At 63.2% G+C, this 56,913-nt stretch carries 51 protein-coding genes and 3 pseudogenes (1 of these 54 only partly in view); 30 read left to right on the top strand and 24 right to left on the bottom strand.

Annotated features, from left to right (window positions below):
* Positions 1–331, bottom strand: the 5' portion of a protein-coding gene (locus ACVOL0_RS03295) for a glutathione binding-like protein (protein ID WP_481547893.1). The gene continues 362 nt to the left of window position 1, outside the view; the window shows 331 of its 693 coding nt (coding positions 1–331); it begins with the start codon at positions 329–331; its stop codon lies beyond the left edge, outside the window.
* 107 nt (positions 332–438) lie between these two features.
* Here ACVOL0_RS03295 and ACVOL0_RS03290 point away from each other — a divergent pair, with 107 nt between their 5' ends.
* Both ACVOL0_RS03290 and ACVOL0_RS03285 read left to right on the top strand, forming a co-directional pair.
* Complete coding sequence (locus ACVOL0_RS03290) at positions 439–1,029, top strand: TIGR00645 family protein (protein ID WP_481547892.1); 591 nt, start codon at positions 439–441, stop codon at positions 1,027–1,029.
* A gap of 208 nt (positions 1,030–1,237) precedes the next feature.
* Positions 1,238–2,215, top strand: a complete 978-nt coding sequence (locus ACVOL0_RS03285) for an energy transducer TonB (RefSeq protein ID WP_481547891.1) — start codon at positions 1,238–1,240, stop codon at positions 2,213–2,215.
* Between the two features lie 206 nt (positions 2,216–2,421).
* On the opposite strand, the gene ACVOL0_RS03280 is transcribed toward ACVOL0_RS03285, so the two are convergent.
* The 6 genes from ACVOL0_RS03280 to ACVOL0_RS03255 all read right to left on the bottom strand — a co-directional run bounded on the left by ACVOL0_RS03280 (position 2,422) and on the right by ACVOL0_RS03255 (position 7,892).
* Positions 2,422–3,615 carry an ABC transporter permease gene (locus ACVOL0_RS03280; protein WP_481547890.1) on the bottom strand — a complete coding sequence of 398 codons (1,194 nt, stop codon included), beginning with the start codon at positions 3,613–3,615 and terminating at the stop codon, positions 2,422–2,424.
* A complete protein-coding gene (locus ACVOL0_RS03275) occupies positions 3,612–4,367 on the bottom strand; it encodes an ABC transporter ATP-binding protein (protein WP_481547889.1) in 756 nt (251 codons plus the stop codon). Before ACVOL0_RS03275 ends, ACVOL0_RS03280 begins: the two co-directional genes overlap by 4 nt.
* Before the next feature lie 30 nt (positions 4,368–4,397).
* Positions 4,398–5,930 carry an alpha/beta hydrolase gene (locus ACVOL0_RS03270; RefSeq protein WP_481547888.1) on the bottom strand — a complete coding sequence of 511 codons (1,533 nt, stop codon included), beginning with the start codon at positions 5,928–5,930 and terminating at the stop codon, positions 4,398–4,400.
* Positions 5,931–5,998: 68 nt separating this feature from the next.
* On the bottom strand, positions 5,999–6,196 hold the full coding sequence (locus ACVOL0_RS03265) for a helix-turn-helix transcriptional regulator (protein WP_481547887.1): 198 nt from the start codon (positions 6,194–6,196) through the stop codon (positions 5,999–6,001).
* Positions 6,197–6,205: 9 nt separating this feature from the next.
* Positions 6,206–6,790 (bottom strand): hypothetical protein, encoded by a 585-nt coding sequence (locus tag ACVOL0_RS03260; protein WP_481547886.1) that lies wholly within the window; start codon positions 6,788–6,790, stop codon positions 6,206–6,208.
* A gap of 352 nt (positions 6,791–7,142) precedes the next feature.
* Positions 7,143–7,892, bottom strand: a complete 750-nt coding sequence (locus ACVOL0_RS03255; RefSeq protein ID WP_481547885.1) for a ferredoxin--NADP reductase — start codon at positions 7,890–7,892, stop codon at positions 7,143–7,145.
* Positions 7,893–7,990: 98 nt separating this feature from the next.
* On the opposite strand from ACVOL0_RS03255, the gene ACVOL0_RS03250 reads away from it, so the two are divergent.
* The 3 genes from ACVOL0_RS03250 to panE all read left to right on the top strand — a co-directional run bounded on the left by ACVOL0_RS03250 (position 7,991) and on the right by panE (position 10,917).
* On the top strand, positions 7,991–8,944 hold the full coding sequence (locus ACVOL0_RS03250; protein WP_481547884.1) for an ABC transporter ATP-binding protein: 954 nt from the start codon (positions 7,991–7,993) through the stop codon (positions 8,942–8,944).
* Positions 8,941–9,735, top strand: a complete 795-nt coding sequence (locus ACVOL0_RS03245; protein ID WP_481547883.1) for an ABC transporter permease — start codon at positions 8,941–8,943, stop codon at positions 9,733–9,735. The genes ACVOL0_RS03250 and ACVOL0_RS03245 overlap by 4 nt, the downstream gene beginning before the upstream one ends.
* Before the next feature lie 243 nt (positions 9,736–9,978).
* Positions 9,979–10,917: a 2-dehydropantoate 2-reductase gene (gene panE / locus ACVOL0_RS03240; RefSeq protein WP_481547882.1), complete on the top strand. Its 939-nt coding sequence runs from the start codon at positions 9,979–9,981 to the stop codon at positions 10,915–10,917.
* A 15-nt stretch (positions 10,918–10,932) separates the two neighbouring features.
* Here the strand turns inward: panE and ACVOL0_RS03235 are convergent, their stop codons facing one another.
* Positions 10,933–11,727, bottom strand: coding sequence for a TatD family hydrolase (locus tag ACVOL0_RS03235; protein WP_293705746.1), 795 nt, complete (start codon positions 11,725–11,727; stop codon positions 10,933–10,935).
* Between the two features lie 221 nt (positions 11,728–11,948).
* On the opposite strand from ACVOL0_RS03235, the gene hrpB reads away from it, so the two are divergent.
* Positions 11,949–14,561: an ATP-dependent helicase HrpB gene (gene hrpB / locus ACVOL0_RS03230; RefSeq protein ID WP_481547881.1), complete on the top strand. Its 2,613-nt coding sequence runs from the start codon at positions 11,949–11,951 to the stop codon at positions 14,559–14,561.
* Between the two features lie 348 nt (positions 14,562–14,909).
* Positions 14,910–15,266, top strand: coding sequence for a hypothetical protein (locus tag ACVOL0_RS03225; RefSeq protein ID WP_282268299.1), 357 nt, complete (start codon positions 14,910–14,912; stop codon positions 15,264–15,266).
* Between the two features lie 90 nt (positions 15,267–15,356).
* Here ACVOL0_RS03225 and ACVOL0_RS03220 read toward each other — a convergent pair whose 3' ends face one another.
* The 8 genes from ACVOL0_RS03220 to ACVOL0_RS03185 form a co-directional block, all read right to left on the bottom strand.
* Positions 15,357–16,472, bottom strand: coding sequence for a CaiB/BaiF CoA transferase family protein (locus ACVOL0_RS03220; RefSeq protein WP_481547880.1), 1,116 nt, complete (start codon positions 16,470–16,472; stop codon positions 15,357–15,359).
* A gap of 16 nt (positions 16,473–16,488) precedes the next feature.
* Positions 16,489–17,667 carry a CaiB/BaiF CoA transferase family protein gene (locus tag ACVOL0_RS03215; RefSeq protein WP_481547879.1) on the bottom strand — a complete coding sequence of 393 codons (1,179 nt, stop codon included), beginning with the start codon at positions 17,665–17,667 and terminating at the stop codon, positions 16,489–16,491.
* A gap of 188 nt (positions 17,668–17,855) precedes the next feature.
* Entirely contained in the window at positions 17,856–19,025 is a 1,170-nt protein-coding gene (locus ACVOL0_RS03210; RefSeq protein WP_481547878.1) for an acyl-CoA dehydrogenase family protein, read from the bottom strand.
* A gap of 10 nt (positions 19,026–19,035) precedes the next feature.
* Positions 19,036–19,554 (bottom strand): MaoC family dehydratase, encoded by a 519-nt coding sequence (locus ACVOL0_RS03205; protein ID WP_481547877.1) that lies wholly within the window; start codon positions 19,552–19,554, stop codon positions 19,036–19,038.
* A gap of 89 nt (positions 19,555–19,643) precedes the next feature.
* Positions 19,644–20,498: an HpcH/HpaI aldolase/citrate lyase family protein gene (locus tag ACVOL0_RS03200; protein WP_481547876.1), complete on the bottom strand. Its 855-nt coding sequence runs from the start codon at positions 20,496–20,498 to the stop codon at positions 19,644–19,646.
* Complete coding sequence (locus ACVOL0_RS03195; RefSeq protein ID WP_481547875.1) at positions 20,495–21,361, bottom strand: polysaccharide deacetylase family protein; 867 nt, start codon at positions 21,359–21,361, stop codon at positions 20,495–20,497. Before ACVOL0_RS03195 ends, ACVOL0_RS03200 begins: the two co-directional genes overlap by 4 nt.
* Before the next feature lie 112 nt (positions 21,362–21,473).
* The gene (locus tag ACVOL0_RS03190; protein ID WP_481547874.1) at positions 21,474–22,316 is read right to left on the bottom strand and encodes an SDR family NAD(P)-dependent oxidoreductase; all 843 of its coding nucleotides are present in this window, start codon (positions 22,314–22,316) and stop codon (positions 21,474–21,476) included.
* A 20-nt stretch (positions 22,317–22,336) separates the two neighbouring features.
* Complete coding sequence (locus ACVOL0_RS03185) at positions 22,337–22,645, bottom strand: hypothetical protein (RefSeq protein ID WP_481547873.1); 309 nt, start codon at positions 22,643–22,645, stop codon at positions 22,337–22,339.
* A gap of 141 nt (positions 22,646–22,786) precedes the next feature.
* Between ACVOL0_RS03185 and ACVOL0_RS03180 the strand changes: the two genes are divergently transcribed.
* The 7 genes from ACVOL0_RS03180 (at position 22,787) to ACVOL0_RS03150 (ending at position 30,192) form a co-directional block, all read left to right on the top strand.
* The gene (locus ACVOL0_RS03180) at positions 22,787–24,019 is read left to right on the top strand and encodes an MFS transporter (protein WP_481547872.1); all 1,233 of its coding nucleotides are present in this window, start codon (positions 22,787–22,789) and stop codon (positions 24,017–24,019) included.
* 27 nt (positions 24,020–24,046) lie between these two features.
* Positions 24,047–24,721: an isochorismatase family protein gene (locus tag ACVOL0_RS03175; protein ID WP_481547871.1), complete on the top strand. Its 675-nt coding sequence runs from the start codon at positions 24,047–24,049 to the stop codon at positions 24,719–24,721.
* Positions 24,718–25,653 (top strand): polysaccharide deacetylase family protein, encoded by a 936-nt coding sequence (locus tag ACVOL0_RS03170; protein WP_481547870.1) that lies wholly within the window; start codon positions 24,718–24,720, stop codon positions 25,651–25,653. The genes ACVOL0_RS03175 and ACVOL0_RS03170 overlap by 4 nt, the downstream gene beginning before the upstream one ends.
* The gene (locus ACVOL0_RS03165) at positions 25,650–26,570 is read left to right on the top strand and encodes a polysaccharide deacetylase family protein (protein ID WP_481533880.1); all 921 of its coding nucleotides are present in this window, start codon (positions 25,650–25,652) and stop codon (positions 26,568–26,570) included. The genes ACVOL0_RS03170 and ACVOL0_RS03165 overlap by 4 nt, the downstream gene beginning before the upstream one ends.
* 63 nt (positions 26,571–26,633) lie before the next feature.
* Positions 26,634–28,313 carry an electron transfer flavoprotein-ubiquinone oxidoreductase gene (locus tag ACVOL0_RS03160; protein WP_481547869.1) on the top strand — a complete coding sequence of 560 codons (1,680 nt, stop codon included), beginning with the start codon at positions 26,634–26,636 and terminating at the stop codon, positions 28,311–28,313.
* Positions 28,314–28,341: 28 nt separating this feature from the next.
* Entirely contained in the window at positions 28,342–29,226 is an 885-nt protein-coding gene (gene prpB / locus ACVOL0_RS03155; protein WP_481547868.1) for a methylisocitrate lyase, read from the top strand.
* 570 nt (positions 29,227–29,796) lie between these two features.
* A complete protein-coding gene (locus tag ACVOL0_RS03150) occupies positions 29,797–30,192 on the top strand; it encodes a c-type cytochrome (RefSeq protein WP_481547867.1) in 396 nt (131 codons plus the stop codon).
* An 8-nt stretch (positions 30,193–30,200) separates the two neighbouring features.
* Here ACVOL0_RS03150 and ACVOL0_RS03145 read toward each other — a convergent pair whose 3' ends face one another.
* Positions 30,201–30,977: a glucose 1-dehydrogenase gene (locus ACVOL0_RS03145; RefSeq protein ID WP_481547866.1), complete on the bottom strand. Its 777-nt coding sequence runs from the start codon at positions 30,975–30,977 to the stop codon at positions 30,201–30,203.
* 125 nt (positions 30,978–31,102) lie between these two features.
* Positions 31,103–33,043 carry an alpha/beta hydrolase family protein gene (locus ACVOL0_RS03140; protein ID WP_481547865.1) on the bottom strand — a complete coding sequence of 647 codons (1,941 nt, stop codon included), beginning with the start codon at positions 33,041–33,043 and terminating at the stop codon, positions 31,103–31,105.
* Positions 33,044–33,221: 178 nt separating this feature from the next.
* Here ACVOL0_RS03140 and ACVOL0_RS03135 point away from each other — a divergent pair, with 178 nt between their 5' ends.
* Positions 33,222–33,536: a hypothetical protein gene (locus ACVOL0_RS03135; protein WP_481547864.1), complete on the top strand. Its 315-nt coding sequence runs from the start codon at positions 33,222–33,224 to the stop codon at positions 33,534–33,536.
* Positions 33,537–33,545: 9 nt separating this feature from the next.
* On the opposite strand, the gene ACVOL0_RS03130 is transcribed toward ACVOL0_RS03135, so the two are convergent.
* From ACVOL0_RS03130 to ACVOL0_RS03115, 4 genes are read right to left on the bottom strand one after another with little or no spacing between them, the layout of a single operon-like run.
* Positions 33,546–34,964, bottom strand: coding sequence for an aldehyde dehydrogenase family protein (locus ACVOL0_RS03130; RefSeq protein WP_481547863.1), 1,419 nt, complete (start codon positions 34,962–34,964; stop codon positions 33,546–33,548).
* Positions 34,957–36,000, bottom strand: coding sequence for a nitrilase-related carbon-nitrogen hydrolase (locus ACVOL0_RS03125; protein ID WP_481547862.1), 1,044 nt, complete (start codon positions 35,998–36,000; stop codon positions 34,957–34,959). The genes ACVOL0_RS03130 and ACVOL0_RS03125 overlap by 8 nt, the downstream gene beginning before the upstream one ends.
* Positions 35,997–36,329, bottom strand: coding sequence for a DUF1330 domain-containing protein (locus ACVOL0_RS03120; RefSeq protein WP_481547861.1), 333 nt, complete (start codon positions 36,327–36,329; stop codon positions 35,997–35,999). Before ACVOL0_RS03120 ends, ACVOL0_RS03125 begins: the two co-directional genes overlap by 4 nt.
* An 11-nt stretch (positions 36,330–36,340) precedes the next feature.
* Entirely contained in the window at positions 36,341–37,120 is a 780-nt protein-coding gene (locus tag ACVOL0_RS03115) for an enoyl-CoA hydratase/isomerase family protein (protein WP_481547860.1), read from the bottom strand.
* A gap of 56 nt (positions 37,121–37,176) precedes the next feature.
* On the opposite strand from ACVOL0_RS03115, the gene ACVOL0_RS03110 reads away from it, so the two are divergent.
* The 12 genes and pseudogenes from ACVOL0_RS03110 to ACVOL0_RS03055 all read left to right on the top strand — a co-directional run.
* Complete coding sequence (locus ACVOL0_RS03110) at positions 37,177–37,965, top strand: GntR family transcriptional regulator (protein WP_481547859.1); 789 nt, start codon at positions 37,177–37,179, stop codon at positions 37,963–37,965.
* Between the two features lie 349 nt (positions 37,966–38,314).
* The gene (locus ACVOL0_RS03105) at positions 38,315–40,432 is read left to right on the top strand and encodes a TonB-dependent receptor (protein WP_481547858.1); all 2,118 of its coding nucleotides are present in this window, start codon (positions 38,315–38,317) and stop codon (positions 40,430–40,432) included.
* A 364-nt stretch (positions 40,433–40,796) separates the two neighbouring features.
* Positions 40,797–41,597: a GntR family transcriptional regulator gene (locus ACVOL0_RS03100; RefSeq protein ID WP_481547857.1), complete on the top strand. Its 801-nt coding sequence runs from the start codon at positions 40,797–40,799 to the stop codon at positions 41,595–41,597.
* 8 nt (positions 41,598–41,605) lie between these two features.
* Positions 41,606–42,877 carry a 3-isopropylmalate dehydratase large subunit gene (locus ACVOL0_RS03095; protein WP_481547856.1) on the top strand — a complete coding sequence of 424 codons (1,272 nt, stop codon included), beginning with the start codon at positions 41,606–41,608 and terminating at the stop codon, positions 42,875–42,877.
* A complete protein-coding gene (locus ACVOL0_RS03090) occupies positions 42,874–43,371 on the top strand; it encodes a LeuD/DmdB family oxidoreductase small subunit (RefSeq protein ID WP_481547855.1) in 498 nt (165 codons plus the stop codon). The genes ACVOL0_RS03095 and ACVOL0_RS03090 overlap by 4 nt, the downstream gene beginning before the upstream one ends.
* Positions 43,368–44,210, top strand: coding sequence for a hypothetical protein (locus ACVOL0_RS03085; RefSeq protein ID WP_481547854.1), 843 nt, complete (start codon positions 43,368–43,370; stop codon positions 44,208–44,210). The genes ACVOL0_RS03090 and ACVOL0_RS03085 overlap by 4 nt, the downstream gene beginning before the upstream one ends.
* Before the next feature lie 97 nt (positions 44,211–44,307).
* Entirely contained in the window at positions 44,308–45,153 is an 846-nt protein-coding gene (locus ACVOL0_RS03080) for a hypothetical protein (RefSeq protein WP_481547853.1), read from the top strand.
* A gap of 131 nt (positions 45,154–45,284) precedes the next feature.
* A complete protein-coding gene (locus ACVOL0_RS03075; protein WP_481547852.1) occupies positions 45,285–46,100 on the top strand; it encodes a hypothetical protein in 816 nt (271 codons plus the stop codon).
* A gap of 227 nt (positions 46,101–46,327) precedes the next feature.
* Positions 46,328–48,253, top strand: a complete 1,926-nt coding sequence (locus tag ACVOL0_RS03070) for a CocE/NonD family hydrolase (protein WP_481547851.1) — start codon at positions 46,328–46,330, stop codon at positions 48,251–48,253.
* Positions 48,254–48,675: 422 nt separating this feature from the next.
* Positions 48,676–50,841 carry a tetratricopeptide repeat protein gene (locus tag ACVOL0_RS03065; protein ID WP_481547850.1) on the top strand — a complete coding sequence of 722 codons (2,166 nt, stop codon included), beginning with the start codon at positions 48,676–48,678 and terminating at the stop codon, positions 50,839–50,841.
* Between the two features lie 64 nt (positions 50,842–50,905).
* Positions 50,906–51,158, top strand: a pseudogene (locus ACVOL0_RS03060) (IS3 family transposase); the annotation flags it as partial.
* Positions 51,150–51,315: pseudogene (locus ACVOL0_RS03055) on the top strand (integrase core domain-containing protein); the annotation flags it as partial. The pseudogenes ACVOL0_RS03060 and ACVOL0_RS03055, both read left to right, overlap by 9 nt.
* Before the next feature lie 37 nt (positions 51,316–51,352).
* Here ACVOL0_RS03055 and ACVOL0_RS03050 read toward each other — a convergent pair.
* Positions 51,353–51,737 (bottom strand): annotated as a pseudogene (locus ACVOL0_RS03050) (transposase); the annotation flags it as partial.
* A 168-nt stretch (positions 51,738–51,905) separates the two neighbouring features.
* On the opposite strand from ACVOL0_RS03050, the gene ACVOL0_RS03045 reads away from it, so the two are divergent.
* A complete protein-coding gene (locus ACVOL0_RS03045) occupies positions 51,906–52,157 on the top strand; it encodes a hypothetical protein (RefSeq protein WP_481547849.1) in 252 nt (83 codons plus the stop codon).
* 179 nt (positions 52,158–52,336) lie between these two features.
* Positions 52,337–52,642, top strand: coding sequence for a BON domain-containing protein (locus ACVOL0_RS03040; protein WP_481547901.1), 306 nt, complete (start codon positions 52,337–52,339; stop codon positions 52,640–52,642).
* A 100-nt stretch (positions 52,643–52,742) separates the two neighbouring features.
* Here ACVOL0_RS03040 and ACVOL0_RS03035 read toward each other — a convergent pair whose 3' ends face one another.
* Positions 52,743–55,013, bottom strand: coding sequence for an Ig-like domain-containing protein (locus ACVOL0_RS03035; RefSeq protein WP_481547848.1), 2,271 nt, complete (start codon positions 55,011–55,013; stop codon positions 52,743–52,745).
* Positions 55,014–56,001: 988 nt separating this feature from the next.
* Here ACVOL0_RS03035 and ACVOL0_RS03030 point away from each other — a divergent pair.
* A complete protein-coding gene (locus ACVOL0_RS03030) occupies positions 56,002–56,574 on the top strand; it encodes an OmpO family porin (protein ID WP_481547847.1) in 573 nt (190 codons plus the stop codon).
* The last annotated feature ends 339 nt before the right edge of the window (positions 56,575–56,913 follow it).

Raw genomic sequence — 56,913 nt, 5'->3', positions numbered from 1 at the left:
TCGGGCCCAGCCCACCCATCTGCCAGAACAGCCACTCCAGGGTGGCGGCGCGGCCACGCAGGTCGGCGGGGATGAAGCGGCCGGTCTTCTCGGCCAGGTACAGCAGGATGGCGCCGGACTCGAACACGCTCAGTGGCGCACCCCCATCCGCCGGGGCGTGGTCGACAATCGCTGGCATCTTGTTGTTTGGCGAAATGGCCAGGAATTCAGGCAGGAACTGGTCGCCCTTGCCGATGTTGACCGGGTGCACGCGGTATTCGAGCCCCGCCTCCTCCAAGAACAAGGTGATCTTGTGGCCGTTGGGTGTTGGCCAGTAATAAAGGTCGATCATGAATACGCCTCGGCAGAACCATCCTCAGGGGCCTCTACGGTAGCCGCTTGGCAGCCCTCCGGGCGACCGGTAACCTCCCCGGTTTCCGCAACGCACCATCCTTCCCAATGTCTGAATACAAACCGCTGAGCCCGCTCTCCTCCCTGATCTTCGCCTCGCGCTGGCTGCAGCTGCCGCTGTATCTGGGCCTGATCATTGCGCAGTGCGTTTACGTATTCCTGTTCGGCAAGGAGTTGTGGCACCTGATCTCCCATGCCACCAGCTGGAATGAACAGCAGATCATGCTGATCGTGCTGGGCCTGATCGACGTGGTGATGATCTCCAACCTGCTGGTGATGGTGATCGTCGGTGGCTACGAGACCTTCGTCTCGCGCCTGCGCCTGCAGGGCCACCCGGACCAGCCGGAGTGGCTGAGCCACGTCAACGCCTCGGTGCTGAAGGTGAAACTGGCGATGGCGATCATCGGCATTTCCTCCATCCACCTGCTCAAGACCTTCATCGAGGCCAGCCAGGTCGGCCTGCCGCTGTGCACCAAGGACCTGATCGCCTCCGGCGACCTGTGCACCAAGTTCACCAGCGACGGCGTGATGTGGCAGACCATCATCCACTGCGTGTTCATCCTGTCGGCCATTGGCATCGCCTGGACCGACAAGCTGATGTCCAACGGCCACGCCAAACCTGCCGCCAACGCTCATTGAGCAACTGCAGGGATGGGCGTCACTTCTTGTGACGCCCATCACTTTTTCATTTCAACGTCATGTTCGACCGCCGCATGGCTTGCCGGCGATGCTAGATTCGCGCTTCACTGCAGATGGGTACGGCATCGGGAAATGCCGCCACCACACGCCGTCACGGCATACGCAGTCCACGTTCGTCGATTCAAGGGGATGTTTGATGTCGTACGTCATGAGTAAAGGCAAGCTGCGTCTGTTGGCGCCCGCTGTTCTGCTGACCACGCTGGTCGCCTGTTCCGGCAAGGATGAAACCGCCGCGCCGGCAGCCGCACCGGCCACGCCCGCAGCAGCTGCACCGGCAGTCGCTGAAAAGGTGCAGGCCATGGACACCCAGCAGCTGCGCGATCTGGCCAGCGCCGCACTGCGCGACAACCGTATGTATGCACCGGCCGGCGAGAACGCCATGGAGTATTACCTGGCCCTGCGCGACAAGCTGCCCAACGACGCCTCGATCAAGAGCGCGCTGACCGATCTGCAGCCCTACACCCTGATTGCCGCCGAGCAGGCCCTGAGTCGCGAGGATTTCACCGAAACCCAGCGCTTGATTGCACTGGTTGAAAAAGTGGACCCGACCGCACCGGCGCTGCCGCGCCTGAAGCAGGGCGTGACCGGCAGCATGCAGGTTGCCGAACGCCGTACCGTCGAAGAAGCCGATAAGGCCAGGAAGGACGCTGAAACCCGCGCCAAGCAGCAGGTCGAGCAGCAGCGCATGGCCCAGCAGCAGGCAGCCGAAGCCACGGCCGCCCAGCAGTTGGCGGCGAAGCAGGAAGCCGCACGCAAGGACAGCGAGCGCCAGGAAGCCGAACGCCAGGCCGCTAGCCGCCGCGAAGCCGAACAGCGCAGCGCTGCCCAGGCCGCGGCCCAGCAGGCCGCTGCACCCAAGCCGGCCGCCGCGCCGACCCTGCGTGCGGTCAGCACCCCGGCCCCGCGCTACCCGGCCGACGCGCTGCGTTCGGGCACCTCCGGCGAAGTGCTGGTGGAGCTGAGCATCGGCACCGACGGCTCGGTCACCGACGCCCGCGTGCTGCGCGCCACCCCGGCACGCACCTTCGACCGCGAGGCCTTGAACGCCGTGAAACGTTGGAAGTTCGAGCCGATCAGCAGCCCGACCACCACCCGTCGCACCCTGGCGTTTGCGCCGAACAAGTAAGCGGTTTTGTTTTTTGTCGTGCCGAGCCATGCTCGGCAGAAGCCTTGCCGTAGAGCCCAGCCGAGCATGACTCGGCACTACAGGTGAGGCAAAAGCAAAGGCCCGGAGCGATCCGGGCCTCTGTTGTTTTGGTAGTGCCGAGCCATGCTCGGCAGAAGCTTTACCGGTAGAGCCCCATGCCGAGCGTGGCTCGGCACTACAGCGGATCAGCCGGAGATTGCCAGGCGTTCCTGGCGGTAACGCCACACGGCTACCGCCCACAGCAGCACCGCCAGCAGCACCGAGGCGGCCAGGTACACTGCCCACTGTGTGGCCGATGGCATCTCGCCGCGGGTCACCTTCACCAGCATCTGGTTCTGCGACAGGAACGGCACTGCGTACTGCCACAGCTGGGTGTCCTTCAGCGGGTAGGCCATCAGTGCATAGCCCGGCAGCATCGGCAGCAACATCAGCCAGACCATGTGGCTCTGCGCTTCCTTCATGCTCTTGGAGCTGGCCGACAGGCAAGTCAGCAGGGCGGTGCCGATCAGCACCAACGGCAGCAGGATCACCAGCAGCTTGCCCATCGCCGCGAAGCTCACGTCCAGCGAGCGCGCCGCGCCACCGCCGATGCTGGCGCTGACCTTGAACGAGATCAGGATCAGCAGCATCGATGCCAGGCCCAGCAACACCGCTGCCAGCATCTTGCCGCTGACCAGCGCACCGCGTGCAGCCGGGGTGGCCAGCAAGGGCTCCAGCGACTGCCGCTCGCGCTCACCGGCAGTGGTATCCATCGCCAGATGCGAGCCGCCGATGAAAGCAAACAACATCAGCACCAGCGGCAACACCACCGACAGGAAGATGCCGCGCTTGGCCTCGGCCGTCGCCAGGTCACGGGTACCGACATTGACCGGGGCAGCCACCGCCGGATTGACGCCACGTGCCAACAGTCGCAAGGCACCCACCGATTGCCCATAGGCAGTCAGCACGCTGCGTACCCGCGCGATCTGCACGTCGCCGGTACGGCGCGTGGTATCAGCGACAATCTCCACCTTGGCTGGCTTGCCGGCCTGCCAGTCGGCGGCGAAGTTTTCGTCGATCACCAAGGCCAGGTCTTCACGCTGGCTGCGGATCAGCGCTTCGTAGTCAGCAGGTGCCTCGGTGGCATTGATACCGCGGCTGGCCAGGAAGGCCACCAGGTTCGGGGCGCGGGCGATACCCACCACCGGGATGCTCAAGTCCTTTTCCAACTGTGTCTCGGCACGCAGGTTGGTGAGCTTGTTCATGCCCAGGAACAACAGCGGGTACAGCAGTGGCGCGGTCAGCAAGGTCAGCAGGAAGGTGCGGCGGTCGCGGGCGAAGTCGCGCAGCTCCTTGCGCATCACCGTGAAGATGGCGCGGAAATATCCAGTCTGGCTCATGCGTGCAGGCCCTCCTCGCTGCCGATCAGTTTCACGAACGCGTCTTCCAGGTTGGTCTCATCGGCCTGCTGGCGCAGCTCATCCGGCGTGCCCTGGGCAACCACCCTGCCCTGCGCGACGATCACGATGCGGTCACACAGCGCGGCGACCTCCTGCATGATGTGGCTGGAAAAGATCACGCAGCGGCCTTCCTCACGCAGCTCCTTGAGGAAGCCACGCAGGCCGCGGGTGGTCATCACGTCCAGGCCATTGGTCGGCTCGTCGAGGATCACGTTGCGTGGGTCGTGGATCAGCGCGCGGGCGATCGCGGTCTTGGTGCGCTGACCCTGGCTGAAACCTTCGGTGGCGCGATCGAGGAAGTCCTCCATCTGCAGCGCCTTGGCCAGGCGCGCGGTGCGTTCGACGATGGCGGCCGAGCTCATGCCATGCAGTTCGCCGAAGTAATCGATGTTCTCGCGGGCGGTCAGGCGCTTGTAGACGCCGCGCGCGTCAGGCAACACGCCAAGGCTGCGACGCACTGCGTTGGGGTCGACGGCGGCATCGATGCCATCGACCAGCACGCGGCCGCTTTCAGGCGTCATCAGCGTGTACAGCATGCGCAGCGTGGTGGTCTTGCCGGCGCCGTTGGGGCCGAGCAGGCCGGTGATCTGGCCGTCGTGGGCGGTGAAGCCCACGTCATCCACGGCGATCACCGGCGTCTTGTCCTTGCCCCTGCCGGGGAAGGTTTTACGGAGTCGTTCTGCAACGATCATGGAAACGTATTCCTCAGAGATGCGGTGATGTCACGGATCCCAGCCATTGAAGCTGGTGAACGGCGGCACGTAGTTGAGTTTTTCCAGGCAGGCACCGTCCAGCGCCTTCGGATCGGCCTTTTCAATGAACTGCGCGAACAGCTTGGGCATGCAGCCGGCACCGATCACGTTGTGGCCCTGGCCACGCAGCACGAACAGGCGCGCGTTATCCAGGTGCTTGACCACCTCTTCGCCATAGCGCGGCGGCGTGACCGGATCGAACTCGCCTTCCAGCACCAGCGTTGGCACCTTGCCGCTCAGCGGCTTGTGGAAGTCGGCCGGGGCGCTGCCCTTGGGCCAGCTGGCGCACATCGCCGCCATGCCCTGCGCCATCTGGTTGCCAAGCACGGTGCCCTCGTCGCCGCTCTGCGCAACCATGCCTTCGTTGTCTTCGCTGCAGACCACTGACAGCTGCATGCCCATCGCCATGGCGTCCTTCATCTCGCCCTGCAGCATCTGCGTCAGCGCCATCAGGTTGTCGTAGCGGCCGCCATTGGCTTCATGGATCAGCTTGGGCAGCAGTGCACCGGCAGCCGGCATGTAGGCATACATGCGGACCAGCCCGGCCACGGTCTCCGCACGCAACTCGCCTTCCTGCTGTTCGCCAGTGCTGGCATCGCGGTACTGCACCGTCTGCGGCTGCGCACGCAATTTGGCCAGCAGCGTATCCAGCTCGGCACGTGGATCACCGAGCTTGTCCTTGCACGACGCGGTCTTGGTGCACTGGGCGAACTGCAGCGCCAGCGCGTCGTCCAGATTTCGCGCGAAGATATTGCCGAGCTGCAGACTGTTGGGCACCACCGAGTCGAGCACGATGCTGCGGGTGGCCTGCGGATGGCGCATGGCGTACTGCTGCGCCACGCGGGTACCGTAGCTGACACCGACCAGATTGATCTGCGCCGCACCGATGGCCTGGCGCACCGCATCCAGATCCGCCACGGCCTCGGTGGTGGTGTAGAAGCGCAGATCCGCCTTCTGCGACAGCTGGGTGGCGCAGTTCTGTGCGGCGGTCTGCATCGACGCCGTACTGAAATCCGCATCATCCGGTGTATCGCAGGCCAGCAGATTGGATTCGCCGGTCCCACGCTGGTCGACCAGAATCACGTTGCGGTGCTTGCGCACCTCGGCAAATGCGGCGTCCACCTGCGGATAGGTGGCAACCGCCGCCTGGCCAGGGCCACCGGCCAGGAAGAACACCGGGTCTGGCTGCAGATCGCTTTCCTTTTCCGGTGCGACCCAGGCGATGTTCAGCGCGATCTTGCGGCCCTGTGGGTTTGCCCGGTCTTCGGGCACCTCCAGCGTGGCGCATTGCGCTTCCAGGCTGTCGCGGCTGCCGGCCGAACTGAGGCTGCAGGGTTGGAAGTTCAAACTACCCAGCTTCTGCGGCTTGCCGGTCACCGCAGTGGCAACAGGGGCACTGGCTGCAGCAGGCGCTGGCGCTGGCGCATCGGTTCGCGCCAAGCGGTAACCGACGATGCCGCCGATCACAGCCAAGGCGAGAATGGTTTGGGTCTTACGGGACATCATCGGAACAGCCCCTCACAGTTGAAGAAGAAAACGGATCTACCTGCATCCAGACGCGGGCGCGGCAGCTATGTGACATCAGGAAAGAAAATTTCTTCGATACGGCTTTCATACAGGCGGGCAATGCGGAATGCCAGCGGCAGGCTGGGGTCGTATTTGCCGGTCTCCAGCGCATTGATGGTCTGCCGGGAGACTTCGAGCCTCTCGGCCAACTCTCCTTGTGACCAGCCTCTGGCTTCGCGCAGCTCGCGCAATCGGTTGTCCATCGCCCCGACTCAGTGGTAGCGCCGTGCGACCACGGCCTTGGCCAGCCCGTAGGACAGGCATACCAAGGGAAACACCCAGATCATCGCCACGTTGGACGGCACATCGATGACCTTGGCTGACTGCAGAAAGCCCCCTGTCAGGTACACCAGCGAAATGAATGCCGTGGCAAAACTCACCGCTTCCAGCTCGATGCGCTGCTGCAACTCGTCGGCATCGCGGATGTAGCGGATCATCGCACGCAGCACCAGCATCATCGGCGGCACCGGCAGCAGTGCGATCAAGGCACGCAGCAGGCCGTCCTCGACCCGCTTCAGCAGCAGGATCGACAACACCAGCAGCACCACATAGCCGGCCATGGCCAGCATCACCTCGCGGGTATAGCGCTTGCGCAGCTTGGCCGGAGCGGCATCGCAGCCATCGGGCATCAGCCGGCGCAGCAGTGCCGCGATTGCCAGGCCCAGGGCGATACCAAACAGGATGCCGGCAAACTTCGGCTGGGCGCCCATCGGCTGCCACAGCAACACGGCGGAAGCCAGGGCTGCGGAAATCGCAGCCGCAAGCAGCATACCGATGGTCCAATGCGTGCGGCTCATCGCCCAGCCCTTGGCAGCGTCATCTGCGGGCCGGAGGTGACGATGACAAGCCGACGGGTGATGGAACCCCTCGTCGTGGAAGAGATAAAACACCTGCAGTGATGCATGTCCAACCTCCTGTAAAGCACGCTTGACACATCCTGCAGCCGGCCCAGCCAGCCTGTCAAGCAGCCTTTACAGATGAAAACCCGCATTACAACCGCGCCTCCCTGCCCGGGCCATTCCGGCAAAGCCGCGCCCACAACGAATAAAGGCGCGAACGGAAGCGTCGCGCCTTTATCCATATCCAAACAAACCCAGGCCAGACAGGCCGACTCATCAGCAGGGGCGACTGCGCTGCAGTCGCCAACCATCACTTGCTGCTGACGTATTTCTCGCGGCGGATCTGCGGCATCGGCAGACCGGCTTGCTTCAGCGCTTCAACACAGGTGTCGACCATGTCCGGGTTGCCGCACAGGTAGGCGATATCGCGGGCCGGGTCCGGCGCGATCTCGGCCAGCTGCTGCTGCACATAGCCCTTGCGGACATCGGCGTGCGGGTTTTCCGGCAGTTCGCGCGACAGACAGGGCATGTAGCGGAAGCCCGGGTTGGCGGCGGCGAAGGCGTAGAAGTCGTCGCTGTACAGCAGTTCTTCCGGTGTGCGCGCGCCCTGCAACAGCACCACTTCCACACCGCGCTCGCGCATCGCCGCCTGCAGCTGCGGCAGCATCGAACGGTACGGGGTCACACCGGTGCCGGTGGCGATCAGCACATAGCGGGCATTGCGATCACCCGGCTGCAGGCAGAAGCGGCCGAACGGGCCGCTGCCGCTGACGTGATCGCCCAGTTCCATGCCCTCGAACAGGGCCGTGGCGGCGCCGCCGGGGACGAAACTGACCGCGATTTCCACCGCATCGCCCGGGCCCAGCGCGTGATCGTGGATGGTAGCCAGCGAGTAGCTGCGCTTGGTGGCAGTGCCGTCGGCGTAGTCGAAATGGACCTGAATGAACTGACCGGGCTGGAAGTCCAGCGGCTGACCGTCGTCACGGACGAACTGGTAGTGGCCGATGCTGGGTGCCAGCATGTGGCGGCCGACCAGCTTGAGGGGGAATTGGATTGGCACAGGAGGGGAACAGTGTGTAACCGGGTATGGACCACGGGGCCTCCTATAATAGCCGCCTGCACTTATCCGACGCCTGTACCCGGCGCGAAGGCCCGAGATTGGACTCCCGTACCCACACCAGCACAGCTGCGCTGCGCATCACCGACCTGCGCAAGACCTATGACAACGGCGTCCAGGCCCTGAAAGGGGTCTCGCTGGAAGTCGCCCCAGGCGACTTTTTCGCCCTGCTCGGCCCCAACGGCGCCGGCAAGTCGACCCTGATCGGCATTGTTTCTTCGCTGGTAAACCTGAGCGAAGGCCAGGTACAGGTGTTCGGCACCGACCTGGTGGCCGAGCGCAGCGCGACCATGCGGTTGATCGGGCTGGTGCCGCAGGAGATCAACTTCAACCTGTTCGAGAAGCCCTTCGACATCCTGGTGAACTACGCCGGCTTCTACGGGATTCCGCGTGCCGAGGCCGAGGTCCGCGCCGAGGAAGAGCTCAAGCGCGCGCACCTGTGGAACAAGGCGCAGATGATGAGCCGCACTTTGTCCGGCGGCATGAAGCGCCGGCTGATGATTGCCCGCGCGATGATGACCCGGCCGCGCCTGCTGATCCTCGACGAACCCACCGCTGGTGTGGATATCGAGATCCGCCGTGACATGTGGAAGACGCTGCAGGAAATCAACGCCGCCGGCACCACCATCATCCTCACCACGCACTACCTGGAAGAGGCCGAGCAGCTGTGCCGCAACCTGGCCATCATCAACCACGGCCAGATCGTCGAGCAGGGCCCGATGCGTGACCTGCTGGCCAAGCTCGATGTGGAAGGCTTCCTGTTCGACATCGACGGTGAGCTGCCTGCACAGCTGCCGCAGATCGAAGGCGCCGTGCTGACCGCCAGCAACGCGCACACGCTGGACCTGGACATGCCGCGCGCGATGGACCTGAACCGTATTTTCGACGCCTTGAACGCCGCCGGCATCCGCGTGCGTTCGATGCGTACCAAGAGCAACCGCCTGGAGGAGCTGTTCGTGCGCCTCACCGGCAACCTGGAGAACAGCGCAGCATGAGTACCCCCGTTTCCGTGACCGACAGCAGCCGCAACTGGGTGGCGCTGGGCACCATCGTTCGTCGCGAGGTCAACCGCATCCTTCGCATCTGGGGCCAGACCCTGGTGCCGCCGGCGATCACCATGACCCTGTACTTCCTGATCTTCGGCGGCCTGATCGGCTCCAAGATCGGGCAGATGGGCGGCTACAGCTACATGCAGTTCATCGTCCCGGGCCTGGTGATGATGAGCGTGATCCAGAACAGCTACGGCAACATCAGTTCTTCGTTCTTCGGCGCCAAGTTCGGCCGTCATATCGAGGAACTGCTGGTCAGCCCGATGCCGAATTGGGTGATCCTCGGCGGCTATGTGGCCGGCGCGGTGTTGCGCGGCCTGATGGTCGGTGTGATCGTGCTGATCATCGCCATGTTCTTCACACCGGTGCGTATCCCGCATCCGCTGGTGACGCTGAGCACGGTTTTGCTGGGCGCAACGATCTTCTCGCTGGCCGGCTTCATCAATGCCGTCTACGCCAAGAAGTTCGATGACGTGGCAATCGTACCGACCTTCATCCTGACCCCGCTGACCTACCTGGGCGGCGTGTTCTACTCGGTGACCCTGTTGCCGGGTTGGGCACAGGCGATGACCCACGCCAATCCGATCTTCTACATGGTCAATGCGTTCCGCTACGGCTTGCTGGGCAGCAGCGACGTGCCGCTGTGGGTGTCGTATGCCTTGATGCTGGGCTTTGTTGCTGCGCTCACCACCCTGGCGTTGTGGCTGCTGCGACGTGGCGTAGGCCTGCGTAGCTGAGAAAAGGCGCCGAAAGGCGCCTTTTTTTTGCTTTTTTTTCGTTCTTGTGGGAGCGGCGTAAGCCGCGAAGCTGATGAACCATCAGCACCGCTGGGTCTTCGCAATCGCATTCTCCACAGCCTCTGTTCTCTCCATTTCACTGCCACCGGCGTTGGCACCAGCTTCGCGGCTTACGCCGCTCCTACAACACTCCCGAACACCTATGATGTCTTCACTCCCCTTCGTTGATGGATATCCAAGCTGATGCGCATCCTGATTCTCGGTGCCGGTGGAACCGGTGGTTACTTTGGTGGACGCCTGGCCCAGACCGGTATTGATGTCACCTTTCTGGTGCGGCCCAACCGCGCTGCGCAGCTGGAGCGCGATGGACTGGTAATCCGCAGCCCGCTCGGCGATGCGGCATTCCCCGTCGCCCACGTCACTGCCGATACCCTGCCACAACTGGCGAAGGAACAGCCCTTCGATCTGGTCATCCTCAGCTGCAAGGCCTATGACCTGGACAGCTCGATCGAGGCCATCGCACCGGCAGTAGGCGCCCACACCACCGTGCTGCCCATCCTCAACGGCCTTGGTCACTACACCGCACTGGACGCGCGCTTCGGGCGCGAGCGCGTGCTCGGCGGGCTGTGCTTCATCAGTGCGACCAAGGCCGACGATGGCGCCGTGCTGCACCTGGACAAGCCGGCCAAGCTGACCTTCGGCGAACGTGATGGCGACACCGACAGCGCCCGCGTCAGCGTACTTGCCAAGGCCTGCGAACAAGCCGGCATCGACCATGTCGCTTCGGCCGATATCGCCCAGGAGCAATGGATCAAGTACACCTTCCTGACCGCGCTGGCCGCCGGAACCTGCCTGATGCGCGCCGATGTCGGCAGCATCGTTGCCAGCGATCACGGCACCGCCTTCATGCATGCCCTGTACGCCGAATGCCTTGCGGTCGCCGCGCAGGCCGGGCAGCCGATCCCCGCCAAAGCTCAGGAAATCGCACTGGGCGCCATCACCAAGCCAGGCTCGCCGATCAAGGCATCGATGCTGCGCGATCTGGAAGCCGGGCAGCGTGTGGAAGCCGCACATATCGTCGGCGACATGCTGGGCCGTGCACTTGCCGCTGGGCAATCGGCGCCGCTGTTGCAGGCGGCGTATTGCCACCTGCAGGCCTACGAGGCCCAGCGCGCTGTTTGAGGCTTGTGCCTGCCGTCAGACCGGCGGCAGGCGAAAGAAGGCGCGGGTGGCGGCGGTAGCGTTGGCAGCGGTCACTGCCACGTCTTCGCCGCGGTCGCGGGCCAGTTCCTCGACGATATGCGACAGGAACGCCGGCTCGTTGCGGCGGTCCTTGGGCAGCGGCCGCATCGTGCGCGGCAACAGGTACGGCGCGTCGGTCTCGATCATCAGGCGCTCGGCCGGGATGTGCTTGACCAGCTCACGCAGGTGCGCGCCACGGCGCTCATCGCATAGCCAGCCGGTGATGCCGATATACCAATCGCGGTCCAGGTAATCGAACAATTCGCGGCGCTCGGCGGTGAAACAATGCACCACCGCCGGGCCGAGCTTGCCGTCGAAATTCTTCATCATCGCGATGAAGTCATCGTGCGCATCGCGCTGGTGCAGGAACAGCGGCTTGCCGTTCTCGCTGGCGATCTGCAGCTGGCGTTCGAAGGCCTTGCGCTGGGCCGGGCGCGGCGAAAAGTCGCGATTGAAATCCAGGCCACATTCGCCCACTGCTACTACTTCCGGGTGTGCGTGCAGTGCACGCATTTCCGCATCGCATTCGTCGGTGTACTCACTGGCGTGGTGCGGATGCACGCCCGCGGTGGCGTACAGGAAACCAGGGTGACGCTGCGCCAGCGCCAAAGCCATCGGCGAGTGCTCGCGGCTGGCACCGGTGATCACCATCTGCACCACGCCAGCGGCCCTGGCGCGCTCCAGCACCGCGTCCAGGTCGCGATCAAAGGATTCGTGGGTGAGGTTGGCGCCGATGTCGATCAGTTGCATTGAGCTTGGTGTGGTGAGGCGGAAAGGGAGAATTGTAGAGGTTTGGCCGCAGGCAAGCCCTGTACAGCTTGAACAGAGCCCCGTAGCCCGGGTAAACGCAGCACACCCGGGGCCGTTTGCGGAATGCTCGGAGGCGGCGCGCAAAGCCCCGGCTGCGCTGCGCTTTCCCTGGCTACCGACTTCGAACGGCGCTTGTCGCGTGTGGCTTCTACAATGCACCGATGGCAACTGTATTCCCCATCACGCCCCTGCTCCCCGACATCCTCCAACAGCTGGCCACGCATACGCGGCTGGTGCTGGAAGCGCCGCCCGGCGCCGGCAAAACCACCCAGGTGCCGCTGGCGCTGCTGGATGCGCCGTGGCTGCAGGGCGGCAAGATCATCATGCTGGAACCGCGCCGGGTGGCCGCGCGCAGTGCCGCCACGTTCATGGCCAAGCAACTGGGCGAACCGGTCGGCGAAACCGTCGGTTACCGCATCCGCTTCGAAAACAAGGTGTCGGCGCGTACCCGCGTCGAAGTGGTCACCGAAGGCATCCTCACGCGCATGCTGCAGGACGACCCGCTGCTGGAGGGCGTGAGTGCCTTGTTGTTCGATGAATTCCACGAACGCCACCTGTCCGCCGATCTCGGCCTGGCCTTGGCGCTGGACGTGCAATCGCAGCTGCGCGATGACCTGCGCATCGTGGTGATGTCGGCCACCCTGGACGGTGAGCGGCTGGCGCAGTTCCTGGATGCGCCGCGCCTGTCCAGCGAAGGCCGCAGCTACCCGGTGGAGGTCAGCCACTTCCCGCCGCGACGCGACGAAACCCTGGAAGCACAGACCCGCCGCGCAGTGGAACAGGCGGTCGCCGAGCATCCCGGCGATGTACTGGTGTTTCTGCCGGGGCAGCGGGAGATTGCACGCGTGCAAGCCGCTTTGAGCCCCTCCCCCTCCGGGGGAGGGGTTGGGGAGAGGGTAAGTGGCGCAGCCACCCGCACGGCCCACTTGCATGAGGCTTCGCCCGCACCCTCATCCGGCGCTGCGCGCCACCTTCTCCCGGCGGGAGAAGGGTATGAGGTGCTTCCCCTCCACGGCGAACTGCCAATCGAACAACAAACCCGCGTGCTGCAGCCCGATCCCGACGGCCGCCGCCGCGTGGTGCTGGCCACCAACGTCGCCGAATCATCGGTCACCCTGCCCGGGGTGCGGGTGGTGATCGATGCCGGCTTGGCACGCGAGCCGCGCTACGACCCCAACAGCGGCTTCTCGCGCTTGGATGCGGTGAGCATCTCGCAGGCCTCGGCCGATCAGCGCGCCGGCCGCGCTGGCCGCGTGGCCGCCGGTTGGGCCTGGCGGCTGTGGCCGCAATCACAGCGGCTGGAGCCACAGCGGCGCCCGGAGATGGCGCAGGTGGAACTGGCCGGGCTGGCGCTGGAATTGGCGGCATGGGGCAGTGACGATCTGCGCTTCGTCGATCCACCGCCCAGCGGTGCGCTGTCGGCCGCGCGTGAACTGCTGCAGCGCCTGGGCGGCTTGAGCGAAGACAACACCATCACCGCGCTGGGCAAGCGCATGCTGGCGATGGGCACGCACCCACGCATGGCGGCAATGCTGCTGTCTGCAGGCAATCCGCGCGAGCAAGCCCTGGCGGCAGACCTTGCAGCACTGTTGGAGGCACGCGATCCGCTGCGTCAGGGCGGCGATGCGCTGCCCGCGCGTTGGCGTGCATTGGCGGCGTTCCGCAACGGCCGCGCGCCTTACGACGCCAACCGCGGTGGCTTGGCTGCGATTGATGCGGCCGCCAAACAATGGCGCCGTCGCCTGCGCTGCGATGCCACGCCGCCAGCCGATATCGAAGCGCATGAACTCGGCGACCTGCTCGCCCACGCCTTCCCCGATCGCATCGCCACCCAGCACCCGAACGACCCGCAGCGCTACCAGCTGGCCAATGGCCGCAGCGCACGCCAATTCGACAACAGCGACCTGCGCGGCGAACCCTGGCTGGTGATCAGCGAGCTGCGCCATGACCCGCGCGATGCCTTGATCCTGCGCGCGGCACCGGTGGACGAACAACGCCTGCGCCGCGATTTCCCAAGCCGCTTCAAGACCCAGGACGTGGTGCGCTGGAACAGCGCCAAGCGTGCATTGGAAGCACGTCGCGAATCCAGCTTCGAGCGCATCGTCCTGGACAGCCGCCCGGCCGGCCAGGTGGACCCGGCACGTGCCGCACGTGCACTTACCGATGCGGTACGCGAATTGGGCCTGGAGGCATTGCCGTGGACCGATAACCTGCAGCAGCTGCGCTGGCGGGTGATGGGCCTGCGACGCTGGATGCCGGAGCTCGAACTGCCCGACTTATCCGATGCGGCGCTGTTGGAGACGTTGGACGATTGGCTGTTGCCGGCCTTCACGGGCAAGACGCGCCTGGAAGCCTTGTCCGAGGAAGAGCTCGGCGAAGCACTGAAGTCCGGCATCGACTGGAGCAAGCGGCAGCTGGTGGATCGTCATGCGCCAACGCGTATCAGCGTGCCTTCGGGGATGGAGCGACGCATCGAGTACGCGCTGGATGATGACGGCGTCAGTCCGCGTCCGCCGGTGCTGGCGGTGAAGCTGCAGGAACTGTTTGGCCTGGCTGATACGCCGCGTATTGCCGATGGGCGCGTGCCCTTGCTGTTGCACCTGCTGTCGCCGGGTGGAAAGCCCTTGCAGGTAACCGGTGACCTGCGCAATTTCTGGCAGAACACTTATGCCGAAGTTAAGAAAGAAATGAAGGGGCGCTATCCACGGCATCCGTGGCCGGATGATCCGTGGAGCGCTACGGCGACGCATAGGGCGAAGCCGCGGGGGACTTGATTGGGGTTGCTTGGGTTTTGGGGCAAAGGCGGAAGCGAGAGCAAGAGCACCCCTCCCCAACCCTCCCCTGTGCTTCGCACAAGGGAGGGGGCAAAGCGGCTGCGCTGCTCTGACAGATTGCCAAGAACCGCCCCCTCCCTTTGCCGCAGGCAAGGGGAGGGTTGGGGAGGGGTAGCTTTTGCCGCTTGCCGCTTGCCGCTTGCCGCTTGCCGTTGCCGTTGCCGTTGCCGTTGCCGTTACTTCAGCTTCAGCCTTCCACAACCACGCCCAACACTTCCCGGCTAACATCCCCTACACGGCCCTCTGGTAAGAATGAGGGTCTGGCCCTCATCTACATGGAGTCCCCACATGAGCAAGTTCAGCGATATCACCGGCCCGGCACTGGAGCGTGCACTGGAACTGGTCAACAGCGCCGGTGGCAACATCAAGCACGGTGGTTCCAGCGCCGCCGAATGGCTCAAGACCGGCGCCGCCATTGGTGCGATGAAGACCGGCGGCCGTGCCGTCACCCGCGTCGCCAAGCGCAACCCGACAGCTACTGTGGCCGTTGCAGCGGTTGGCCTGGGCCTGATTGGCTATGCGCTGTACCGCAAGAACAAGCGCGACAACGAGGCCATCGAGGCCAAGTCGCGGCAGATCGCGCAGCGCCGCCGCCATGCGGCCAGCGTGACTGATGAGACCAGCGATATTGGTAGCGACGCCTGAGTTTTTTAGGGTGGTGCTTGAATCAAAAGCACCCCTCCCCAACCCTCCCCTGCGCTTTGCGCAAGGGAGGGAGCAGGTCCTGATGTTTTGCTAGAGGCCTAGTTCGGCCAGTACTGCTGCGGTGGATTGGCCGACTTCGTCCAGCTGTGGATTGATACGCCCCGGCTCGTTGGCGAACTTGATCGGTATGCCCAGGTGGGTACCGCCCTGTGCATCGGTCCAGACCATTTCGCGCGCACGCGTGTGCGGATCATTGAAGGCTTCGGTCAGCGTTTTGACTGGCGCCCAGCACACGTCGATGTCGTGCAGGAACAGCGTCCATTCCACCAGGGTGCGGCGGAAAAAGGTTTCGGCCAGGAATTCCTTGACCGGGTCCTGGCCACTGCCCGGTGGCAGGTGGCAGAGGTGGATCAGGTCGGCGCGGCCGAGCGCGTTCAACAGGTTCTCTGCGAACTTGTGCTCGGCACCGCCGAGTGCGATCCAGCGGTCGTCGGCGCAGCGGTAGAGCCTGTACAGCGCATTGCCGCCCCAGCTACGCTCTTCCTTGATCACCGGATCGCGGCCGAGTGCGAACGGCGGGCCCAGCACGTTCGGCAACCAGGCCATCAGCGCGTCCTGCATCGACAGATCGATGTAGTCGCCCTCGCCCGTGCGCTCGCGGCGGAACAAGGCCATCAGGATGCCGTTGAGCGCCATCAACGAGCCCGCCATGTCGGCCACCGGCATATGCGGCATCGCCGGCGTGCCATCTGGTGCGCGATTCAAACTGACCACGCCGGTATCGGCCTGCATCGCCAGATCGTGGGCGGGGCGGTTGACCTTGGGGCCGGTCTGGCCGAAGGCGCTGATCGAGCAGTACACCAGCTGGGGATTGATCGCCTTGCAGCTGGCGTAGTCGATACCAAGGCGCTTGGCGACGCCGGGCCGGAACGCTTCCACCACCACATCGGCCCACTCGACCAACCTGGCGAATGCGGCTTTGCCATCAGCGCTTTTCAGATCCAGCACGATGCAGCGCTTGCCGCGATGGGTGTTGCGGAACCAGGTGCTGGCACCGGCCTGCTTCAGGCCGACCTCGCGTACCGGTTCGCCGCTGGGCGGTTCGATCTTGATCACGTCAGCGCCGTGGTCGGCCATCACCATGGTCAGGTGTGGCCCCGGCAGGAACAGCGACAGATCGAGTACGCGTACACCTTCGAGTTTCATCATCGACTCCGTTGCCTCACGCGCCCAACAGGCGCGCGCGGTCTGCATCGTTGTAGCCCAGCTCGCGCAGCAAGGCGTCCGCATCGGCGTTGAGCGGAGGGCAGGCGCTACCACTCAGCCGCTGGCCGTCGAGCTTGATCGGGTTGCGCAGCAGACGTTGCGTGCCCCGCGCATGTTCCACGTCCTGCAACATGTCGACGTCGCGCACATAGGGATTGTCGAGCGCCTGTGCGATGTCCAGCACCGGCGCGATCGGAATGCGACCTGCGAACAGCTGGGTCCAGTGCGCGCTCGGCTGGGTGCTGAGGATGGCATCGACCAGCACGGTCAGCTCCTCACGCACATCGCGGCGCGATGCGAAGTTGGCAAAGCGCGGCTCGGCGGCCCAGGCCGGGTTGCCAATGCCTTCGACGAAGGTCTGCCAGAACTTCTCCAGCATGCACATCACCATCACCCAGCCATCGGCGGTGCGGTAGACCTGGCACGGCACGGTGGACGGGTGTGCACTGCGCGACAGGCGCTCGGTGCGGTGGCCTTGGTTGAGATACCAGGTGGCCGGGTAGCTGAGCTGGTGCAGGGCCACGTCGAACAGGCTGACATCGACATCGCGGCCCTGGCCGGTACGCATGGCGCCGATGATGGCGGCGAGCAGGCCCATCGACATCGTGGTGCCGGTCATGAAGTCGACCATGGACAGGCCGAAGCGTGCCGGCGGTGCATCCGGCTCGCCGGTGAGCGCCATGAAGCCGGCTTCGGCCTGCATCAGGTAGTCGTAGCCCGGCCATGCGGCGCGCTCGTTGTCGCGACCATAGGCGGAAAGATGGGCGCAGACGATCTTCGGGTTGAGCTTGCTGAGCGTGGCGTAGTCCAGGCCGAGTTTGCCGGGCTGGTCACCGCGCAGGTTGTTGAGCACGGCATCGGCGCTGGCGACCAGCTTCTCGAACACCTCGCGGCCTTCGGCGGCCTTCAGGTCCAGCCGCAGCGAGCGCTTGTTGAGGTTGAAGGTCTGGAAGAACAGGCTGTCGCCTTCGCCCAGGAAGTACGGGCCGGTGGCGCGCGATACATCGCCGCCCGGCGGGGATTCGATCTTGATGACTTCGGCGCCGAGGTCGGCCAGGTGCATCGAACCATAGGGGCCGGCACCGTATTGTTCGACGGCAAGGATGCGCAGTCCCTGCAGGGGAAGGTCTTTCATGTGTGGCCTCTGGTTTGTAAAAAGCACCGCGGCGGTTGAGGACCGCGGTGAAGGGATGCCGCCTCCCCTTCTCCCTTCGGGAGAAGGTGCCCCGAAGGGGCGGATGAGGGTTGACGTCACCAGCACCAGCAGGTCTCGCCCTTACCCTCACCCCAACCCCTCTCCCGGTGGGAGAGGGACTTTGAACGTTAGATCTTGTTCCTGGCCACCAGCTGCTTGGCGATGATGATGCGCTGCATTTCGTTGGTGCCTTCACCGATGCACATCAACATGGCGTCGCGATGGAAACGCTCGATGTCGTACTCCACCGAATAGCTGTAGCCACCAAAAATCCGCATGCCTTCCTGCGCACAGTAGGCACCCGTCTCGGTAGCGAAGTACTTGGCCATGCCCGCTTCCATGTCACAGCGCTCACCCTTGTCGTAAGCGTTGGCGGCACTCTCGATCAGCAGCTTGGAGGCCTCCACCTTGGCCGCCATCTCACCCAGCTTGAGCTGGATGGCCTGGTGCTCGGCGATCGGCTTGCCAAAAGTCATGCGCTCCTGCGCATAACGCACCGACAGCCGCAGCGCACCTTCGGCAATGCCGCAACCACGCGCGGCCACGTTGATGCGGCCCAGCTCCAGGCCACCCACCGCATGCTGGAAGCCCTGGCCTTCAACCCCACCCAACATGCAGTCGGCCGACACCTTGTAGTCCTGGAACACCAGCTCGCAGGTGTCGATGGCGCGGTAGCCGGACTTCTTCAGCTTTTTGGCGACGATGAAGCCCTCGCCCTTCTCGGCGATGAACATGGTCATGCCCTTGTGGCGCGGCTGCGCCTCCGGGTCGGTCTTGACCAGCAGCAACACCATGTCGCCATACATGGAATTGGTGATCCAGGTCTTGGCGCCGTTGATGACGTAGTGGTCACCCTCGCGCTTGGCAACGCTGCGGATCGCCTGCAGGTCGGTGCCGGCGTTGGGCTCGGTCAGGCCCAGCGCACCGCGCAGCTCGCCAGTCGCCATGCGCGGCAGGTACTTCTGTTTCTGCGCTTCAGTGCCACAACGCTCGATGGCCGCGGCCATGATCAGGTGCGAGTTGAAGATGCCGGTCGGTGCCATCCATACCGACGACACCTTGATCACGATCTTGGCGTAGATGCGCGCCGGCAAGCCAAGGCCGCCGTACTCAGGTGAGATGGTGGCACCGAACAGGCCGAGGTCCTTCATCTCCTCGACCAGGTGATGCGGGTATTTGTCTTCCTGGTCGTATTCCTGCGCGATAGGCGCGACCGACTTCTCGACCCAGTGGTCGATCGAATCGAGCAATGCCTGCTCTTCGTCAGGGCCCCACAGTTGTTCCGGTTCGGTGCTCATCATTGCGCCCTCAGTAGTTGACCTTGTCTTCCACCGAATGGCCGCGCTTGGCGATCAGCATGGTGCGGTTGAAGGTGCAGACCAGCTTGCCGTCCTGGTTGAAGCCATCGGTGCGGCAGGTAACGATGCCGGCACCCGGGCGCGACTTGGATTCGCGCTTTTCCAGCACTTCCGATTCGGCAACCAGGGTGTCACCGACAAACAACGGGTGGGTCATCTTGATCTCGCTCCAACCAAGATTGGCCACGGCCTTCTGGCTGACATCGGTGACGCTCATGCCAACCATCAAGGCCACCGTGAACGGCGAGCAGACGATCACCTTGCCGAACTCCGAGGCCTTGGCGTACTCCTTGTCGAAGTGCATCGGATGGGTGTTCATCGTCAGCAGGGTGAACCAGGTGTTGTCGGTTTCGGTGATGGAGCGGCCGGGGCGGTGCTCGTAGATGTCGCCGACATTGAACTCTTCGTAGTAACGGCCGAAGGTTTCGCGGAAGCGGTTTTCGGAGATCGGCTTGACGTTCTGAACCATGACAATGTCCTTTTGGTGCGGGTTGGGCTGGCGCTGGGCGCAGCTTGGTCAAAGAGGGGGGTGATCAGGCGTTCAATGAAGCGGTGTGCTCAGCCGGCGCGCACGCCGAGCGCACCGAGCGCGATGGCACGCTCGGCTGCGATTTCGATGGGGCGATCGACCAGCTTGCCGTCGAGCTGGATGGCCTCGCCGCCGCTGGCCGCCAGCGCGGCAACCACGCGCTGGGCGCGGTCGTACTCGGCGGCGGTAGGTAGATAGGCGTTCTGGATGGGGTCGACCTGCGCCGGGTGGATGGCGGCCTTGGCGGTGAAGCCGAGGTCGATCACGCGCTCGGTTTCATGGACCAGGCCGGCTTCATCCTTGATGTCGAGGTAGGGCACGTCCATGCAGCCGACGCCGGCCTCGGCGGCAATCGTTGCCAGCTGCACGCGCGGATGGAAGAAGCTCTCCCAGCTGGCGCGGCCACGCAATGCAACGATGTAATCGAAGCCACCAAACATCAGCGCCTGCAGGCGCGGGATGGCAGTGGCCAGCGCGCGGGCATCCAGCAGTCCCTTCGGGGTTTCGATCTGGGCGATGAAGACGGTATCGATGGCTGCCAGCGCGGCATCGGCCTGCTGCAGTTCGGCCACGGTTTCAACCTTGGGCAGCATCACGAAAGCCGGCGTCAGGCCGGAAGCGGCCAGCGCCTGCAGATCTGCCTGGCCCAGTTCGGTGGACAACGGGTTGATGCGCAGACCGATCTCGCTGCGGGTCTGCGGAAGTTCGGCGAGGAAGGCGAACAGCGAGGAACGCGCGCTTTCCTTATCACCCGGCGCAACCGCGTCTTCCAGATCGATGCAGACCTGATCGGCGCCGGTGGCCACGGCCTTGGCGTAACGCTCCGGGCGCGAGCCCGGCACGAACAGCAGGCAGCGGCGCGGCATGCTCAGTGCAGCGCTCATGCTGCACCCACCTGGCTGGCGAAGTGCTCGGCGATCTGCCGGCGGGTGGCATACCAGGTGCCCGGCTTCTGCGCGACGTATTGCAGGAACTTCTCGAACGCGCCGATGCGACCCGGGCGGCCGATGATGCGCAGATGCAGGCCCAGCGACATCACCTTGGGGCTGTGCTCGCCTTCGGCGTACAGCGTGTCGAAGCTGTCGATGGCGTAGTCCAGCCAGTCCTTGGGCAGATAGGACGGGGCCACCCACATCTTCATGTCGTTGGTATCGAGCTGGTACGGCACCACGATCATCGGCGTGGCGCTGCCATCGACATCGCCCCAGAACGGCGCATCGGCCGAGTAGTCGTCCATGTGGTACAGGAAGCCCTCTTCCTGCAGCAGGCGACGGGTGGACGCGGTATGCAGGTAGCGCGACAGCCAGCCGAGCGGACGCACGCCGGTGGTCTTTTCGATGCTGTCGGCGGCATCGCGGATGAACTGACGTTCCTGTTCTTCGTTGAAGCGGAACTGATGGATCCAGCGGTGGCCGTGCGAGCACACCTCATGGCGGCTGCCACGCAGGTAGTCGGCGATTTCCGGGGCGCGCTCCAGCGATACGGCAGCAGCGGTGTAGGTGCTGGTGACGTTGTACCTGTCCAGCAGCGCGGATACGCGCGCATGGCCTTCGTTGATGCCGTAGCGGTAGTTGGATTCGTTGCCGTAGTTGCGCACCGGCTTGGACAAGCTCACGTGCAGCTCGTCCACCGGCTCGGTGATCTTGTCACCCTGGCCGACGTTGTACTCGGACAGCTCTTCGACGTTGACGACCACCGACAAGGCCAGGCGTGCGTTGTTGGGCCACTGGTAGACGGGTTTGGACATGGCAATCTCGGTACGTTTATGGGGTGCGTGGTGGGGACTGCGTTGTTGCTTTGTCTTTCGCTTCATTCCCGTGTAAGCGGGAATGACCATCCAATGCTGGATCGGCAAGGCCTCAGTGGTTTTCCTCACCACCGGAGACGTTGATCGCCTCACCGGTGATGTAGACCGCATCGTCCGAGCACAGGAAGGCCGTTGCCGCCGCGGTGTCCGAGGCCAGGCCAGGGCGACCTGCCGGAATGCGCGCGCGCATGTCGGCCAGGTACTGCTCCACGCTCTTGCCCTGCTTCTCGGCGAAATATTCGTTCTGCCACGCGCCAAGACCCGTGGTCACGTGGTTCGGGCACACCGCATTGACGTTGATCCCATGCGCTCCCAACTCCAGCGCGGCAACCCGCGTCAAACCAACCAGTCCATGCTTGGACGAGCAATAAGCCGCCGCATGCGGGAAGGCCGACTTGGCCGCCTGCGAGGCGATGTTGACGATGCGGCCGCCGCCTTGGGCGATCATCTGCCGGCCGGCATGCTTGATGGTCAGGAAGGCGCCGCGCAGGTTCACGCCCAGCACCGCGTCCCATTCCTTGGCCTCGATGTCGACCAGCGACTTCATCAGATAGCCGATGCCGGCGTTGTTGACCAGGATGTCGAGGCGGCCGAAGCGTTCGACCGTGGCCTTGACCACCGCCTCCACCTGCGCCTCTTCCAGCACGTCCAGGGCCATCGCCACGCATTCGCCGCCGCTGCTGGCGGCCAGATCGGCGGCGACCTGCGCCAACTCCTCGTCGGTACCGACCGCAGTAACCGGCATTTCGGCGCCACGCACCTGGCCGATATCGGTCAGCACCACCTTGCAGCCTTCCTGCAGCAGACGGCGGGCAATGCCCTCGCCCAGTCCGGCGCGGCGACCAGCGCCGGTGATAAGTGCGACCTTGCCCTGCAATTCGGGGAAACGAGCCATGACCTATGTTCCTTGTGCGCTTACAGCGCGCTGGTGAGGATGAACAACGGATTGTCAGCGTATTGCTGGAACTGCGCTGCACCGGCTTGAACGGCTGGATCGGCGAGGTCGGCGCCGAACGCAGCCATGTCCGGTACCCGCATCAGCTCGATGTACTCGTACGGGGAGCTGCCTTCACCAATCAACAGACCGCTGGCCTTGAGTACCTCGAACTTCTCCACCGACGGCAGCGCATTGACCACCGGCAGATCGCTGGCACGTGCCCAGGCCTCGTATTCCTCACGGCTGACGCCGGCTTTGAGGTTGAACAGGACGATCACGGTTTGCATGGCTTCCTCCGAGGTAAAAGACTGTGGCACACTTTGTCCGGACAAAGTGTAGGCATGCCATTCGTCCCCGGTCAACGCCGGAGGCGGAAATCCCCCACCGGCGTATCTACCTGCCGTAACCCAAACGATTGAGGTGCTTTGATGAAGCGTTATTACCCGTGGTTGATGGCGGTAGTGGGAATGTTGGTGTTGCTGGTCTCCAACGGCTTGACCGTGACCGGCCTGACCGCCTTTGACGAATCCCTGCTCAAGGACTTCGGTTGGACCCGCAGCGAGCTCAAGCTGCGCGACCTGATCACCCTGGTGCTGGCCGGCTGGATGGCACCGTTCCTCGGCGCGCTGATCGACAAGGTCGGTCCGCGCAAACTGGTGCTGGCGGGTATCGCGCTGCTGGCGGCGCTGTATGCGGCTTATGCGCACATCCATTCGTTGGCCCATCTGTACTGGATCCACGTCGGCTTTGCCGCGGTGCTGGTCGCCGCCGGCTTGAACGTCGCGGTGATCTTCGTCTCGCAATGGTTTGCCACCCATCGCGGCACCGCGATCGGCATCGCCCTGGTCGGCACCAGCCTCGGCGGCATGGTGTTCCCCAAGCTCGGCGTGCACTTGATGCAGAGCATGGACTGGCGTGCTGCGCTGCTGTGGGAAGCCGCGATTCCGCTGGCCTTCCTGGTCATCGCCTTCCTGTTCGTGCGCAGCCCGCGCCCGGGCGGCATCCAACCGTGGGGCGCTGACACCCTGGCCGCCAAGGCGGCAGCAGGCAAGCCAGCCGCCGCCTCGCTGCCGGACCTGAGCTACCAACAGGCAATGCGTACCCGCACCTTCTGGGTACTGGCCTTCGTGGCAATGACGACCTTCTTCTCGATCATGGCCGTGGCCTCCAACCTGTTCCTGCACATGCGTGATCTGGGCTTTGAACCGGCCACCGCTGGCAATGGCCTGGGCCTGATGTTCGGCCTGGCGATGGTCGGCAAATTCATCTTCGGCTTCCTCGCCGACGTATTGCCGGCCAAGCGCGTATTCCTGCTCAACCTGGGCATCATGGCTGCGGGTGCGCTGATCCTGGCAACGATGCGCGCCGACCTGATCTGGTATTCGCTGGCCTTGTTCGGCCTGGGCTGGGGTGGCCTGTACACGATGATCCAGCTGCTCGCGGTCAACGCCTTCGGCTTGAGTTCGGCCGGCAAGATCCTCGGCACCATCACCCTGCTCGATGCGACCACCGCCGGTCTGGGCATCTGGGTGACGGCCAAGATCTTCGACATCACCAAGAGCTACCACGTCGCCTTCAGCCTGATCTGCGCGCTGATCGTGCTGGCCCTGCTGGCCGCAATGCTGGTGCGCGACGAACGCGCGCGCGCTTCGGCCGCCTGATCCCCACAACTGCAACGGAGAGAGCCCATGCCCGTGATGGAAACGTCCACCCTCACCGCCCGCCAGTACTGGGAGCAGGTCAAGGCCAACCCGAACCGCGCCAAGTTTGGTTTCGGCGCGCGCCCGGCCATCGTCAACATCGATGTGCAGCGCGCCTATACCGACATGGACGCGTTCAAGACTGCGTATGAGACCGACCCGCGCCAGATCGAGCACATCAACGCGCTGTCGACGCAGGTGCGCGCGCTCGGCCTGCCGGTGGTGTGGACGTATGTGGCCTATCTGGAATCCGGCGAAGACGCCGGCACCTGGGGCACCCGCACCAACACGCCGGACTCGCTGCAGAACATCAAGCACGGCTCCGAGCGTGCCCAGTTCGACCCCCGCGCCGACGTGCAGCCGGGCGACATCGTCATGCACAAGCGCATGGCCAGCCCGTTCTTCGAAACCAACCTGTGGTCGCTGCTGACCTTCCACAAGATCGACACCCTGATCATCACCGGCGGTTCGACCTCGGGCTGCATCCGCGCCTGCGTGATCGACAGCCTGTCGCGCGGCTACCGCAGCATCGTTCCTGAAGAATGCGTGGCCGACAAACACGAGATCCCGCACTTCGCCAACCTCAGCGACATCATGCTCAAGTACGGCGACGTGGAGTCGGTCGAGCATGTGGCCGCACAGCTGCAGGCCCTGCGCGCATGAACGCCACGACCAAGTCCGACCCGGGCCTGTTCGACTACTGGCCCTACGACAGCCGTCCGAAGATCGAATGGCCGGGCGGTGCCCGCGTGGCGCTGTGGATCGCGCCCAACATCGAGTTCTACGAGTACGCGCCGCCGGCCAACCCGCAGCGCAAACCGTGGCCGCGTCCGTTGCCGGACATCCAGGGCTATGGCACGCGCGACTACGGCAACCGCGTCGGTCACCAGCGGATGATGCGGGTGATGGACCAGTACGGCCTGCGCGGCTCGGTGTCGCTGTCCACGGCCATGCTCAAGCACCATCCGGAAGTGATCCAGATGGCGGCCGAGCGTAACTGGGAATTCTTCAGCCACGGCATCTACAACACCCGCTACACCTACGGCATGGACGAGGCGCAGGAGCGGGAGATGATCGCGCATTCGATGGCGCTGATCGCCGAGCACACCGGCCAGCATTGCGATGGCTACCTGGCCCCGGCGCTGTCGCATTCCGACGCCACCATCGACCTGTTCGCCGAGGCCGGTGGCCTGTACACCTGCGATCTGTTCCACGACGACCAGCCAACGCCGGTGAAGACCCGCTCCGGCAAGCGCTTCGTGTCGGTGCCGTACTCGCTGGAGCTCAACGACACCATCGTCTACGTCACCAACAAGATCGAGCCGCGCCGCTACGGGCAGATGATCAAGGACGCCTTCGACCGCCTATATGCGGAAGGCGAGCACTCCGGCACCGTGATGTGCGTGCCGCTGCATGCCTACCAGGTCAGCCATCCGCACCGCCTGGCCGCTTTCCACGACGCGATGGACTACATCTGCAGCCACGACAAGGTGTGGAAGGCCACCGGCCGCGAGATCGCCCAGCATTATCTGGATAACCACTACGACGACGCGCTGGCCTCGATGGCGGCGATCAACGCGGAGGACGCGGCATGAGCCTGGATCGGAGCTTCCTGGAGTACCCGCAGCTGCGCCATGGCATGGACCATGCGCGCTACAGCTGGTCGATGCTGGCCGAGCGCCCGGCCGTGCGCTGGCCCGACGACAAGCCGTTGGCGCTGTGGATCAACCTGAGCCTGGAACACTTCCCGCTCAACCCCAAGGGCGAGGGCTTCAAGCCGCACGGCGCCATGGTGATGCCCTACCCGGACCTGCGCCATTACACGCTGCGCGACTACGGCAATCGGGTGGGCGTGTTCCGCGTACTGGATGCACTGGAAAAGTACGGTCTGCGCGCCAGCACGGCGGTCAACGGCGAACTGGCCGAGCGCTACCCAGCCCTGCTGCGTCGGCTCAAGGCGCGCAGCGCCGAGCTGGTCGCGCACGGCTGGAACATGGACAGCGTGCATTACGGCGGGCTCGACCCGGCGCGCGAAGCTGAATACATCCAGCGCAGTTTGGCTGCGCTGGCCCCGTATTCGGACGGCCCCATCCAGGGCTGGTTGTCACCGGCCAGATCGCAGTCCGAGAACACCCCGGAACTGCTGCAACAGGCCGGTTTGCAGTGGTTTGGCGACTGGATCAACGACGAGCTGCCCTACCCCTTCCAGACCGCCAACGGCCCGCTCACCGCACTGCCGTTGTCACTGGAATTGGAAGATCGCTTCATCGTCGGCGAAAATCTGCATGCCGAGGCCGAGTATGCGGACCAGATGGTCGATGCCTGCGATTTCCTGCTGGAGGAAGCGCAGCGCAGCGGACAGGGTCGCCTGCTCGCGCTCAACATCCATCCGTGGGTGATGGGCCAGCCGCACCGCATCAAGCACCTGGAACGCGTGTTCGCCCATCTGGCAGACAACGCAGGGCTGATCTGGAACGCTGCGCCTTCGCAGATCATCGCCGCCTCACGTTGAGGCGGCGGTTCCAGGCAACCGTCGTCGCCCAAACCGCGCCGGCCTTTACCCAAGAGCCCTTGCATGAACACTGAAGCCAACACCGCCCTGCCGCCGCGCGAAGCGATGGAATTTGACGTCGTCATCGTCGGCGCCGGCCCTGCCGGTCTGGCCACCGCCATCCGCCTGCGCCAGCTGGCGGTCGAGAAGGGCCAGGAATTGTCGGTGTGCGTATTGGAGAAAGGCTCCGAGCCCGGCGCGCACATCCTGTCCGGCGCGGTGATGGACCCGCGCGCGCTCAACGAGCTGTTCCCGGACTGGAAGGAACGCGGTGCGCCGCTGCGGCAGGCCGTCACCCGCGACGAATTCCTGTTCTTGAATGAAACCGGCGCCAAGAGCACGCCGCATGCCCTGCTGCCGGAGTGCTTCCACAACGATGGCAGCTACATCATCAGCCTGGGCGAAGTCAGCCGCTGGCTGGCGCAGCAGGCCGAGGCACTGGAAGTATCGATCTTCCCGGGCTTTGCCGCCGCCGAGGTGCTGTACGACGAAAACGGCGCGGTGATGGGCGTGGCCACCGGCGACATGGGCATCCACAAGGACGGCACGCCGGGCCCGAACTACGAGCGCGGCATGGAACTGCATGCCAAGTACACGATCTTCGCCGAAGGCTCGCGCGGCCACCTCGGCCGCCAGCTGATCAGCAAATTCAAGCTCGACGCCGGCAAGGACCCGCAGTCCTACGGCATCGGCATCAAGGAACTGTGGCAGATCGATCCGGCCAAGCATGAGCCGGGCCTGGTGGTGCATGCCGCCGGCTGGCCGCTGGACAACGACACCTACGGTGGCGCCTTCCTGTACCACGCCGAGGGCGGCAAGGTCTCGATCGGCTATGTGGTCGGCCTGGACTACAAGAACCCGTGGCTGAGCCCGTTCGAGGAGTTCCAGCGCTTCAAGACCCATCCGGCCATCCGCAAGCACCTGGAAGGCGGCAAGCGCATTGCCTACGGCGCACGTGCGATCACCGCCGGTGGCATCCTGTCTCTGCCCAAGACCGTATTCCCGGGCGGCGCGCTGGTCGGCTGCGAGGCCGGCTACCTCAACGTCAGCCGCATCAAGGGCAGTCATGCCGCGATCAAGACCGGCATGCTGGCCGCCGAGGCCGCGTTCGATGCGCTGGTCGCAGGCCGCTCGCGCGACGAGCTGAGCGCCTACCCGGAAGCCTTCGAGAACAGCTGGTTGAAGACCGAGCTGCTGCAGGCCAAGAACTTCAAGCAGTGGTTCAAGAAGGGCCGCACCCTGGCCACGTTGATGACCGGCATCGAACAGTGGCTGCTGCCCAAGCTGGGCATCCGCAACGCGCCGTGGACCATCCACCGCACCAAGGCCGACCACGAGTGCCTGGAGCCGGCCGCCAGCCAGCCGAAGATCAACTATCCCAAGCCTGACAACGTGCTGACGTTTGATCGCCTGAGCTCGGTGTTCCTGTCCTCGACCAACCACGAGGAAGACCAGCCCAGCCATCTGACCTTGAAGGACGCCAGCGTGCCGGTGAAGGTCAACCTGGCCACCTATGGCGGTCCGGAAGCACGCTACTGCCCGGCTGGCGTCTACGAGTTCGTCGGCGAAGGCAGCGATACCCGCCTGCAGATCAACGCGCAGAACTGCGTGCACTGCAAGACCTGCGACATCAAGGACCCGACCCAGAACATCGTGTGGGTGACCCCGCAGGGTGGTGGCGGACCGAACTATCCGGCGATGTAAACGTCGCCATCAACCCACAGGAGTTTTGATGAGCATTGTCAGTCCAGGCGCCCGCTTCCGCGAAGCGCTAAAGCAGGAAAGCCCGTTGCAGATCCCCGGTGCGATCAACGCCAACCATGCGTTGCTGGCCAAGCGGGCGGGCTTCCGTGCGGTCTACCTGTCCGGTGGCGGTGTCGCCGCCGGCTCGCTGGGCCTGCCGGACCTGGGCATCAACACCATGGACGACGTGCTCACCGACATCCGCCGCATCACCGACGTCTGCGACCTGCCGCTGCTGTCGGATATCGATACCGGCTTCGGCCCTAGCGCGTTCAACATCGCGCGCACGGTGAAGTCGCTGATCAAGGCTGGTGCGGCGGCCTGCCATATCGAAGACCAGGTCGGCGCCAAACGCTGCGGCCATCGCCCGAACAAGGAAATCGTGTCGCTGGGCGAGATGGTGGACCGGGTCAAGGCCGCGGCCGATGCCAAGACCGATGCCGATTTCTTCCTGATCGCGCGTACCGATGCGATCCAGATGGAAGGCGTGGACGCGGCGATCGAGCGTTCGCTGGCCTGCGTCGAGGCTGGTGCCGATGGCATCTTTGCCGAAGCCTCGTATGACCTTGAGACCTACAAGCGCTTTGTCGACGCGGTGAAGGTGCCGGTATTGGCCAACCTTACCGAGTTCGGGCAGACGCCGCTGTTCTCGACCGAGGAGCTGGGTTCGGTGGGTGTGGCGATGTGCATCTACCCGTTGTCGGCGTTCCGCGCGATGAACAAGGCCGCGGAGAACGTGTACACCGCGATCCGCCGTGATGGCCACCAGCGCAATGTGGTGGAGACCATGCAGACCCGCGAGGAACTGTATGAGCGGATCGGGTATCACCGGTTCGAGCAGAGCCTGGATAGGACGTTTGCGGCGAAGAAGTGAGGCTTGCGGCTTTGAAGTTGGGAACTTGAAGGCCTAGAAGCTTGAAATCCTAACAGCTCAAAAGCTGCCCTCACCCCTACCCCTCTCCCGTAAACGGGAGAGGGGCTGCTTCGGCGCGATTCTGCATGGACCGGCATTGCTGGCTTCGGCGCACTCCGCCAACGCTGTCCGGAGCCGAGATGCCACAGCTCATGCAATGCGCTGAAGCTTCCCTTCTCCCGCGAGCGGGAGAAGGTGCCCAACGGGCGGATGAGGGGGCTTTTGCTTCGAGCTTTTGCTTCGAGCTTTTGCTTCGAGCTTTTGCTTCGAGCTTTTGCTTCGAGCTTTTGCTTCGAGCTTTTGCTTCGAGCGCTTTCCGACAAAACCGGAAGTGCATGAAATCTCCCTTCTCCCGCCTGCGGGAGAAGGTGCCCAACGGGCGGATGAGGGCGCTCTTGCTTCGGCCCCTGCTCAAGCTTCTTCAACCACCGCATCCCTGCCCCAAAACCCAACCCCTTTGCTTTCCCCTCCCAGCACCGGCCATCATTGCCAGCGCCGCACAACCACGGCCGCCATCGCAACGAGAACGCAATGCCCCGCCTGCCAATGATCGCACTTGCCTGCCTGACGCTCAGCGCCTGCGGCCAACGCGATGCCTTCAACCACAGCGCAAGCGCTGATCCGCACCGACGCGAGCTCGAGCGTGCCTTCGCCATCTGCGCCGGCTGCCATGACACCCGCGCCGACCTCGGCCACCGCGTCGGTCCCAACCTGCATGGCGTGATTGGCCGCAAGGCCGGCACCGCTCCCGGCTACAACTACTCCGAAGCAATGAAGGCCAGCGGCATCACCTGGGATGCGCAGACCCTGGATGCCTTCATCAAATCACCGACCAAACAGGTGCCCGGCAGCAAGATGGTCAACGCTACCTCCGACCCGGCGCGCCGCCAGGCCGTGATCGAGTTCCTGTCCACCCTGCCCGAATAGGCCTGGTGTCAGTCCAGCGTCTGCACACCGCCGCCGTTGACGAACAAGGTCTGGCCGCTGACCCAGTTGGATATCGGCGCGGCGAAATACAACACCGCACCGGCAATATCCTCGGCCTCACCCAGGCGCTTGATCGGCGTATGCGAGAGCATGCGTTCCTCGATCTCCGGTGTAAGCACAGTGGCCAGCGCATCGGTACGCACCGCACCCGGCCCCACCGCATTGACCCTGATCCCCGCTGGACCATAGTCATGCGCAAGATTCGCGGTCATATGGTTGATCGCCGCCTTGGACGCGGCGTAGGCACTGATCGCCGGACTCTTGTTGATCGAGCTCATCGACGACATGTTGATGATCGAGCCGTACCCGCCCTTCTGCATATGCGGTGCGCATAGCTGTGACAGCCGCCAGGCACTGAAGACGTTGATCTGGAACGGTCGCTCGAACTGCTCCAGGCTGATCGTGTACGGGCTCTCGCGGCCAGCCCCGCCACCGCCGGCATTGTTGACCAGGATGTGGATACCACCCAGTTCATTGGCGGTACGCTCCACTACCCGCACCAGGTCCTCGTCCTTGAGCACATTGCACTCCAAAGCCAAGGCCTTGCCGCCAGTTGCGACGATCTCTGCAGCCACTTTTTCGGCCGCAGCCAACTTCAGGTCGGCGATGGCGACGGCAGCGCCATAGGACGCCAGCATCAGTGAGCTGGCGCGGCCGATGCCGTTGCCGCCACCGGTGACGATGGCCACCTTCCCGGAAAGATCGAAATGCGCGTGCGGAATCATGGGACATACTCCTGTCCAGACGAGTGATCGGTCCGCTGACCATACACCCAGCCGGCAGGAGCGAAGGTGATGTTGCCCCCCTCACACCATCTCGTTGCCCTTCCCATTCACCAGCAGCAGATCAGTCACTGGCCAATGTTCTTGTCTAGAAACGCTTCCAGTGCACGATAGAACGCCGCGCTGTTGTCGTCGTTGTAGAAACCATGGCCTTCCCCCGCCACCGCCATCCACTCCGGCGGCTTGCCAGCGGAGACCAGCGCCGCACGCATTGCATTCGCCTGGGCGATTGGCGTGCGTTCATCACGCTCGCCATGGGCAAGGAACACCGGTGCCTTGATGCTGGACGCAAGAGTAGTCGGAGAATTGGCAATCAACTCCTCGTCGTTACGTCCGATCACGCGCGTCAGATAGTTCCGACCATAGGCCTTGTCCTTGATGTCGCCCTTCTTGTACATCATCTTCAGGTCATAGACACCAGCCAGCCCCACAGCACAGCGGATCAACTCTGGCTGCCGCGCAGCCAGCATCATCGCCGAGTACGCGCCGAAACTTGCGCCATAGCTGCACACACGCGAGGTATCGGCCAGACCCAGGGTTGCCGCATGGTTCAAACCATCCAGCACGTCCTGCTGGATCCGCGTTCCCCACTGCAGGTAGCCAAGTTCCTCAAATGCACGTCCACGCCCACCACTGCCACGATAGTTGACCTGCACCACCAGATAACCCCGATTTGCGAGGAACTGCGCGTCGTTGTCGTAGAACCAGTCATCGTTGACACCGTGCGGACCACCATGCGGAAGCACCACGGTCGGCAATCGACGGCCCTCGCTGTTGCGTGGAATGGTCAGTATTGCCTCCAGCTCTGTTCCATCGCCAGCCTTGAAACGCACCGGTCGGCGCTCGGCCATCAACGCCGGATCGATTGCATCGCGGGGTGACAGCACCTTTTCCAGCTTGTTGGTTGCGCGCCGGAAGATATACCAGCCGCCGGGGTCACGGTCGCTGGCCAGGTGCACCAGGATCGTCTGGCCATCACGGCTCACGTCATCGAAGGTCACGTGCTGTGCCGGTAGCAGCTCAGCCAGGGCCTTGTGCAGTTCCGCCTCCGGCTTTCCCGGATCGAAATACTGCAGCTGCGGCCGCCCCGCTACCGGCGAGGCGGCAAACGGTACCTCCGGATGACGCGTCCATTGCGACAGACCAACGCTGCTGAAGCCATCTGCGAGCAAGGTATCCCGGTCACTACCGTCGGCAGCACTGGATACCAGTGATGTCGGCCCGTCATTGCGGCTGAAGCGCCCATACACGCGCTGGTTGTCGGCCGAGAACGCATAGGGTGTCCAGATGCCGCCCACCTTCTGCTGCGGGATCACCTGCCAGCGCTGACCATCATCGGAGGCGTACAACAGGTAGTTGTCGTCATCGTCGCGCCCCCATGCGTAGCGCGCTACGCCATCATGGTCGATAACGAATTCAAGGTTTGGCACGTTGACGCTGGCAATCAGCTTGAAGTTGGGCCGCGGCCCCGCATCCACCAGGTACAACATCGAGTTGGTGGGGTTGCGCTTGAGCTGGCGCATGTAGAAACGGTCGTCATTGCTTTTGGCCACGCCTTCGATGAAGCCGAAACCGCGGTCCAAGCCGGCAGCGGCATTCTGTTGCTCGTAGCCGTAGACATAGCGCTGGTTCTGGCCGTCGAAATCGCTGGCGATGATCTCGCCCATCGGCAGCGGCTTTTCCAATGAGCCGTACTTGCGTCCCTTGGCGATCACCAGCCGCTTGTTGCTCACCCATACGATCTGATACGGGCTTTCGAAACGCGGAAGGCGCAGGACTGCGGTCCGCTGCATGTCGGCCAGACGTAGTACCTGCAGCGCATGGTTGCCCTCGCCAAAATCGGTGGCAAACGCCAGGTATTCGCCATCCGGAGACAGGCGTGGCATGGAGAATGGGCTGGCCTTGGCGAAGGCCTCCACCGGAACCGTCTGTGCAGCCACCGGCACCCCCGTGGCTCCCATCATTGCAATCAACAACAGATACAGCGAACGCCGAAACCCCTTCCCCATGACTCCCTTCCCCTGTGGCCAAACGGAATTTTCCGGAGAGTAATGTATTCAGGGTCCAACTGCAGCCCACCCGGGGCGTTCGCCCGCTGGCTGTCGTCGCAATGCTGCCGTGAAACCGCGGCAGGCGTGAACATGGCAGGATGCAGCCCTGCGTCCGCAAACAGGAGTTTGCCGCCTCATGCGATCCGCCAGCCGCAATCAGCGCAGGGCCTTGGCCACTGCGTTGCTCGGCACAATGCCTTCCCTGGCCTGGGCCATGACCCAATGCCCGCAGGAGTCCAACAAGTCCACCGAGTTCTGGCTGTTGGGCTGGTTCATCCTGGCGCTGTTCTTCATCGCCGGCCTGCTATTGCCCTTGCTGCTGTTCCGCACCACCCGCAGCGCGCGGCCGTGGCCGCGTTGGCTGCTGCGCATTGCCAGCATTCCGGCGATGCTGGCAATGTGGATGTTGGGGATGGGGGTCTTCCTGGGCAAGTTCGTACTGGTCTGCTGAAAAGGCCGCTTACGCGGCGGGGAACCACCATGGCGATGCCGTACCGTTGTTGATCAGCAAGGCACGCGCACGCACGAAACGTCGGATCGAGGCGGTGCCCATGCGCGAGCCGCCCATGCCGGAGAGCTTGAAACTCTGCTTTTCGGCGGTCTGCACCATGCCGGTCAGGCAGGCGTCATTGATCGAGATGCCGCCGGCCTGCAGCTGGCGCGCCACCCGCTGCGCGCGCTCGGGGCTTTGCGTGAACACCGCTGCCGACAAACCGAACTCGGTGGCATTGGCGCGCGCGATGGCTTCGGCTTCATCGGCCACCACCATCACCGGTAATACGCTGGCGAAGCTTTCATCAGCGACCACCGCCATTTCGTCGGTGACATCGACCAACACCGTCGGCGGGCACCAGATACCGCCATGGTCGATCAACTCGCCGCCGGTCAGCGCGCGTGCGCCCTTGGCCTTGGCGTCAGCCAGTTGGCCGCGCACCAGTTCGACCTGCGAAGCCGCGATCACCGGACCGATCTGGCCCTGCTTGGGGTCCGGCCAAGCCAGTTCCAACGCGGAAGCTTCCTTCACCAGCGCGGCGATGAAAGCATCGGCCACCGCTGCTTCCACGTAGACGCGCTCGATCGACATGCAGCTTTGGCCGCCGTTGACGAAGCTGCCCCAGGCCAGCGCGCGTGCGGCATGTGCGATGTTGGCATCGGACAGCACCAGCGCCGGGTCCTTGCCGCCCAGCTCCAGCGAGGCCGGAATGAAGCGGCGCGCACAGGCTTCGCCAACCTTGCGGCCGGTGGCGACCGAACCGGTGAAACAGATCTGGTCGCTGGCCTCGATCACCGCCTGGCCGGTGGCACCGGCACCGGTGACCAGCTTGAACACCGCGCCCAGACCCGCTTCGTCCAAGGCTTCACGCAACAGCGGCACGAAGCGCGAGGTGACCTCGCTGGGCTTGGCCAGGATGCTGCAGCCGGCGGCCAGCGCCGGCACGGCATCGATCAGGGTCAGCATCAGCGGGAAGTTCCACGGGCTGATCACGCCTACCACCGCATATGGCACCCAGGTCTGCTGGCTGTGGATGAAGGGAATGGCTTCCTGCTGGGCCGGCTTTTCCGCAAGACAACCCGCTGCCTGCTGCGCCCAGCGACGGATCGCGCCAACGGTGCCATCCACTTCAATCTGCGATTCGTGCCAGCGGCCGGTATCGGCCAACAAGGCGTCGAGGAAGCCGTCACGACGCGCGACCAGCGCATCGGCCAGCGCATCCAGGCGCGCACAGCGTTCCTCGATGCTGCGCTCGGCCCAGGCCAACTGCGCCTGGCGCAGCTGCGTGCCCAGCGCGGCGACGTCGCTGGCGGCGGTGATCGGCAGCTCGCCGTCGGATAGCCCGGTGCGCGGGTTACGCAGTGGCAGCGTGGTGGCTTCAGTCATTGTCCAGTACTCCAGCGCTCAGCAGTGCATCAAGGGTGGCTTTCTGGCGCGCGGCGAAATCGGCCCGCTGCGGAATCTTCAAGCCCTCGCCATCCAGCAGCGCGTTGGGCTTCAAGGCGGTGCTGCCGAGGCCGGCGTTGATAGCCGCCTGCGGCAGCCGCGAGAGGAAATTGCCCATGCCCGGGCGCAGTCGACGGCGGCGCAGGCCGGCGATATCCAGATCGGCGTAGGCGGCCATCGACTCGCCGGTACCAGCGGCGGACAGCACCCGGCCCTGGTCATCGACGATCTTGCTCATGCCATCGGCACTACCCAGCGGGATGTCGACGCCGCTGATGCCGGCGGTATTGGCCGAAACCACATAGGCCATGTTTTCCAGCGCGCGGGCGCGTTTGGCGATGTCCTTGGGGGTCAGCTCGGGGCTGCCGACTTCGCTGGTCGAATGCAGGAACACCTCGGCGCCGCGCAGGCCCATCGCACGCGCGATTTCCGGATACAGGATTTCCTCCGAGGCGATGCAGGACAGGCGGCCTAGCGGTGTGCGTGCGACCGGGAACACACCATCAATGCCGTACACGTCCAGGTACTTGTCCCAGACATCGTGCGGGCTGGGTGCGTACAGCGAGATCAGTCGCCGGTAGCGCAGGATCTGGTTGCCGCTGTCATCCAGGATCACCGAGGACTGGAAGTACAGCTCCGGGAAGTTCGGATCGCGCTCGTAGGCGTTGGAGCACAGATAGACGCCATTGTCCTGGGCAATGCGGCCCAGCTGCTCATACTCGCTGCCATCCATCGCGAAGCAGCCCTTGGCTGCCCAGCCGGGGATGGTGTCGCCCAGCGGATAGCTGGTGGCGAAGTATTCCGGCAGCACCACCAGCTTCAGGTCGGCGCCGATGAACGCCTTTGAGGCGCGGATCTGCCGGCCAACCCGTTCGATGTTGTCAGCCACCGCGACGGCGGCAGCTTCCGGTGTTGCGCAGGCATTGATGGCGCGGCAGGTGGTCTGCAGGGCCAGCGCGCGATAAGCGTCGATCATGGAGCCTTACCTTCGGTTGCGGTGTCGTTGAGAGCTTGCGTCTGCACGCCATCGGCGAGCAGCACGCGGAAACTGCCGGTGCCGGCGCGCAGCGGCTTGATCGCGGCGTAGTCGGCGCTGTTCCAGAACGCCAGTGCGGCGGCGCGGTCAGGCCATTGCGAGATCACCGTGCGGGCCGGGGCGTGCTCGCCCTCCATGCTCCGCTGCTCGCCTCCCATCACCAGGTAGCGACCGCCGTAGCGTGCGACGAGTGCCGGAGTTGCGCGGGCATAGGCGGCAAAGCCCTGTGGGTCGGTGATGTGTGCTTCGATGATCAGATAGACCGGCATGTCTACCGGCCTCAGCCGAAGCGCGGCGCGCGCTTTTCGAGGAAGGCAGCCGCGCCTTCGACGAAATCGCTGCTGCTGAAGGCGTCGTTGAACGCCGCCTCGGCCTGCGCCGGCCCAATGCTGGCATCGCCACCGAGATGACCCAGCACGGTCTTGATCGCCCGCCGCGCCTGCCCGGAGGTGGCCAACAGCTGCTGGACCTGTGCCTGCTCCAGCGCCTCGATGCCGTCCTCGCCCGCCAACTGGTTGATCAGGCCCCAATCCAGCGCGGTGGTGGCGTCGAGCAGGCGTCCGGTCAACAGCATTTCGCGGGTGCGGGCCATGCCGACCGTATTGACCAGCCGACGGCTGTCATCGGCGCTGTAAACTAAACCGAGCTTGGCTGGGGTGATAGCGAACCGGCTGCGGGCACTGGCCAGGCGCAGGTCACAGGCCAACGCCAGGCCAAGGCCGCCGCCCACGCAGGCACCGTCGATGACGGCCAGCGTGGTCTGCGGCAGGCGCTGCAGTTTGAGCTGGGTGCGTTGGACCTGGGCATTGTTGGCGGCAAAGGCCGTCGGTGCGGTGAGCAGCTGGCCGAGTTCGTCGATATCGGCGCCGGCGCTGAACGCCCCCGGCACGCCGGATACGACCACGATCTGGGCATCACTGGCGGCAATGGCGTCCAGTGCGGCCTCGATCGCCGCCCAGTGGCGGGTAGCCAGGGCGTTGCGCTTGTCGGGTCGGTGGATGCCGATGCGGGCGAGCGCGCCGTCACGGCTCCAGCAAATCACGGTTTCTTCAGTGACCATGGCCTATCCTATTTGTTCTATCGTTATAGCATTAAGCCAAAGGAGGGTGAAGCGAGATGTCCCAAGACACACTGGCCACATTGTTGAGTGCCAACGCGCACAAGCTGCTGCGCAATGACTTGCCGACGCCGCTTTACCACCAGATGTTCAGCCTGCTGCGCGACCGCATCCTCAATGGTGAGATCCCGCGCGGCGCCCGCATTCCCACCGAATTCGACCTGGCCGACGGCTTTGGCGTATCGCGCATCACCGCCAAGCGGGCGCTGGACGAACTGGCCGCCGAGGGTCTGGTCGAGCGCCGCCGCGGCAAGGGCACCCATGTCATCCACCGTTCCCGGCCCAAGCCGATGCACAGCCCGCTGACCGGGCTGCTGGAAAGTCTGGAAGTGCTGGCCGAACACACCAAGGTGCAGCTGCTGCAGTTCCGCCGCGGGGTGCCGCCGGAGCCGATCCGGGCCCTGTTCGATACCGGCCCACGCGATGTATTGGTGCAGGCCATCCGCCTGCGCCTGCGCGGCGATGTCCCGTTCGGCTACTACATCAGCTGGACCAATACCGATCACCCCGAATTCAACGAGGCGCGGCTGGCCAACAGCTCCCGCTTGAAGCTGTTCCAGACCGCGGGCATCCAGATCAAGCAGGTGGAGCAGGTGCTGTCAGCAGTGAATGCCGACGCCATCGCCGCCCTGCACCTGAAAGTGGAACCCGGCACCGCGTTGTTGTCACTGGAACGCCGCTCCTACGATGGCGACGGCAATCTGATCGACCTGCTCAACGTGCAGTACCGGCCGGATCAATTCACCTACCAGATGACCCTGGACGTGGATGACGGCACCCCGCTGTAAGCGAGCAACACCACCAACTCCCCGCTACCAACTCCCCGCTACGAAAACGCCGCCCCGACCGGGCGGCGTTTTGCGTTTGGCAGGCTGCGCGCATGGCCCGGAAAGACATAAGGCTAAGACCTATATGCCTTTGCAGTGCAGCACAAAAAGCCTGCAATTGCTGCTGCTTTTCAATTTTTATCAAATACTTATGCGCTTGCTGTGGCGCACCACGCAGCTGTGTGGATCCCGCGTTGGTCACATTGATTGTCCGGACAAATAGCGAAAGACTGGAAAGCAGACGCACCGGCACGCCATTGCCCGCTGTGCGCCTGCGCCACCCATCCCCGTTCACGCTATGAGGCAGGCAATGAAGGAAGTTCTGTACCGCAGTGCGCTGGCAGTCGCGATCGTGACCGCCCTTGGCACCAACCCGGCGTTGGCACAGCAGGCCAGCGATGGCGATCATGCCGTGCAGCTGGATCAGGTCAACGTCACCGCACAACGCCGCGAAGCGCAGATGCAGAAGACGCCGCTGAGCATGAGCGTGATCAGCGGGCCGGAGCTTGACCGCATGCAGGTCAAACGCGTGGACGACATCAAATTCGCAGCACCCAACATCATCATCGAACAGAACACCGGCACCAGTTCCGGCGCCAAGATCTTCATGCGCGGCGTGGGTGCCGATGAGTCGATGTTCACCAATGATCCGGCGGTGGCGCTGTACATCGACGATGTCTACATCCCCCGCCAGAACGGGGCGATGTTCGACCTGTACGACGTCGAACGCATCGAAGTACTGCGCGGCCCGCAGGGCACGCTGTATGGCCGCAACGCCACCGGCGGCGCGATCCGCTACATCTCGCGCAAGCCCACCGGCGAGAGCAAGCTGGCGCTGGATGGCAGCATCGGCAACCTCGGCCGCCGCGACGCACGCGTAAGTTTCGCCACCCGCATCGGTGAGACGCTGGATGTCTCCGCCGCCGCACTCAGCCGCCAGCGCGATGGCATCCTCAAGGACATCACCCACAACCGCATGGTCAACGACCAGGATGTGCTGGCCGGGCGCCTGTCGCTGGCTTCTACCTGGGGCGAAGCCTCCTACGCCACGCTGAGCATCGACCGCCTGCGCGAGCGCTCCACACCCGCCTGGGGCACGCCGGTGGCACTGGATGCCAATGGCAACCAGGTGCCGCGTCTGGGCAGCTTCTACAAGACCGAAACCGACACGCTGGGCTTGAACGACATCGACCAGTTCGGCGTGGCGCTGACCAATGAAACCGACTTCGGCGCGTTCTCCTGGCGCAGCATCGCGCACTACCGCACGCTGGACCATCACTTCTACATGGACGTCGATGGCACCGCGCAGACCCGTTATCACCTTGAACAGGACCAGCACCAGAACCAGAAGGGTTACGAGGCGCAGTTCACCTCGCAGCTGGACGGTCCTTTCAGCTGGGTGGCCGGCGTGTTCGCCTTCAAGGAGCACAACGACCAGCCGACCCGCAGCGACATCTTCGTGCGCGGCGGCACCAACTACATCGCCCAGGACACTTCGGCATATGCCATCTACGCACAGGGCGACTACAAGTTCACCGACAAGCTGACCCTCACCCTGGGCGGCCGCTACAGCTATGAGAGCAAGGATTTCTCGGTGCGCGCGGTCAAGGCCAATGGTGACCCCAACTTCAGCAAGAACATGCGCAACAGCTGGAACCGCCCGGACTGGAAGGCGCTGCTGTCCTACAACTTCAACGACAACGTGATGGGCTACGCCAGCATCACCACCGGCTTCAAGAGCGGCGGCTTCAATGGCCGCGGCAGCACGCCGGCGACCCTGGTACAGGTGGATGCCGAAACCCTGCGTGCCTACGAAGTAGGCGTCAAATCCACGCTGTGGGACAACCGCCTGCGCTTGAACGGCAACTACTACCGGCTGGATTACGACGGCATCCAATTGGCCGCGGTGAACCCGGAAGGCATCTTCGTTGTCACCAACGCCACCGGTGCGTTGATCCAGGGCATCGAACTGGAGGCGGAGGCGCAGCTGACACGCGGACTGAAGCTCAACGCCACGCTCGGCACCATCGATTCGGAATACCAGAAGTACAAGGCCATCAACGCCGCCTACTTCCGCGGCCATCCGATGAAAAACGCACCCAAGCTGCAATGGACCTTCGGCAGCAGCTATGTGCAGCCGCTTGGCAATGCCGACCTGGTGTTCAGCGCGCAGGCGCGCTACACCGACGACTACTTCCAGAACCAGGATGCCTCGCGCCTGATCATGCGCAAGGCCGGGCATGAGTACAACGCACGCATCGCCTACGAACCGCGTGATGCGCAGTGGTCGGTGGCGCTGTGGGGCAAGAACCTGAGCAATGAATTCGCCTCCACCGGCGGCTTTGATATCGCCGGCCTGGGCGTTGGCGTGATCTACCCGAACGTGCCGCGCACCTACGGCGTGGAGTTCAGCTACCGGTTCTGGTGAGGGCTGATAGCGACAGGTCGTGCCGAGCCATGCTCGGCATGGGCTTCACCAGCACCCCATCAGCCAGCAAAAAGCACCCCTCCCCAACCCGCCCGGCCCGAAGGCACAGCCTTCGGTCGTTCATCAGGCCGCGCGCCAGTGGCGCGCAAGCAGGCCTTCTTCACCCCCTGCGCTGCGCGAAAGGGAGGGAGCGTAGTGCCGAGCCATGCTCGGCAGAGGCCTTCCCGGCGGCGCATCAGCCAGCGAGAAGCCCCCTCCCAACCCAAGCGAATCCCAGCCAAAACACAACAAGGTCTATACCCACGCTCCTTTTAGATATATAGATATATCATTAAGATTATTTCGGACCTGCCGGCAAGCCACCGTGGACCCGTTCACCACCCAATCCCTGGAGGGCATCCTCCGCCGTGACCTGCATGCGCCGCTGTACCACCAGCTGCAGGGTTTCCTGCGTGGGCTGATCGAGCGTGGCGAAATCGGCGATGGTGAGCAGCTGCCGCGCGAAGAAGAGCTGGCCAGGCGCCTGCGCATCTCGCGGGTCACCGTGCGCCAGGCGCTGCACGTGCTGGCCAATGACGGCCTGCTGGTACGCCAGCGTGGCCGCGGTACCCGCGTGGTCGGTGGCAGCACCAGCCGCGGCTCCAGCATCCCGATGCCGCTGAAAACACCGCTGGGCGAGCTGATCCACAGCCTCGACACCCTGGCCAGCAACACCCAGGTGCGTCTGCTGGGCTGGGAGCGCGTGGTCCCGCCCGAGCCTATCCGCGACCAGTTCGGCAGCGGTCCGCAGGAAGCCCTGGTGCATTGCGTGCGCGTGCGCTCGCGGCACGGCCAGGCCTTTGGCTACTACGCCAGCTGGACCCGTACCACGCATCCGGAATTCAACGCCGAACAACTGGCCTATGGCTCGCGCATCGCCTTGTTCCGGCGCTGTGGCATCCGCTTCGTGCAGGTCCAGCAGACCGTCAGTGCGCTGCGTGCCGGCGCGATGACCGCCATGCACCTGCAGATGTCGCCCGGCCAGGCAGTGATGAACCTGACCCGTCGCTCCTACGGCCCTGACCAGCAGTTGCTGGATCTGCTCGACATCCAATACCGCCCCGACCAACTGCGCTACCAGATGCGTCTGGACTACGAAACCAACAAGCCGGAGACATTTGTTTGAGTGCAACTGTGAGTGCAACGCTTGCCGAAAAAATCCTCGCCCGTGCCTGCGGGCGTGCGGCCGTGCAGGCGGGTGAAATCCTCACCGCCAGACTCGACCTGCTGATGATGCATGACTCCGGCGGTCCGCGTCGGGTCGCCTCGCGGCTGGAAAAGCTTGGTGCCAAAGTGTGGGACCCGAACAAAGTGGTGGTGGTCTCCGACCATTTCGTACCGGCAGTGGACATGGAAAGCGCCGACATCCTCGCCCTCACCCGCAAGTGGGCGCAGGCCCAGGGTGTGACACATTACGACATGCTCGGCATCTGCCACGTGGTGCTGCAGGAACACGGCCATGTGCAACCCGGCATGTTCTGCGTGGGTGGTGATTCGCACTCACCCAGTGGCGGCGCCTTTGGCGCCTTCATGGTCGGCATGGGCGCCACCGACATCACCGGCGCACTGGTCACCGGTGAAGTGTGGCTGCGCGTGCCGCAGACCACGCGTGTGCAGCTCGATGGCGTGCTCGGCGCCGGCGTCAGCGCCAAGGATGTGATGCTGATGCTGTGTGGCCAACATGGCATGGGCAACGAAGGCCAGGTATTCGAATACGGCGGCAGTGCAGTGCAGGCAATGCCGATGCATGAGCGCCTGACCCTGTGCAACATGGCCGCCGAACTCGGCGCTGAAACCGGCATCGTCGAACCCGACGCGACCACACTGGCTGCATTGGAACAGGCCGGCAAACCTTTCTCCGGTGATCTGGCGCAATGGCGCAGCGATGCCGGCGCCAACTACCTGCACCACCATCGCTATGACGCCGCGCAGATCGCACCGCATGTGGCTGCACCGCACAGCCCGGCCAACAGCCGCCCGATTGGCGAGCACGGCAAGGTACATATCGACCAGGCCTATATCGGCGCCTGCACCGGCGCCAAGCTGACCGACCTGCGCATGGCCGCCGAAGTCCTGAAAGGCCGCCGGATCGCCAAGGGCACGCGCCTGCTGATCGCCCCGGCCTCGGTGGCGATGACCGCCCAGGCAGCGGCCGAAGGCACCCTGGCCACCCTGACCGAAGCCGGCGCCATCCTGCTGCCGTCTGGCTGCGGCGCCTGCGCCGGCATGGGCGCGGGCATGCTCAGCAGCGGCGAAGTCTGCATGTCCACCACCGCGCGCAATTTCAAGGGCCGCATGGGCTCGGCCGAGGCGCAGGTCTATCTTGGCTCGCCATACAGCGTTGCCGCTGCCGCGGTGAAAGGCGAAATCTGTGATCCACGCGAGTTGTTGGGAGAAGGCGCTTGAACGTTCGTGGCAAGGCTTTCGTGTTCGGCGACCGCATCGATACCGATGTGCTGGCACCCGGCCCCTATATGCGTGAACCGATGCGCGTGATCGCCAGCCACTGCCTGGAAGCGGTGGACCCGGCCTTCGCCAGCGAAGTACGCCGCGGCGACATCGTGGTGGGCGGTGAATCCTTCGGCATCGGCTCCTCGCGCGAACAGGCAGTGCAGGCGTTGGCCGAACTTGGCGTGGGTGCCATCATCGCCAAATCGTTCGCACGCATCTTCTATCGCAACGCGCTGAATCTCGGTGTGCCCGCGCTGGTTTGTGCGACGCTTGAAGCAGCGCGCGGCGATGAACTGGAAGTACGCCCGGTGGAGGGACGCATCATCAATCACAGCACAGGTCGTGAATTCGACTGCGAGAAGATTCCCACAGAGTTGATGGCAATCGTTGCCGGCGGCGGCCTGATGCCCTGGCTGGAGCGCAAGCTGGCTACGGAACGGCGCACATGAAACAGGGCATCATCCACGCGACCTTGATCGCGCCCAACCTGCAGCAGGTCTGCGACGCCTATGTCGCGCAGTTGGCCTTGCAGGTACAGCAACGCGGCATGCTCGACGCCGAAGATGCCGCCGCGCTCGATCTGGCGGATCTGATCGGCGCACCGCTGGCATGGCTGTCCAACAGCGCTGGCGAGCCAGTGCTGCGGGTGATTGAAGACCCGCATGCAGTCGTTGCCGAACCCATGTTCCGCCATGGCTGGTTGTCGCTGGAAGTGCTGGTGGGAGATATCGATACCCTGGCTGCTGGCCTGCAAGCTCCCTTCAAAGTACTGGGGCCGGCCGCCAACCTTGAGCTGAGCGATGCGATCCGCGCAGCGCAAGTGCTTGGACCATGCGGCGAACTGCTCTACCTCACCCAGATCAAGGCTGCGGTGCCACCCTTTGATCTGCCGATGACCGAGGCCACGGTGGCGTCCACCTTCATCGGGGTGATGACCACGCCGGATCGAGAGGCCTCGCAACGTGCCTGGTCTGCATTGTTGGGCGCCATGGGCTGGGCCTTCGATACCAAGATCACCGTGCTCAATCGTGCCTATGGCCGTGCCCTGGACGGCCGCTACCCGGTGGCCGTGCTGCCAATGCCCGGGCAGTGCATGGTGGAGATTGACCAGGTGGCGCTGCCTGTTGCCTCCAACACGCGATATGCAGGGCAATACAGTGTGGCGCTACGTCTTCCGGCAACGAGTGACGACATGCTGCTCGCTGTTGGTTGGCAGCTGTCGGTTTTCGGTGAGCAGCGTAGCCTGCGCGGGCCCGCCGGGGAGCACGTGCAACTGCTTGCGGGGTAGTCGCCGATACGACCTTTGAACGATATCGCTTCGCTGCACTGCGGCGGGCTGAGCGACGTCATGGCTGCGGGATGCCAAGAATGGTGACTCTCTGCAGTTGACGAAATTCCCCTACCGTTTAGCCACGTACAAGCAGCCATCGCTTTGGCATTTTCCTGAATCCAAAAAAGTTTCTGAAGTCATAGATTCCTTTCACCCCTACTCGTGGGTGCGAAAAGGATCTGTCATGTGCTTATGGATCAGAGCAAGCGCTTTTTTACTGGTTCTCATACCAGCAATCGCATCTGCCAGATGCCCAACCGTGCGCCCGGTATCCGCATCGGTTTCCAACACCCCTTTGTTCCTAGCACCCGCAGCGGGCGCCTTCCATGATGGTGACGTTCCCGAGAACTTCGGCGTCTACGATTGGAGTGAAGCGGCGGACGCCTGGGTCCTTTCGGAGGCAGCCTATCTACCAAGTGCGGAGGGCGAGCAGGTCTCGCAGTCCGACGAGGTGATTTCACTTGAGACCCCAACAGGTGGTGGTGGTGGTAGCGGTGGAGGAGGTGGCGGTGGTGGTGGTGGTGGTGGGCCGACTCGCCCACAAGCCAATTGCAACACAACCGACCTGCCGGCAATCACTGTGCGTGCTTCGCGCCCTTCGTTCAGCGGCGCCGCCACACTTCTCATATTCCGCAGCTCCGCGCTGCGTTCACAAGGCAAGGCGATAGCGCGGAAGCGTCGAGGGGGAACGGTACAGGGCGACAAGAACATCACCTGCGCCAACTCTGATGATATGACGCGAAAGCTTGCTGCTCTCGATAAGCTCAACGGCATCAGGCCAAAGGGTTCACTCTGGCTGGTCCGCTACGGTCACGGAAACTGGCAGTTGTGGCAGGTGACCAATCCCCTTTTTTCGGACAAAGGACTGATGCCTGCGAGCCCATGCATGGGCGCAAGCTGATTCATTGATGTGTCCTCCTGATGGCCTGCAGAAGATTGCTTATGCGAGCGCGCCCTTTCTCCATATTTCTTACCTTCGTACTTGCCTGCCTGGCAGTCTTGCTCGGCTTCCATCGCCAACGTTTTGGGGACATGCAGACCGCTGCCACAGCAGAGGTAGCGGCATCGGAAAGATTGAACGCCGTACCCGCCTCCCCCCCCATGGACGGGACTGTGCAGCAAGCGCAATCAAGCACGGAATCGGCAGCCAACTCAACTTCGCAGGCATCAATTACCAACATCGACAGAGCGATGGAAAAGGAGAATCTGGCTGATATATGCGGCTACACCCAACAACATCGCAGCACGTCCTTTGAAGAAATCGCCAAGCGCAGCCAGTCACCGGAGAGGCGGACATTGGAATCTGCCTACATACTTGACGCCTATGTTTCTTCGCACTGCTCCAGGTCGCGCGCGCGACCGATGAGGAATTCGCCTCCTTTCGATGACACCGTAAGGACATTGGCCGACAACGGCGATCCGGAAGCCCGGCGTATGCTCTTTGCAAGCGACGTGCTTGGCGATGAGCAAGCCTCCCACCAAGCTCAGGAGCACGCCCTCATGATCCTGGATGAATTGATGGCAACCACAGCGCACGCTTCGATGTTCGAGCACGCTGGGGTATTGCTGGCATCTCACGCGGCAACCGAACCCCTGTTGGCCGCTGACGGATCCGCAATGGAGCCTGAGCAGCGCCTTGCTGCGGGAGCCGTTGGCACCCTCATCGCCCGCTGCCGGATCTTCGGCGGCTGCGCTCCAAACAGCGTTCTCACACTGCGTGCGTGCATGCCAGACATGTGCACGGCGAAGGGCATGGATGGGTATCTACGGCAGATTCTCAACGCCAACGAGATGGAGAACAGTCATCACCATGCTGACGATCTGGTGGCCAGGCGCCAGACGCGCTGATGCAGTTCACTACCTCGCCGCTCGATCTGCAACCTTCAAAGGATCGACGACGAACCTGTCCGCGATGCCTCACCGTTGGCGTTGAGGCCTGTTGACCCGCCAGGGTCCGGGCAGTTGAGGATCAAGTGCATGATTGTCTCTATTGGGCAGCCCATGACCTTTGCCATGTGTAACTTCCACTACACAGGCATAGCGTCAGCGTTTACCCAAGCGCTTGAGGTAGAGCAATGCGGACCCTGACCCTGGCTGCAGCCATCGCCACAATCACCTGCTTGGGCATGGCAACGCCAGCCACGGCGCAGGTCGCGCCGATGACGCCTGACATCACTGGCAAGAAGTTCGTCGCCCCACAGCCAGCCCGCGATTTCGAAAAGCGCGAGGTGATGATCCCGATGCGTGACGGGGTCAAGCTCTATACCGTCATCATGATTCCCAAAGGCGCGCACAATGCGCCGATCCTGTTCACCCGTACGCCGTACAACGCCGCTGGCCGGGTCGATCGCACACCAGGTGCGACGCATCTGGTCGATGCCCTCGCCCAGGGCGACACCGTGTTTGCCGAGGACGGCTATATCCGCGTGTTCCAGGACGTGCGCGGCAAGTACGGCTCGGAAGGCGACTATGTGATGACGCGGCCGCCACGCGGCCCGCTCAATCCCACCAGGATCGATCACAGCACCGATGCCTGGGACAGCATCGATTGGTTGGTGAAACATCTGCCCGAATCCAACGGAAAAGTTGGCATGCTCGGTTCGTCCTACGAAGGCTTCACCGTGGTGATGGCCTTGCTTGATCCGCACCCTGCCCTGAAAGTCGCCGCGCCGGAAAGCCCGATGATCGACGGCTGGATGGGCGATGACTGGTTCCAGCATGGTGCCTATCGGCAGGTGAATCTTGGCTATTTCAGCGGGCAGATGACCGCACGCGGTGCCGGCGCAAAGGTCGCCATGCCGACCGGCGACGACTACAGCAGCTTCCTGCAGGCAGGTTCGGTTGGCGCCTTCGCCAAGACCCTGGGGCTGGAACAGATACCGGCCTGGCACAAGGTCAGTGAGCACCCAGCCTACGACGCGTTCTGGCAGCAGCAGGCGCTGGACAAACTATTGGCCAAGCTGCCGGAGATCACGGTACCCACCATGTGGGAACAAGGGCTGTGGGATCAGGAAGACATCTACGGCGCACACACCGCTTGGGCTGCGCTTGAACCCAAGGACCACGACAACAAACGCAACTTTCTGGTGATCGGACCCTGGCGGCATAGTGGCGCCAACTACAACGGCAGCTCGCTGGGTGCACTGGAGTTCAACGGCGACACCGCCCTGCAGTGGCGACGTGACGTGCTCAAGCCGTTTTTCGATCAATACCTCAAGGAAGGTGCGGCGGTCGCCAGCACGCCGCCGGTCTGGGTGTACAACGCCGGCAGCAATCGCTGGGAAACCTACAACAATTGGCCGCAGAGCTGCGCGCAGGGCTGCGCCGCCAACGCACGCAGACTCTATCTCAATGCGGATGCAGAGCTGGCCTTCACTGCTGCCAGTACCGGCGCGCAGTACGCCGAATACATTTCCGATCCAGCCAAACCTGTTCCCTTCGTTCCGCGTCCGGTCAACATGGGTGATCGTGATGTCTGGACTACCTGGCTGGTACGCGATCAACGCTTCGTCGATGGCCGTACCGATGTGCTCACCTATACCGGCCCGGTGCTGGACAAGCCAATGAAGCTTGCCGGCGTTCCGCAGGTGCAGCTCAGCGCGTCCACTTCGGGCAATGACAGTGACTGGGTGGTGAAGCTGATCGATGTCTATCCCGATCAATACCCCGACAACCCGAAGATGGCCGGCTACCAGCTGCCGTTGGCTGTCACCATCTTCCGTGGCCGCTACCGCGAGAGCTTCAGCCAACCCAAGGCCATCACCCCCGATACGCCGCAGACCTATACCTTTGACCTGCCCAACGTGAACCAGACCCTGCAACCCGGGCATCGTTTGATGGTGCAGGTGCAGTCCAGCCTGTTCCCGCTCTACGACCGCAATCCACAGAAATTTGTGGACAACATCTTCTTCGCCCAGCCTGGCGACTATCGCAAGGCCACGCAGCGGATCTGGAACAGCGCCGAGCATCCGAGCTACATCAGCTTGCCCATCGTGGACTGATACCACGCGGCTGTACCAACCGCTTGCCGACAATGTCTGCAGCTGCATGCTGCACAAGGCGGTGGCGCTGAGCCAGCGGCCGCACCCAGGGAGGAAGCGACGCCTTGCGGTGCCGCTTTCTCTGCATGGGCTGCCACCGGCCCCTACCGCGACCCGCTGCAAGCGAGGCCCGTCGCGCGACTCAACGACAACAGCGGATTCGAATACATCGCACTGCCCGCCTGCCTATGCGACAAGCGCTCGGCGCTGCCCGGGTTGACCGCAGGCACCTCTCCTCAAGCAGCGACAACTGCAGCCAGTTGCTCGCCGCCCACATTTCAGAATAGGCATTGTCCTAAAGAAAAAACTCACAGGCTGAAGCACTATTCCGCCACGTCCTCGCCGCTGTGGACGGCTCAGCCCACCATCATGCGTCCATGCGCATGAAGGCAGCTCTGGAGATCCGCGGGCCCCTGCTGTTCAAGGCGCGCAGCTCTTTCTACCGGGCAGGATCAAACCCCTTCAGCCCGGAGAATCGGATGCGTCGCTCACACAGCAACATTCCCCAACGCGCGCGCAAGCGTTCGACAAGCATTGCCGAGACAACGTACGCAAACGTGCTGGCTCTTTATCAACGCCATCAGTACGACCAGGCCCTGGCACTCTGCCGCAACAAATTGTTGAAACTATCGCCACGGCATCCAGGCGGTTTGGTCTGCGCAGGCGTAATCTGCTACCTGAACAAGGATTTCCCGGCAGCGGAGCGCTATCTCAAGACGGCCGCGGCCAACGCAGACAATGCCGATGCGTACAGCAATCTGGCCCTCACCTACGCGGCCATGCAGCGTGAGCCTGAGGCCGAGGCGGCGTATCGCTGCGCTCTGGGCTTGGCCCCCCACCAGGCCAAGGCGTGGAACAACCTGGGCAATATTCTCAACCGGAGTTTCAAGTCAGACCGGCGCGCCGAAGCCAAGGAATGCTATCGCCAGGCGATCAAGGCTGATCCGAAGTATGCCAATGCCTACAATAATCTCGGCCACGCACACGACACTGTCGATGGCGATAAAGAGGCTGCGGAGGCGAACTTTCGTTCGGCCATCGCCTGCGACCCCCACTACCTCCAGCCACGCCTGAACCTCGCAGGCATCCTTGAAAGGACTGGAAAGGAAGTTGAGGCCCTTGCCTGCCTGCAGAAATCGCTGGAGCTGCAACCGGGCAATGTCGAGATCGTCGGGCGCATTTTGGGCCTGCGTCGCAAACTGGCTGATTGGGATGCCACGCAACCAGCGATGGATGACTTTCTGGCACTGCTGTCGAAAGGTGACAGCAATAACTTCTCACCTCTCGATCTGCTCGCCTGGCCAGAATTTGATGCCGCGATGCAACGCAGACTCGCTGGCCAGTTTGGCCGCAAACGTTGGGCATCGGCATTGGCGGCCGCGCCGCTGGTGTCGTCAGTGGCCAATGCGCATGGCGGGCCTCTGCGGATCGGTTATCTGTCCGCCGACTTCCGCAACCATCCAGTCGCTCACCTGATCACCCAGGTCATTGCCGCGCACGATCGCAAACACGTGCAGGCACACCTGTATGCCTATGGTCCGGAAGGCGACGATGAAGAACGACGCAGACTGATTGAAGCTGCTGATCACTTCACCGTGATCAGTCGAATGGATGATCTGGAGGCAGCACAGCTGATCCGCGATGACCAGATCGATATCCTGATCGACCTCACCGGGTACACCACGCACGCCCGCCTTGGAATCTGCGCGCTGCGTCCAGCACCGATAATTGCAACCTGGATAGGCTATATCGGCACCTTGGGCGAGGCACGCTTTGCCGACTACATCATCAGCGACGCGGTAGCCACGCCGCCAGAGCATGCCGGCCAGTTCAGCGAAGCCTTGGCCTTGATGCCCGAATGCTTCCAGCCCAACTGTCCGCTGACGCCACTGGCACCGCCGCCGCCGCGCGAGACGGAGAATCTGCCGGTCGATGCCATCGTGTTCTGCAGCTTCAATCAAGTCTTCAAGTTCACCCCGCAGCTATGGGATGACTGGTGCGAGGTTCTGCGCAATGTGCCGCAGGCTGTGCTTTGGATCGCCCCCGGGTCTTCCGAGGTGGTCCCCAGCAACTTGCTGAAGGAAACCGCGAAACGCAGCGTGGATCCGGCAAGGGTCATATTCGCCAAGCGCCAATCACTTGCAGATCACCGTGCCCGTATCGCCCTGGCCGATATCGCCCTGGACACCTATCCCTACAACTCGGGTGCAACGGCGAGTGATGTGTTGCGCGCAGGGGTTCCGCTGGTTACCTGTATGGGCCAGACCTTTGTCAGTCGCATGGCAGGCAGCCTGTTGCATACGCTGGGCATGCACGAGCTCTGCACCACGTCCCGGCGCGACTATGTATCGCTGGCGATCGCGCTGGCCAAGGATGCGCCCAAGAGGGAGACAATCCGCCGCAGGCTCGGCGAGCAGCTGCACACTTCGGTGCTCTACCAGCCGGACAGATTTGCCTCACAGCTCGAACAGCTGCTGCATGCCATGCATGAGCAGGCCAAATATGGGCAAAGAGCTCTCATCGATATGACCGTCGCGGCGCCATGGTAGTCCCGTCGCAGATTGGCTGGCGCCAGAAGTGGAATTTTCTCGCATCCTCTTCCGGGGAGGTTCCATGACGGCATCCCGTTTCACCGACAGCCAGATCACCCCCGTACTCAAGCAGGCCGAGGCCTGCAGGTTCGCGCCGGAACTGTGTCGCGAGCACGGGATCAGTTCGGCGACATGGATGCATCGCTGATGTCCCAGCTCAAGGAGCCGCAGGACGAGAACCGACGCCTGAAGAAGATGCATGCCGATTCGCAGATGATCGCGAAGTACTCCGCGAGGCGATGGCAAAGAAATGCTTGCGTCGAACGTACAACCGCACCGTCCGCAACGCCTGGCTGGCCACGACCTTGCTCGACACCATCGAGCAGGTGCAGGACAGGGCCACGCGCTGGCTAGGGACGTACAACCACGAGCGCCCCCAACCTGGTGCCCGGTAACATCACGCCAGCAATGAAACTGGCGACGGCCGCATAGCTCCACGTTTGGCAACCGTTAAAAGCGGGGCGACTACCCTTCCTACGCGTGCCAAGCGCGTGTTGATCTGCTCGAACATTGCCGCTGCCAGCCGGTGCTTCTCCAGAAGACGGTGGAAGTTGAGGACAGTCGTGTCATCCGGAATCTCCTCCAGACTGCCCGGCTGAGCGAACTGTCGCATCATCTGCGTATCGCACAGAGCCGCTTTCATCGCAGAGTCGCTCAATGCGTACCATTGCTGCTACAGGTGGACGCGCAACATCATTTCCAGCCGATATGGCTGCCGGCGTTTGGGTAGTGCCACTCGATCAACACCAGCAGCGCCTTCCACAGCACAACCTGCGCTGCTCGGACAAGAATATCTCGCGCCATGTGCGCTTGCGCCCACCTTGCGGTTCGGCGCCACCACAGCTCGGTTGCATGGGCTGATCAGGCTCTCGAATCGTGGCCTGCCATCTGACAGGCTGCGAAGGGTCTGTTCAGAGATTCCCAAATGCCAGTAATGCGAACCCCATCATTGCCGCGTGTTCATGATGTGGGCTATAGCTTGGCAGCGGGATTCGGGGGGATCGCATACCGGAGTAACGCCAATGGACAAGATTAAATTTTTCCTCGAAGGGCCCGGCCGTCAGCTTCGACTGGTCACCCTGCTGGCAACCGAGTCCAGGAACATCGCCAAGGGCAGCAGTGATGGCCGCCGTGTCGCCACCATGGGTCTTAGCGATGTCTGCTTCCATACGATGGTCGACGAGCAAGGCAACATCGCCAAGCAGATCGATTTCGATGGCTACCGTTTCAAGTTCCATGATTCCAATCTTCCCTGGGATCTGATGATCGCTTGAGCTACGATGCGCATCGCGGCCCGTGCATTACGCGAAATTTGCGTTTCCTGCACCTGCTCATCACCGGATGCAGGCATCCGCTTAATCGCGCTGCGTGCACCCTGCGGTTGGAGCATCGTTGCTCTGATCGGAGACACGTCATGGGTACCCGCAAGATGAAGCAACTGCTGTTCGCAGGCATGATCGCCATTGGCTGCGCAGGCACTTCCCTCACTGTGCAGGCCGCTGGTCAATCCACGCATGGTCATGAATCCGAGCAGCCCGGCACCGATACATGGATCACCACCAAGGTGAAGGCCGAGTTGCTGACCACCAAGGATGTGTCCGGCATGGAGATCAAGGTCGAGACCGTCAACGGCGTGGTGGCACTGAGTGGCACCGTCGCCAGCAAGGTCGAAGCCGACCGGGCCATTGCCGCTGCCAAGGCCGTCAAGGGTGTCAAACGTGTGGACAGCTCGGCGTTGATGGTGGCTGCAGCACATTGATGCTTTGGCGTATCTACAGGCCTGCGTGCGGGCATTCACACAGAAAAGCGGCACCTTGCGGTGCCGCTTTTCCTGATGCATCGACACCTTCCCGCAGGGCTTAAATCAGGTCAACCCGCACTGCATCCTGCACCAGCAACTCGGCATCCAGACCTGAGTGCTGATAGACAACATACGAGACACCCCCGATGGAGTGTTTGCCCATCGATGCCCAGTCGCCCACGTCCTGACCGCCAACACCGAGCAGATCATCCAGCCTGACCACGTCGCCAGCGTTGCCCTTCACCATCATCTGTACGGTCTGTTTGCCACTTTGACGGAACAGGTCAACCTGGCCATTGGCCAGAACGTCCTGCAATGACAGACTCAAGCTGTTGTTGCCGGTGCCGGTGATATCGAAGATTTCGATGGAATCGATCCTGTCCTTCAACGCCGCCAGATTCAACGTCTGATTGGCGCCGGTGAGCTTGAGGGTGTCCACGCCTGCGCCACCGGAAACACCGCCGCTGCTGGCAGCCGTCAGGTTGGCGACATTGGCCAACGTGAACACGTTGTCCTCGTCGCCACCGTAATAGGTGCCCGTCTTGCCATCGATCGCCTGATTGCTGAGCACATTGAGCTCACTTGCACCGCCACGTATCTGGAAATCATCCAGGCCAATCCAGTCCCATGAACCAATACCCGTGTACCCCGGCACCTTGTAACCGGTGCTCACCACCATGTACGAGAACTCCTGCCCGGCCGGCGCCTTGAACGAGGCATTCAAGGAGTTGGGGTAATAGGCGGACAACGACAACTGGCCCACCAGCGCACCGCCGGCGGTGTAGAGCCTGATCACCGAAGGATCGAAACAACCGGCCTGCAGATTGGTCACCAGGAACTTCAGCTCGGACACCGGGCCTTCGGTGAAATCGATGCGGGTACGCCCGGTGACGCCGATCTTCATGCCGGTATAGACCGCGGGATCGTAGGTGGTAAGCCCGGTAATCGCTTCAGGTATTTGCCAGACATCGTGGTCGATCTCGGAAGTGATCCGCAGCCCGTTGTAGCTCGTGCTCTGCCCCGCGCTCAGGTTCACATACGAGGCGCTGTTGAAATCGATGAACTTGTTGTCCCCCATATCGCGATATTTGGAGCTGTTGCCAGCCTTGTCGATGATCGCCGCCATCACATCACCGCTACTCACCGCAAAGCCCGGCGCGATACGCAGGCTGCCTGCGCTCACGTCTCTGGCGGTCAGCGCGTGGTCAAAGCGCTGGCCATTGAGCACAACGCTGACGATGTCGCCAGCGGAAACAGACGTGCTCCTGAATGCCACCGTCAGGTAGGCGCCATCGACGCTGAGCTTGGTCGGCGCATCCGGCGCCAGCGTATCGAGAAATACATCGCGTGATTCGATCTGGCCACTACGTCCGGCGGCGTTCACGACCTTGGTCTGGATCGACCAGTTGCCACTGTGGGCGTTGTTGTCCTGTGCTGCCCAACGAAGACCATCAACCAATGCCCGGCTCCAACTGAGCCCACCATCGGTGGACACCAGCAGGTGTTCATCGACGGCCAGCTGCGCGCTGAGTGCACCTTGCATCAGGCGCCCGGCAGCACCGTCGTTGGTAAGCCAATCGCGGTGGCTTGCGCCCCAGTCCTTGCCCATCGAAGTAACCGTGGCGATCTGTGCAGGTACCGGCGCCTGGACAACGATGATATGCCTTTCCGAATGCTCGGAAGTATTGCCGGCCTCGTCGGTCATCACCACTTCGAATTCATGCTGGCCATCAGGAAGCTCGACATCCGGCGTGAACGTCCAGGTGCCGTCTTCAGCGACAAGGGCTTCACCAATCACCTGGCCGTTGTCGATGATGGTGACGGTGGCACCCGCTTCGCCCCTGCCTGACAACGTAGGCGTATTGTCGTCGGTATTGCCACCGTTGGCGACCGCACCGGTTTGCGCGCCAACGTCATCCGACACCTCGCCAATCGATGGCTTCTCCGGGGCCACCCTGTCCACGTTGATCACATATGGCTCGGATTCATCGCTGATATCACCTTCTGGTGATTCGTGAATGACGCTGATGCTATGCCTGCCATCAGCCAGTGGGTAGATCGGAGTGAATGTCCATCTACCATCAGCACCCACCTGCGCGTGGCCCAGCAAATTGACTCCGTCATAGACGTGAACCAGATCACCAGGACGGCCCGCTCCCTTGATTTCCGGATGACCGTCATCGGTATGGCCACCGTTGGCGATATCACCCGTCTTGCTACCGTGATCGTCGACTATCGCTTCGATCACAGGAGCGCTGCCAGCAGCGTGCATATCCATATTGTTGACCTCCGCTGTCTGCGATATCTGGTCGTAACCCACTGCGTTCACTTGTTGTCTCCGTTGACATGAATGGATCATGCAGCTGCTCTGCAACAGCTGCGTGCCTGACTCCAGAACTGAATCTGCTGGTCATGACGCTAACTGCAGGCGTCAGCCGGCGCGGACTCCGCATCCTTGCTGAACGTCGTTGTCGAAAAACGCGTTTCTCTTGGCGAACGCATGGGCAAGGTCGTGTGGAAACACTCGCCCAAACTGCTCGTCGTACCGTTCCAATCAGTGGATTGGACGCGCGCTACCATGGCGCATTGAAATTCCGGCCTTGATGCTTTCCACCGTCATGGCCCCGGGCAACCAGCCCGCGCACCAGACGCATCAACATGCCAATGAACAAGCTTGTTTCCGCCGCATCAATCCATCGCAGGTGGCCAAAAAAGCGGGCGCCTTTCATGTATTCATGCGTGACAACAGCGCTTCACGGTGGCGACGCAGGCCGCCAATGCAGTAACGATGGCGGGATTATCGGCACCTGTCCGAAAGAGAGACATGAGAATCAGCTTGAATCCCAGGGCGTACTTTGACGTTGGAAACGCCTGTATTCACGGGTGAAACGCAGATGCATTGATTTGGAAAAATAAGCACAAAACAGTTTTATAGGTGGAACCTTGAGCGTCTCTGTATCCGATACATACACGGACCTCTGCCAGCTCGATTTCAGCTTCACTGCCACGAAACCGCTGGGCACCACACAACCGCCAAGCTTCCTGCGCACGCACCCTGGCGCTACTGGCAAACACGCCGCGAAGGCGACGGTCGCGTCCCCAACGGCGCCCCCGCCCACTGCCGCACGACGGCACGTACCGGCGGTCCGACGTCTTTCTACCGACGCGCCCAAAGTTCCCTGGAAACGCGCCTAATTTATGTACTGGTCAGTTTGGTATTCAGGGTGGATTCCGTCGGCTAACGGATAATTCACAACTGTCGAACGGCCACCGATTCAGGCCGTAACGATCAAGACCAATAACGAGGTAATGCCGAAATGAAGACTTCTTTGATCGCTTTGGGCCTGCTGGCCGCCCTGCCGTTCGCCGCTTCGGCTGCCGATGGCCTGTCCTACAACTATGTGGAAGGCGGCTATGTGAACACCGACACCAAGGGCGGCGACGCCGATGGTTTTGCGGTGAAGGGCTCGGTCGCGGTGCACCCGAACTTCCATGTGTTCGGTGAGTACAACGCGCAGGAAACCGACAAGAGCAAGGTTGACGTGGACCAGTGGCGCCTGGGTGTTGGCTACAACTACACCGTGGCCCCGAACACCGACCTGTTGGCCCGTGCGGCCTACCAGAAGCTGGATCTCGAGTACGGCCCGAAGTTCAGCGGCTATAGCACCGAAGTTGGCGTGCGCACTGCGTTCACCCCGAACTTCGAGGGCTATGCCCTGGCCGGCTACGAGAACTACAGCAAGAAGCGCGGCTACGATCCGGACGGCGAGTTCTACGGCCGCGTTGGCGCCACCGCCAAGTTCAACCCGAACTGGGGCCTGACCGGCGAAGTGAAGCTGGCCAAGGCTGGCGACAAGGAATGGTTCGTCGGCCCGCGCTTCACCTGGTAAGCGACAAAGCTGCAAGCAACAGATAGTGGTGTTGTATGGCGCGTGACCTCTCTCCCACGCGCCGCTGGAAGCCCGGTCCTCCCCCGACCGGGCTTCTTTTTTGCGCCGCGCCCGGGTTTTTGTAGTGCCGAGCCATGCTCGGCAGGGGCTTTCCCGGCCAAAGCCCAAAGCTACCCCTCCCCAACCCTCCCCTTGGCTGCGCCAAAGGGAGGAGGCGTAGTGGGGGGGGGGGGGGGGGGGGGGGGGGGGGGGGGGGGGCGCCGCCCCCCCCCCCCCGCGGGGCCCCGCGAACAAAAAAAAAACACACACCCACCACGGCGAGCTGTGAGATAATTGGGG

It is taken from the genome of Stenotrophomonas sp. STEN021, assembly GCF_056760175.1.
Note: the sequence above shows the minus strand (reverse complement) of the source record. Positions and strands in the feature narration are given on the sequence as shown.

Excerpts from the sequence above, each read along its gene's own strand:
- ACVOL0_RS03290 (WP_481547892.1), top strand. The coding sequence starts at position 439 with ATGTCTGAATACAAACCGCTGAGCCCGCTCTCCTCCCTGATCTTCGCC.
- ACVOL0_RS03285 (WP_481547891.1), top strand. The coding sequence starts at position 1,238 with ATGAGTAAAGGCAAGCTGCGTCTGTTGGCGCCCGCTGTTCTGCTGACC.
- ACVOL0_RS03280 (WP_481547890.1), bottom strand. The coding sequence starts at position 3,615 with ATGAGCCAGACTGGATATTTCCGCGCCATCTTCACGGTGATGCGCAAG.
- ACVOL0_RS03275 (WP_481547889.1), bottom strand. The coding sequence starts at position 4,367 with ATGATCGTTGCAGAACGACTCCGTAAAACCTTCCCCGGCAGGGGCAAG.
- ACVOL0_RS03270 (WP_481547888.1), bottom strand. The coding sequence starts at position 5,930 with ATGTCCCGTAAGACCCAAACCATTCTCGCCTTGGCTGTGATCGGCGGC.
- ACVOL0_RS03265 (WP_481547887.1), bottom strand. The coding sequence starts at position 6,196 with ATGGACAACCGATTGCGCGAGCTGCGCGAAGCCAGAGGCTGGTCACAA.
- ACVOL0_RS03260 (WP_481547886.1), bottom strand. The coding sequence starts at position 6,790 with ATGAGCCGCACGCATTGGACCATCGGTATGCTGCTTGCGGCTGCGATT.
- ACVOL0_RS03245 (WP_481547883.1), top strand. The coding sequence starts at position 8,941 with ATGAGTACCCCCGTTTCCGTGACCGACAGCAGCCGCAACTGGGTGGCG.
- panE (WP_481547882.1), top strand. The coding sequence starts at position 9,979 with ATGCGCATCCTGATTCTCGGTGCCGGTGGAACCGGTGGTTACTTTGGT.
- ACVOL0_RS03235 (WP_293705746.1), bottom strand. The coding sequence starts at position 11,727 with ATGCAACTGATCGACATCGGCGCCAACCTCACCCACGAATCCTTTGAT.
- hrpB (WP_481547881.1), top strand. The coding sequence starts at position 11,949 with ATGGCAACTGTATTCCCCATCACGCCCCTGCTCCCCGACATCCTCCAA.
- ACVOL0_RS03225 (WP_282268299.1), top strand. The coding sequence starts at position 14,910 with ATGAGCAAGTTCAGCGATATCACCGGCCCGGCACTGGAGCGTGCACTG.
- ACVOL0_RS03220 (WP_481547880.1), bottom strand. The coding sequence starts at position 16,472 with ATGAAACTCGAAGGTGTACGCGTACTCGATCTGTCGCTGTTCCTGCCG.
- ACVOL0_RS03215 (WP_481547879.1), bottom strand. The coding sequence starts at position 17,667 with ATGAAAGACCTTCCCCTGCAGGGACTGCGCATCCTTGCCGTCGAACAA.
- ACVOL0_RS03210 (WP_481547878.1), bottom strand. The coding sequence starts at position 19,025 with ATGAGCACCGAACCGGAACAACTGTGGGGCCCTGACGAAGAGCAGGCA.
- ACVOL0_RS03205 (WP_481547877.1), bottom strand. The coding sequence starts at position 19,554 with ATGGTTCAGAACGTCAAGCCGATCTCCGAAAACCGCTTCCGCGAAACC.
- ACVOL0_RS03200 (WP_481547876.1), bottom strand. The coding sequence starts at position 20,498 with ATGAGCGCTGCACTGAGCATGCCGCGCCGCTGCCTGCTGTTCGTGCCG.
- ACVOL0_RS03195 (WP_481547875.1), bottom strand. The coding sequence starts at position 21,361 with ATGTCCAAACCCGTCTACCAGTGGCCCAACAACGCACGCCTGGCCTTG.
- ACVOL0_RS03190 (WP_481547874.1), bottom strand. The coding sequence starts at position 22,316 with ATGGCTCGTTTCCCCGAATTGCAGGGCAAGGTCGCACTTATCACCGGC.
- ACVOL0_RS03185 (WP_481547873.1), bottom strand. The coding sequence starts at position 22,645 with ATGCAAACCGTGATCGTCCTGTTCAACCTCAAAGCCGGCGTCAGCCGT.
- ACVOL0_RS03180 (WP_481547872.1), top strand. The coding sequence starts at position 22,787 with ATGAAGCGTTATTACCCGTGGTTGATGGCGGTAGTGGGAATGTTGGTG.
- ACVOL0_RS03175 (WP_481547871.1), top strand. The coding sequence starts at position 24,047 with ATGCCCGTGATGGAAACGTCCACCCTCACCGCCCGCCAGTACTGGGAG.
- ACVOL0_RS03170 (WP_481547870.1), top strand. The coding sequence starts at position 24,718 with ATGAACGCCACGACCAAGTCCGACCCGGGCCTGTTCGACTACTGGCCC.
- ACVOL0_RS03165 (WP_481533880.1), top strand. The coding sequence starts at position 25,650 with ATGAGCCTGGATCGGAGCTTCCTGGAGTACCCGCAGCTGCGCCATGGC.
- ACVOL0_RS03160 (WP_481547869.1), top strand. The coding sequence starts at position 26,634 with ATGAACACTGAAGCCAACACCGCCCTGCCGCCGCGCGAAGCGATGGAA.
- prpB (WP_481547868.1), top strand. The coding sequence starts at position 28,342 with ATGAGCATTGTCAGTCCAGGCGCCCGCTTCCGCGAAGCGCTAAAGCAG.
- ACVOL0_RS03150 (WP_481547867.1), top strand. The coding sequence starts at position 29,797 with ATGCCCCGCCTGCCAATGATCGCACTTGCCTGCCTGACGCTCAGCGCC.
- ACVOL0_RS03145 (WP_481547866.1), bottom strand. The coding sequence starts at position 30,977 with ATGATTCCGCACGCGCATTTCGATCTTTCCGGGAAGGTGGCCATCGTC.
- ACVOL0_RS03140 (WP_481547865.1), bottom strand. The coding sequence starts at position 33,043 with ATGGGGAAGGGGTTTCGGCGTTCGCTGTATCTGTTGTTGATTGCAATG.
- ACVOL0_RS03135 (WP_481547864.1), top strand. The coding sequence starts at position 33,222 with ATGCGATCCGCCAGCCGCAATCAGCGCAGGGCCTTGGCCACTGCGTTG.
- ACVOL0_RS03130 (WP_481547863.1), bottom strand. The coding sequence starts at position 34,964 with ATGACTGAAGCCACCACGCTGCCACTGCGTAACCCGCGCACCGGGCTA.
- ACVOL0_RS03125 (WP_481547862.1), bottom strand. The coding sequence starts at position 36,000 with ATGATCGACGCTTATCGCGCGCTGGCCCTGCAGACCACCTGCCGCGCC.
- ACVOL0_RS03120 (WP_481547861.1), bottom strand. The coding sequence starts at position 36,329 with ATGCCGGTCTATCTGATCATCGAAGCACACATCACCGACCCACAGGGC.
- ACVOL0_RS03115 (WP_481547860.1), bottom strand. The coding sequence starts at position 37,120 with ATGGTCACTGAAGAAACCGTGATTTGCTGGAGCCGTGACGGCGCGCTC.
- ACVOL0_RS03110 (WP_481547859.1), top strand. The coding sequence starts at position 37,177 with ATGTCCCAAGACACACTGGCCACATTGTTGAGTGCCAACGCGCACAAG.
- ACVOL0_RS03105 (WP_481547858.1), top strand. The coding sequence starts at position 38,315 with ATGAAGGAAGTTCTGTACCGCAGTGCGCTGGCAGTCGCGATCGTGACC.
- ACVOL0_RS03085 (WP_481547854.1), top strand. The coding sequence starts at position 43,368 with ATGAAACAGGGCATCATCCACGCGACCTTGATCGCGCCCAACCTGCAG.
- ACVOL0_RS03075 (WP_481547852.1), top strand. The coding sequence starts at position 45,285 with ATGCAGACCGCTGCCACAGCAGAGGTAGCGGCATCGGAAAGATTGAAC.
- ACVOL0_RS03070 (WP_481547851.1), top strand. The coding sequence starts at position 46,328 with ATGCGGACCCTGACCCTGGCTGCAGCCATCGCCACAATCACCTGCTTG.
- ACVOL0_RS03065 (WP_481547850.1), top strand. The coding sequence starts at position 48,676 with ATGAAGGCAGCTCTGGAGATCCGCGGGCCCCTGCTGTTCAAGGCGCGC.
- ACVOL0_RS03045 (WP_481547849.1), top strand. The coding sequence starts at position 51,906 with ATGGACAAGATTAAATTTTTCCTCGAAGGGCCCGGCCGTCAGCTTCGA.
- ACVOL0_RS03040 (WP_481547901.1), top strand. The coding sequence starts at position 52,337 with ATGATCGCCATTGGCTGCGCAGGCACTTCCCTCACTGTGCAGGCCGCT.
- ACVOL0_RS03030 (WP_481547847.1), top strand. The coding sequence starts at position 56,002 with ATGAAGACTTCTTTGATCGCTTTGGGCCTGCTGGCCGCCCTGCCGTTC.